Source organism: Aeromonas sp. QDB39 (assembly GCF_027707585.1).
Lineage (GTDB): Bacteria > Pseudomonadota > Gammaproteobacteria > Enterobacterales > Aeromonadaceae > Aeromonas > Aeromonas hydrophila.
This window is the reverse complement of the sequence record NZ_JAPCIV010000009.1, coordinates 56,620-114,290: the sequence shown is the minus strand read 5'-3', so window position 1 is coordinate 114,290 and position 57,671 is coordinate 56,620. Positions and strand designations below refer to the sequence as shown.

The following is a 57,671-nucleotide window of genomic DNA, read 5'->3' as shown; positions in this document are numbered from 1 at the left end:
CTGCCCGTCAGCCATAAAAAACCCGCCTTGCGGCGGGTTTTTCAACAGGGATAAGCTCGGTCGATTACTCGGCCTGGGCTGCCTGGATACCGGTCAGGGCGATGGTGTAGACGATGTCGTCCACCAGGGCGCCACGGGACAGGTCGTTGACCGGCTTGCGCATGCCTTGCAGCATCGGGCCGATGGAGACCAGATCCGCGGAGCGCTGTACCGCCTTGTAGGTGGTGTTGCCGGTGTTCAGGTCCGGGAACACGAACACGGTGGCTTTACCGGCAACCGGTGAGTTCGGTGCCTTGGACTTGGCCACGTTCTCCATGATGGCCGCATCGTACTGCAGCGGGCCATCGATGATGAGGTCAGGGCGCTTGGCCTTGGCCAGCTCGGTGGCTTCACGCACTTTCTCTACATCGGCGCCGGCGCCGGAGGTGCCGGTGGAGTAGGAGATCATGGCGACGCGCGGCTCAATGCCGAAGGCGGCAGCGGAGTCGGCGGACTGGATGGCGATCTCGGCCAGCTGCTCGGCAGTGGGATCCGGGTTGATCGCGCAGTCACCGTAGACCAGTACCTGGTCCGGCAGCAGCATGAAGAAGATGGAGGAGATCAGGGAAGAACCCGGAGCGGTCTTGATGATCTGCATCGGCGGGCGGATGGTGTTGGCAGTGGTGTGCACCGCGCCGGATACCAGGCCGTCAACTTCATTGCGCTCCAGCATCATGGTACCCAGTACCACGTTGTCTTCCAGCTGTTCGCGGGCAACCACTTCGGTCATGCCCTTGTTCTTGCGCAGCTCGACCAGACGGGCCACATAGCGCTCGCGCACGGCAACCGGGTCGATGATCTCGACGCGGTCGGTCAGTACCACGCCCTGCTGTTCGGCAACGCGACGGATCTCTTCCGGGTTGCCCAGCAGGACCGGACGGGCGATGCCACGCTCGGCACAGATGGCGGCAGCCTTGATGGTCCGCGGCTCTTCCCCTTCCGGCAGCACGACGCGCTTGTTGGCCTGACGGGCCAGTTCGGTCAGCTGGTAGCGGAAAGCCGGCGGGCTCAGGCGACGGGAGCGGGTGGACTTGGCGGAGAGAGACTCGATCCAGTGCTTGTCGATGTGGCCGGCCACATAGTCCTGCACCAGCTCGATCCGCTCGCGGTCATCTTCCGGAATGTCGACGTTGAAGTTCTGCAGGCTGACCGCAGTCTGCCAGGTGTTGGTGCCGGTGATCATGATCGGCAGGCCGGTGGCCATGGCCTGTTGGCACAGCGCCATCACCTGCGGTTCCGGGTGGTAGTTGCCGGTCAGCAGCAGGGCGCCCAGCTTGACGCCGTTCATGGCAGACAGGCAGGCGGAGACGATGACGTCGGAGCGGTCGCCGGAAGTGACCAGCAGGCTGCCCGGACGGAAGTGCTCGATCATGTTGTGGATGGAGCGGGCACAGAAGGTCACGGTCTGCAGGCGACGGCTGTCCAGCTCACCCTTGTGCAGGATCTTGGCGGCCAGGTGCTTGGCGAGATCCTTGGCGCGCGGGGCGATCAGCTGGGTATTCCAGGGGATGCAGCCGAGGATGCGCAGCGGGCTCTTGCCGAATACCTGCAGCACTTCCAGGTTATGGGCGGCGTCGGAGGTGTGGTGGTGGGCCTCGAACATCTCGGTCAGGTCGGGGCGGGTCACGCCATGCTCGTCAACCGGTGCACCCACCTTGTTGATGACGCAGCCAACGATGCGGGGGTTGTTGACGCCACCGAAGTTGGAGCAGGCGAGCTCGATGCGCTCTTTCAGCTTCTGGCTGGAGTCGTTGCCCGGATGGGTCACGAACACCATGTCGGCGTCCAGCGCCTTGGCGACGTCGTAGTTCAGCTTGTTGGCAAACGGCTGCTTGTCGGTCGGCACCATGCCTTCGATGACCAGCACTTCGGCACCGCTGGCTTTCACGTGCTCTTCGAAGCGGGCCACGATCTCTTCCAGCAGGATATCGGTGTTGCTGGAGGTGATCATGTTCTCGGCGTAGGAGAGGGCGAACGGCTCGGGCGGGTTGATGTTGGCAGCGGCGCGGATCACGGCGGTGGAGCGCTCGGTACCGGTTTCACCCGGACGCGGCTGAGCGACCGGTTTGAAGAAGCTGACATTGACACCGTGACGTTCCATGGCGCGAACAACGCCAAGGCTCACGGAAGTTACGCCGACACCAGTGCCGACCGGGATAAGCATAATAGTGCGTGCCACTTTATACCCCTTGTTCATTTTTGGGATCAGGAAAAGGCCGCCCTTGGGCGGCCTTGCTCTACAGCGAAATTATGCGCCAACCAGTTCCAGCGCGTCGTGGGCGATGACCCACTCTTCATTGGTCGGGATAACCAGGGCTTTGGTGGAACCAGCCTTGGTGATCTCGCCACCCTTGCCGAAACGAGCCTTCAGGTTGGCGTCGTGATCGACGTCGAAGCCCAGCAGACCCAGTTTGTTCAGGGTGATTTCACGGATCGGGGCGGAGTTTTCACCGATACCACCGGTGAAGACCACGGCGTCCAGACGACCGTCCATGGCGGCGGCGTAGGCGCCGATGTACTTGGCCAGGCGATAGCAGTAAACGTCCATGGCACGCTTGGCTTCTTCTTTGCTGTCGTAGTTGTCTTCAACGAAACGGCAGTCGGAAGTCACTTCGGTCAGACCCTGCAGGCCGGACTCTTTGGTCAGCATGGTGTTGATGTCGGCCACGCTCATGCCCAGTTTGTCGTGCAGGAAGAAGATGATGGCCGGATCGATATCACCGGAACGGGTACCCATCACCAGGCCTTCCAGCGGGGTCAGGCCCATGGAGGTGTCGACGGATTTGCCGTTCTTGATGGCGCAGACGGAACCGCCGTTGCCCAGGTGGCAGTTGATGATGTTCAGCTCTTCCACCGGCTTGTTCAGCTGCTTGGCGGCTTCCAGGCTGATGTAGTAGTGGCTGGTGCCGTGGGCGCCGTAGCGACGGATGCCGTTCTCTTTGTAGAGCTTGTACGGCAGGGCGTACAGGAAGGCTTCTTCCGGCATGCTCTGGTGGAACGCGGTGTCGAACACGGCAACGTTCTTCTCGGCCAGTGCCGGGAACACGCGACGGGCTTCACGGATACCGATCAGGTGAGCCGGGTTGTGCAGCGGCGCGTACGGTACGGCGGCTTCGATGCCGGCGATGACGTCGTCGCAGATGCGCACGGAAGAGGTGAAGCGCTCACCGCCGTGTACCACACGGTGGCCGATGGCGATCAGGTTCTTGGACAGCTCCGGGTTGAGCGGCAGGATCTTGTTGACGATGTAGTCCAGCGCTTCCTGGTGAGCGGCACCGGCGCCCAGATCGGCACTGCCTTTCTCACCGTTCAGTTTCCACTTGATGCGGGCGTCGTCGAGGTTGAAGCACTCGGCCAGGCCGGACAGCAGGTCATCACCGGTGGTTGCGTCAATGACAGCAAACTTCAGGGACGAGCTGCCACAGTTAAGAACAAGAACCAGCTTACTCATGAATAAATCCTATCGCAGATTGGGTTGTGTAGGAGGATGCGTTGGACGAGCCGTGTCCAAAAACTTTCAACTTATCCTTATGAGGGTTGGCAATCTGTTGCTTGCCCCTTGTATAGTGATACAAGACCCGAAATCCAGACGTCCCTGACAGCGCAACGGCAGGCCGTTGGCGCAAAAATTGGGCGTACAAAGGATAACCCGATTGTTGAAAAATAACAAAGTCATCCTCAACCTTTGTTATTGCGCATCAAATATTGTCGTGGTTTTGCCGTTAATACGTTCAAAAAGAGCTCGGAGGTAGCATGAGCATGAACATTTTTGGAACTAAGTTACAGCAAGGCCGTCATTATATGACCCTTTGGCCCCGCCGTCCCGAGCTTAATTCCATGTTCCCGGAGAATCGGGTGATCAAGGCCACCGAGTTCGCCCTCAAGGTCATTCCGGCGCTGGCGGTGCTCAGCGTCATGCTGCAGTTCCAGTTCGGCGAGCTGCACTACTGGCCTTCGGTCATGACCTCGGTGCTGTTTCTGCTGAGCCTGCCGCTGCAGGGCTACTACTGGCTCGGTCAGCGCGCCGATACCCGGCTGCCGCCCTCCCTTGCCAGCTGGTATCGCGAGATCAACGGCAAGATGAACGAGCAGGGCGGTCGTCGCCAACTGGTGGCTCAGCCCAGATACGAAGAGCTGGCCGATACCCTCAACGCCGCCTTCAAGCAGCTGGACAAATCCTTCCTCTACGAGTGAGGCCTGTGGCCCATGACTCGGACCAAGGCGCCTCGCGGCGCCTTTTTTATATCTGTCAGGCTGCCAGAACCTTGCGGATCTCCTGGACGGAGAGCTTGTACTGACGCGGGCACTGGCGCCAGACCGTCAGCATGCGCTGGTACTTGTCGCGCATGGCGATGTCGCTGGAGAGCTCGTCGCACGGGCACTTGAGCTCGGGGAAGCGCTTGTCCACTTCCAGCAGGAAGCAGACGTAGTCGGCCAGCTCCCGCTCCTGGCTGCGGCTGTAGCCGTTGAACTCCAGCCGGCTGGCATTGATTTCGTTCTGATCGGCCGCTTCCAGGTTGCCCCAGGAGATGGCCAGCGCGTGGTGCAGTTCCAGGGTGTCGATCACTTCCTGGCAGGTGGCCAGATCAAGATGGCCGAAACTCTTCTCCAGTTCGAGGATCTGCAGGCAGTAGCCGCGCTCGATGATGGTGCTGGCCCGTTGGTAAAACGCCGCCTTCTCCGGATTGAGTTTGGCCAGGATCTCGTACTGGTTGCTCAGGATCAGACGTTCGGTGTGGCTCATGTTCATGGGCTTTTCTCACTGGAAAATGAAACTGGGGCCACGTTAACCCATATATAAGATGAATTTTTTGATCTGGCAGGGGAGGTTGGCGAGATAGCGGGGCGGGAAATCAACGTCGGCCCTGGCTGGTTAATTAAATGTAACGGCTAGCGGCTTGCTTTCTGGCTCGCTGGCGCAACAATAAGGGCGTCATTTGGCCTGTGCCGAAAGACCCGTCACCAAGGCATCCCATCGTGGATGCAAGCCGGCGCCTTCATGACAAATGAGAACGTCGCCGCCAGTCACTTGCCTGGCAGGCGAGCCGAAGGACCGGGCATCGTGCCACCCGCAACGCGAGGCAGGCAACGACATGCGAATAAAAAAAGGGCCTGCACTTGCAGGCCCTTTCCATATCGGCGGTATCGGTATCTGGGGTTCAGCCCTTGAGCAGGTCGAGCACCACCTGATGATGATCGCTGGTCTTGAACTTGTCGAAGCGATGGCTAATCTTGCCCTCTTCGTCAATGAGGAAGCTCAGCCGGTGGATACCGTCATACTCCTTGCCCATGAACTTCTTCGGGCCCCAGACGCCAAACGCATCGGCCACCGCATGATCTTCATCGGCCAGCAGGCGGAAGTTCAGGTTGTCGCGCTCCTCGAATTTTTTCAGCCGCTTGGCCGGATCCGGGCTGATGCCGAGCACCACCACATTGAGGGCGGCCAGCTCGGCGTTGACGTCGCGCAGGCCGCAGGCCTGGGTGGTGCAGCCCGGGGTCATCGCCTTGGGATAGAAGTAGACGAGCACTTTCTTGCCGCGCAGGTCGGCAAGGCGTACCTGGTTACCGTCTTGATCGGACAGGGAAAAATCGGGGGCCAGGCTGCCAGCGGATAAAGGTTGCATGGGATCTCCTTGGATGAGCCGTCAGGCGTGTTTGTGATTGACGATGAATTCGAACGATTCTGCGCCCAGTTCACGACAGAATCCGGCGAAGGCCGTCTGCGAGCCGGCCGCCTCTCCCTGCTTGGCCAGATTGAGCTGAAAGCTGGCCTTGAGCAGGTTGAACGGCTGCTGTTCCAGGGTGATAGTCTGCATGGCCTGGATGTCCCAGCCGTGATCGCTGAAGAACTGGGTGCACTGGCTTACGATGCCCGGCTGGTCCCGGATCAGGATCTCGGCGTTGGCGCTGATGTCGTATTGCAGCGACTGGTGGCGCTCGGTGCGCTTCATCATGGTGATGAGGTCCCACTCCTGGCTGCGCAGGGGCAGGCTTATCTCGAGTTGCATCAGGCTGTTCCAGTCACCGGACAGCAGCATGATGAAGGTGAATTCATTGCCGAAGATGCCAAGACGGCTGTCGACAATGTTGCAGCCACAACCACTGACGTGGCGGGTGACCTCATTGACGATGCCAGGCCTGTCCGTGCCGATGGCCGTTACGACCAAGTAATGAGTCATAAATCTTCTCTCGTCCATTAGCGGGTTGCGAATGTGGATGCAGTGGCATAGCCCGAAGGGGCTGGCCATGGGCCACTGCCAGCGATCCTGCATGGCAACCTTGTTGAGAATCTCGTTGCAACGAGCACGGTATCGGGGTGTCACGACCAGCGTCTGGCGTGTTCCACCGCGGCTCGCGCAGTGCGGTTTTTGCCGGATGGTAACACGGCTTGCCCCTGGCCTCCCTTGTTTTTCCAAGGGGGCAGCTTTACCATAACGCCCCTGAAAATCGGGAGAAATATCCATGTTGCGCGGTAGTATTGTTGCCCTCGTTACCCCCATGCTGGCTTCAGGCGAAGTCGATTGGGCCAGTCTGGCCACTCTGGTCGACTATCATGTCAGCGCCGGGACCAGCGCCATCGTGGCGGTCGGGACCACGGGGGAGTCGGTGACCCTGAGCGAACAGGAGCACATCGCCGTCGTGGAGAAAACCGTGGCGCTGGCCGCCGGACGCATTCCGGTCATTGCCGGCTGCGGCTCCAACAATACCGCCCATGCCATCGCCCTGGCCAAGCGTTTCGCCGAAACCGGCGTGGTGGCGGGTCTCTCGGTCACCCCCTATTACAACAAACCCACCCAGGAAGGCCTCTATCGTCACTATTGTGCGATCGTCGAGGCTAGTGGTCTGCCCCAAATTCTTTATAATGTGCCCGGTCGTACCGGTTGCGATCTCAAACCGGAGACGGTAGCCAGACTGGCCAAGGTGCCCGGCATCATAGGCCTGAAAGAGGCGACCGGGGATCTGAGCCGTACGCCGCTGCTGCGCGAGCTGTGCGGCGCACAATTCGCGCTTTATAGTGGCGATGATGCCAGTGGATGTGATTTCATGCTGCAAGGCGGGGACGGAGTCATTTCGGTCACCACCAATATTGCAGCGGCCCAGATGGCCGACATGTGTCGTGCTGCGCTGGCCGGTGATGCCGGACGAGCGCACGACATCAACAATCGATTGATGCCGTTGCATCAGACTCTGTTCTGCGAACCGAGTCCTATCCCTGTGAAGTGGGCCTGTGCCCAGCTGGGATTGATTGCGACGGCCACCTTGCGTCTGCCGCTCACCGACCTCACCCCCGAGGGCGAACAGGCGATGGCGCGAGCACTGACGACTGCGGAGTTGATGGCGAGTGTTTAAAGCAAATGGAAAGGGAAATGCAGTGCGCCTGGTGCTGAGTGTGGCGACCGTTGCCGTGCTGGCAGCCTGTAGCTCACCCCAGGAACGCAAGATGGCCAACCGTGGCTTCGAGTACGAGGATGCCCGCCTTGAAGGCCGCGCGTTTCTGGTGCCGGCCGGGTTGAATACCCCCGCCTTTAACAGCAGTTTCGACATTCCGGCCCTGCCCGAGAGCAGCCGTGACGGCGCGCTGGGTGCCAAGGTTGACGTGCGTCCACCCGCCCAGCTGCTGACCGTGGTACCGGGCAGCCAGGTGGTGGCCAATGCTGGCGAACCCACCATGGCCTTCTACGCCCTCAGCACCTCCCAGAGCGTGGAGCGCGATACCTGGGCCTTCCTGATGAACTTCCTCGCCCAGTACAAGGTGACCACCGAGAAGCTGGACCAGCAGGCCGGCGTGCTGCAGACCGGCTGGTTTGACAACACCAAGGCGCTCGACGGCTGGAGTGAAGAGGACGATGACTTCGTCATTCGCCAGCGCTACCAGTTTACCCTGCGCAACGATCCCCAGCGCCACGCCGTCAACATGTCGGTACGGGTACTGGATCATGAAGAGACCGTCGATGGCGAGACCAGCAAGGAGCTGACCCCGGCGGATGCCCAGCGCTACGCGACCCGGGCCCTCAACCAGTTCTCGCTCTACTACGACAAGCAGCTCAAGTCCCGCGAACAGCACAAGGCCAACGACGGCATGGGGCTGGAACTGGGTCTGGACAACAACGAGCTGAGCGCCTGGATCGTCGATGGTTCGTTCGATCAGGTGTGGCGTCGTCTCAATCAGGTGCTGCCGGCCTACGGTTTCACCATCAAGGATACCCAGCAGTCGCTGGGCTGGATCGACGTGGAGTACGACGAGCCGGGCAGCGAATTCTGGAAGGCCAAGGGCAGCGAGCCGTTCAAGCTGGACGAAGACAAGTATCGCTTCCAGCTTGGCGAGATGGCGGGGGGCAAGACCTCCATCACCCTGTTCGACAAGGACAAGAAGCCCGTGTCGTCCGGTGTCATCTCCCAGATGTACATCAGTCTGTCCGAGGCATTCGCCAAGGGTCTGGCTGACCAAGCTGCAAAAACAGAATAGAAACAGGGGCCTTGTGCCCCTGTTTTGTTATGTAAACCCCCCACAAACAGGAAGTGTTACTTACCATGAGTCTTGCAGATCAAGTATTGGCGGTGAACGACGATTTGCCGATCCGTACCGATAAACCCGTCCATTCCGGCAAGGTGCGCAGCGTCTACTGGCTGACCGCCGCAGACAGTGCCCGCCTCATCCGCGAGAAGGGTTACGACGTGCCGGCAGATGCGCCGCTCGCCATCATGGTGATCAGTGACCGGATCTCGGCCTTCGACTGCATCTGGCAGGGCGTGGACGGGCTCAACGGCGTGCCGGGCAAAGGGGCTGCGCTCAACGCCATCTCCAGCCACTGGTTCAAGCTGTTCAAGGAGAAGGGGCTGGCCGACAGCCACATCCTGGACATCCCCCATCCCTTCGTCTGGATCGTGCAAAAAGCCCGCCCCGTGATGATCGAGGCGATTGCCCGCCAGTACATCACCGGCTCCATGTGGCGTGCCTACAAGGATGGCGAGCGCGAGTTCTGCGGCATCACCCTGCCGGAAGGACTGAAGAAGGATCAGAAGCTGCCCGAGATCCTCATCACCCCCTCCACCAAGGGCGTGCTGACCGGGCTGGACGGCGTGCCGGAAGCCGACGACGTCAACGTCTCCCGTGCCGACATCGAACGCCACTACCGGGGCTTCAACTTCAGCAAGCCGGCCGACATCGACCGCTACGAAGTGCTGCTCAAGGAAGGTTTCAGCGTCATCAGTGACGCGCTGGCCGAGCTGGATCAGATCTTCGTCGACACCAAGTTCGAGTTTGGCTACGTCAATGATGCCGCCGGCAACGAGAAGCTGATCTACATGGATGAAGTGGGTACCCCCGACAGCTCCCGCATCTGGGATGGCGCCGCCCTGCGCGACGGCCAGATCGTCGAGAAGTCGAAAGAGGGTTTCCGTCAGTGGCTGCTCAACCACTTCCCGGATCCGGACATCCTGCTCAACAAGCACCGCATGCCCGAGCGCTTCGCCCTGGCCCGCGACAACAAGTTGCCGACCGAGGTGATGATGGACATCTCCAACACCTATGTGGGGATTGCCGAGAAGATCATCGGTCAGCCGCTGGTACGCAGCGCCAATCCGAAGCAGGAGATCATCGAGGTGCTGCGCGCTCAGTACGGGCTGATCGACTGAGGCACACCGCCTTTTTTGTTGCCGTAAAAACAAACGTTTGCCACCAGCCAACTGCAAGTCGGCATGCTGGCTGCAATGGAACGGGCCCATCACGGGGCCCGTTTTTGTTGCCGTGCCGACTGGGCGGCAGCAGGGCGGCGATCAGCCGTTGACCCTGAACACCTGGCCGGTCTGCACCCCCAGTACCGACTTCTGGTAGGCCTGCGCCACCCTGGCGGCGGGCACGGAGACGAAGCCCGGGAAGAAGCTGGCGTATTTATCCATCGACTCCGTCAGCACGGTCGGGCTCACCACGTTGATGCGCAGACCCCGCGGCAGCTCGCAGGCCGCCGCCTTGACGAAGTGATCGATGGCGCCGTTGATGGTGGTCGCGCTCGCCCCCCAGTTGATGGGCTCCTCGCTCAGGATGCCGCTGATCAGGGTGATGGAGCCTTTGTCGTTCAGGTGGGGGATGGCGGCCCGGGTCAGGTTGATCTGGCCCATCAGCTTGCTCTGAAGCCCCACCTGCCACTGCTCGTCGGTCATCTCGGTGAGGGCGTTGAAGGCCACGCTGCCGCTGGCCACCACCAGCGCATCGAACTGGCCCAGCTTGGCGAACAGCGCCTTGATGGAGGCGGGATCGCGCATGTCGACCGTGGCGTCCCCCTGGCGGTGACCGACCCGGATCACCTGGTGGTCTTTAGCAAGCAACTCACTGACGGCGGAGCCGACGGTGCCGGAGGCACCCACAATCACAATCTTCATCTGTTTCACTCCTGGTTGGGATGTGTTGATTCTAGCGCGATGAAAAGAGAGAAAAAGCGCGTAAAATAAACGCATTGTTTCCATATTGGAGCTAATGAATGGACATCTCCCACCTGGCCAGTTTTTATGAGGTGGTGCAAAAGGGCAGTTTCTCGGCCGCAGCCGACAGCCTGGGGGTGAGCAAGGGGATGCTGAGCCGTCACGTCAGCGCACTGGAATCGACCCTCAATGCCCAGCTGTTGCAGCGTACCACTCGCCGACTCAGCCTCACCGAAGCGGGCCGGACCCTCTATCAGCAGGCCGGCGAGATCTTCGCGCTGGCGCGCCAGGCGGAGCAGGATATCCAGGCGCTGACCGAGGAGGATGGCGGCCGGCTGCGCTTCACCTGCCCGGTCAGTACCGGCGATCGCATGGTGAACGATCTGCTGGCCCGCTTTGCCGAGCTCTGTCCCGGCGTCCAGGTCGAATTGAACTTCACCAACGCCATGATCGACATGAGCCAGGGGGAGCACGACATCGCCCTGCGCGCCATGAGCAGCATTCCCGACAACCTGGTGGCGCTGCCGCTCGGCAGACTCAAGGACGTGGTGGTGGCAAGCCCCGCCCTGCTGGCGCGGGAGGGGATCCCCGCTACCCCTTATGAGCTGGGCGGGCGGCCCTGTCTGCTGCAGGGTCACAACCCGGCCTGGGAGCAGTGGCACTTTCGCAAGGGAGAGGAGGAGGCGCACATCCTGGTGCAGGGCAAGGTGCGGGCCAACCACTACAGTACCGTGCTGCAGCTGGCTCGGGCCGGCATGGGTTACGCCAAGTGTCCGCTGATGCTGGTGGAGCCCTGGCTGGCGCAGGGAGATCTGGTCACCGTGCTGGCGGAGTGGCAGACCGGGTTGCACCCGCTGCACGTGCTGCACGCCCAGCAGCGGCGGGTGCCGCGCAAGATCCGGCTGTTCAAGCAGGTGTTGGCCCAGTGGTTTGCCGAGCGACCTCACTATCTGCTCTGAGCCCTCGTTATTTTTCTGTCATCTTCGGCTGCTAGCCTGCGCCCATCAACGCGAACAGGAAGATGAGCAAATATGAAGGGTTATCGGTACGGGCGTGGGGTATCGCTGCTGTGGGCAGCGCTGGGCATGAAGATGGTGCTGGGCAGTGCGGCTTGGGCGGCCGTCGAGGTGAGGGTACCGGCGGATTTCCAGATCCTGGCGGTGAGTGCGGGCACGTTGCACGACGAGCAGCATGCCACTCTGCCGGATGGGGAGCAGCAGTTGCTGGTGCGTTATGAAGGGGTGATCCCGAGCCGCAGCAGCAGCGAGAATGACCGCCAGTTGCGCTCCGCGCCGCAGGTGTTGCGTTATCAAGCCAGTCAGCAGCAGGTACGACTGGTCGCCAACTTGCTGAGCGATGAACGGGGCATGGCGCAGTATGCCGAGTCTCCCGTCATGGGGCTGCAGGCCGGTGGCCAGAGCATTGCCAGCCAGCAGGATGCGCTGATCACCAGCGGCATGCTGATAGGGATGGACTGGCGGGCCAAGCTGGTCGAATACAACCAGAGCGGCGGCAAGGTGGCATTGAGCACGGTCGTGCCTGTCACCGCAACCACCGCTGCGGTTGAACCGGTGGCGGCCAGCGCGCTGGAGGGCCAGTTGCAACAACTCTTCCTCAAGGCCGACCCCGCGCTTCGCAAGCGCTTTGTCAGCTGGGCCGTGCCGCGACTTTAAGTTTGCGGCCCGTTGCAGTAACGTGGGGGCTCTCATCGTGCATCGCGCCCACCTTACGTCAACGAGGTCTTCATGTTTGAACTGCACAGCCGCCTGCAGGCAGATACCCGCCTGCTCGGCGATCTGCCCCTTTGCCGCGTCCTGCTGGCCAAGGACAGCCAGTATCCCTGGCTGATCCTGGTGCCGAGAGTGGCCAATCTGCGGGAAATTCACCACCTGGCACCGGCGCAGCAACAGCAGCTGATGGAGGAGTCCTGCGCGGTCGCCACCCTGATGGAGCAGGCGCTGCGGCCGGACAAGATCAACGTGGCGGCGCTCGGCAATCTGGTACCCCAGCTGCATCTGCATCATGTCGCCCGTTTCAGTACCGACAAGGCCTGGCCCGGTCCCATCTGGGGGGCTCACCCCTCCGTGCCCTATGAGGAAGCCGCATTGCTGGCAGAGGTGGCCAGCTGGCGTCTCAAGCTGGCCAATCTGGCCGGATTCAGTCCGCTTGGCACTGACAATTGAATCAACTGAGAGGCGGCTCGCTATTTCGAAGCCCAAGCCGCGCTATCTGTTAGAGTTATGGTATAGATAAGCCCATTTTCGATGTTCAGGAAGGTCCCATGATAGTGACAAGAGCCGACAACGATACCGTATTGACCACAGAGGACGTGCTGCTGAGCCTGTGCCATTCGGTCACGGATGTATTGAGTGCGGCAACCCAGAGTCAGGTGCGTTTCTCCGGCATGGTGCAGCGGATCAGCAAGACCTGCCTCAAGCCGGATATCGGCTGCTTCGTGCTGTTTGACGGCGGCTTCTCCGGCCTGGTGGTGATCAACTTCTCCGCCTCCGCCGCCATGGAGCTGTACGAGAGCTACATGCTCAGCATGGGGCTCTCCAAGGAAGATCTCGCCATCTCCCATACCTCGGACGAGGTGAGCAACGTCATGGGCGAGCTGATGAACCAGATCGTCGGCAGCTTCACCGTCAAGGTCGGCCGGGATCTGCAGACCCACATCACCCAGAACCAGCCGAAGATGCTGGCCCTCAACAAGCAGGTGATGCTGAGCGTCGATACCAACCTCGACAGCCCGGAGTCGCGCCGGGTCACCTTCTTCACCGCCCGCAACAACATCTTCTATCTGGAGCTGGCGATGGACAAGACCGAGTTCATCCGCATCCACAACGACGGCATGGATCAGGAGGAGCTGGATCCGGATGCCCTGATCGCCCAGACCAAGCGCGAGGCTGCCCAGCCGGCTCCGGCCGCCGCTCCGGTGGCCAACGATCACGACGATCTGCTCGATTCGCTCGGGATCTGATGACCGCATAGGCCGTTGCAAATGACGAGGCCACCCATGGGGTGGCCTCGTTTGTTGGTGAGGGTCGGGTTTAGAAGTTGTAGAGCAGACCCGTGCTGAAACGGGTGGACTGGCTGTCGTAGAAGTTGATGTCCGAGTCGGCGCTGGCATAGGCGGCGGTGAAGGTCGCGGCGAGGGCGTTGACACCAAACAGGTTGTGCCAGAAGAAGGTGCCGTTGATGGCGAATTCGTCGGCATCGGCGCGCTGGCCGAAGATGGGGTTCGCCTCGTCATACTTGCGCTTGCCGGTATAGAGGTTGCTGACGAAGGACCACTGGGGGCCGCGCTTGGCATAGGTCAGCTTCAGGCCGGTGTTCTTGAAACTCTCGGCGCTGCCGTCAAGGCGGGCCTGCTTGTAGACGATGGCTGGCTCCAGCAGCTGATTGCCGCCAAAGTGCCACTGGTAGGAGAGCTCCATGTCGTGCATCTTGCCGTTGCGATCCAGCATGTCGGCGTAGTGGGTGCCGTGGCTCTGGTCATACTGCTGGCCGCTGCGCTCCTCATCCATGTCCACTTCTCGGGTGGTCAGGTTGCCGTAGAAGTTGCTGCCCCAGATCTTGTCCCAGGCAAAACGCGCCCCTTTTGATTTCACATCGGTGGAGCTGCGATCCACCCCGGTGGCGAAGGGATCGCTCCACAGCTCGACCGGCATGACGTTGAACACCAGCGAGGTGGCGACAATACCCTTGTCACCCATCTCCTGGCGCAGGCCGAGCTGCTGGGTGAAGTCGAAGCGCACCGCGTCCTGGATCAGGTTGCCGAGGAAGATCTGGGTACGGGTATCGGCAAAGGTGTAGCGGATATCGGCGTTGAGCAGCGGCGTCAGGCCGCTCTCGCTGTCAGGCGAGCCGAGGTCATTGATGCGACTGTGGTTGTCATCGCCGGCATAGAAGTTGGACTTGTAGCTGACGGCGTTGACCCCGCCCAGCAGGAAACCGGACCAGCCGGACTGCTTGGGGATCTCGCCCAGATCGGCGTGGGCGGCATTGGCTGCCAGCAGGCCAAGACTCAGCAGGGTGAGATTACGCATCGATGAGACTCCTGAAATATCAGTTGGTTGAATTGAACGGCCGAACATTATAGCCAGCCAGGCTTAACCCGGGCTGACCGAATTGACTCCGGCATGCTACCCCAGCGGGCGGAGGAGGTTAACCGATAATTTATCGTGCGACGGCACAAGAGTTCGGCGCGCCGTGCTGGTATTCTGTTCGGCGAATATCGGGGAGAAAACAATAAGATGAAACAAATCAAATCCTGGGCGCAATATTACGTCGACCTGATGACCAAGCTGGGACTGGTGCGCTTCAGCATGTTCCTGGCCACCGGCATCATAGTGCTGGCCGTTTCGATCCAGATGGGGGTCACCCTGTTCCTGCGCGGCACCGTGGACATCGTCGACCTGGTGCGCTCGGTCTTCTTCGGCCTGCTGGTCACTCCCTGGGCCGTCTATTTTCTCTCCATCGTGGTGGATCAGCTGGAGGATTCCCGCCAGCGGCTGACCCGCATGGTGCGCAAGCTGCAGGACATGCGCGAGCGGGATCTCGAGCTCAACAGCCAGCTGCAGGAGAACATCAGCCGCCTCAACGCCCAGATCGCCGAGACCAACCGGGCCGAGACCCTGCGCCAGCAGGCCATCGAGGATCTGGAGAACGAGGTGTTCCAGCGCGAGAAGGCCCAGCTGCATCTGGGGGAGCGCACCGCCCTCTTGCGCTCCTTCATCGACTGCTCCCCCGATCTGGTCTACTACCGCAACGAAGACGAGCAGTTCTCCGGCTGCAATCGCGCCATGGAGGAACTCACCGGCAAGGTGGAGGCGGAGCTCATCGGCTTGACCCCGTTCGATGTCTACAAGCACGACATCGCCAGCAAGGTGGTGGAGACTGACAAACAGGTTTTCGCCCAGAACGAGCCGCTCACCTATGAACAGTGGCTGGAGTACCCAGACGGTCGCAAGGCCTACTTCGAGCTGCGCAAGGTGCCCTTCTTCGATCGCTTCGGCAAGCGGCTCGGCCTGCTCGGTTTTGGTCGCGACATCACCGAGCGCAAGCAGTATCAGGACAAGCTGGAGAAGGCGAGCCGCGACAAGACCACCTTTATCTCCACCATCAGTCACGAGCTGCGCACCCCGCTCAACGGTATCGTCGGCTTGAGCCGGATGCTGATGGATACGCCGCTCGATCCCAAGCAGCACCAGCAGCTCAAGACCATTCACCTGAGCGCGGTGACGCTCGGCAACATCTTCAATGACATCATCGATCTCGACAAGCTGGACCGGCGCCGGCTGGAAATCGCCCCGACCCCCATCGATCTGCCTGCCTTCCTCGACGAGCTGGAAACGCTGTCGCGCATCCAGGCGGAGCAGAAGGGGCTCTATCTGCATTTCGACCGGGATGGCGACGTGCCGCAGTTCGTGATGGCGGACGGGACCCGGTTGCGCCAGGTGTTGTGGAATCTGGTGGGCAATGCGGTCAAGTTCACCGACGAGGGGGGGGTGACGGTGCGCTGCCTCACCCACCCGGCCGACACGCCGGGCAAGCTGGCGCTGCACTTCGAGGTGGAAGACACCGGGGTAGGCATTCCCCGCGCCCAGCAGGAGAAGATCTTCGCCATGTACTATCAGGTGCAGGGCAAGAAGCACGCCACCGGCACCGGCATCGGGTTGGCGGTCTCCCGCCAGCTGGTGCAGGCGATGGGCGGCCAGCTCTACGTGGACAGCGATCCGGGCGAGGGCGCCTGCTTCACCGCCGAGCTGGAGGTGGACTGCGTCGCCGCCCAGACGCCCGCAGCTGAGCCCGAGATGCCCTGCCTCGATATCCTGCTGGTGGAGGACGTCGAGCTCAACGTAACCGTGGCCTGCGCCCTGCTCAACAAGCTGGGCCATGAGGTCAAGGTGGCGCGGGACGGCGCCCAGGCGCTGGCCATGGCCAATCCCGACGATTTTGATCTGATCCTGCTGGATATCCAGCTGCCGGACATGACCGGCTTCGATGTGGCGGAACAACTGCTCGCCCGTTACGGCGACAGCCTGCCGCCCATGGTGGCACTCACCGCCAACGCCACCGGCGATCGCCAGTACTACCGGGATCACGGCATGCAAGATGTGATCAACAAGCCGCTCGGCTCGAAAGCGGTGCGGGAGGTGATTGGCCACCTGTTTGCCGATCTGGCCGAGGATGAAGCGGACGAACAGGCGGATGCGGACAGTCAGGATGCGCTGCTGGACTTGCCCTTCCTCACCGATTATGCCGATACCGTGGGCAAGCAGGTGCTGATCTCCAGCGTCGAGCTGTTCGAGAAGATGATGCCCGACTACATGGCGGTGCTCGACTCCAACATGATTGCCCGGGATCAGGCCGGCGTGGTGGAGGAGGCGCACAAGATAAAAGGGGCCGCAGGTTCCATCGGTCTGCGCCGGCTGCAGCAGCTGGCTCAGCTGATCCAGAGCCCGGATCATCCCGCCTGGTGGGAGAACGTGGAAGACTGGATCGAGTCGCTGCGCCGCGAATGTCCGGGTGACATCGCCCGCTTGAAGCGCTGGCTGCTCTCGTAGATGCGAGCCGCAGGCAAGGAGCCGCAACATGTATAGCCGTTTGATTACCCCCGAGCGTATCCATCGCTGGGGTGACGAAGATCTGCTGGAGGCGACTGAGCAGGATCGCGCCCGCATCGTGCAGGCGGCGCCGGTGCGTCGGCTGCAGCAGAAGACCCAGGTCTTTCCGCTCGACGTGAAGGCCTCGGTACGCAGCCGTCTCACCCATTCGCTGGAGGTACAGGAGACCGGCCGCCAGATCAGCCGCCGCGTTCTGGCGGCCCTGCCGGCGGGGTCGGTGTGTGAGGGGGCCTTCATCAATCTGGTAGAGATGTCCTGCCTGTTGCACGACGTCGGCAACCCACCGTTCGGTCACTTTGGCGAGCAGGTGATGAGCCAGTGGCTGGCGCAGGCGCTGGATGGGTTGTTTGCCGAGGCCCTTGGCAGCGCACCCAGCCCGCAGTGGGCAACGCTGCGCCAGGATCTGCTGGTGTTTGACGGCAATGCCCAGAGTCTGCGGCTGGTGCACAGCCTGCACGAGCTGAATCTGACCCTGGGGCAGCTGGCGGCACTGTGCAAGTACCCGCAGCAACCCCTGCACGGCGGTCAACATCACGGCTGGGCCAGCAAGCGCGGCATCTTCTTCAGTGAACAACCCCTCTACCGTGCCCTCGGTCAGAGCCTGGGGTTGGCACCCGGCTGCCGTCATCCGCTGGTCTACATCATGGAGGCGGCCGATGACATCTCCTACTGCATCGCCGATCTCGAAGATGCGGTGGACCGGCGCATCCTCAGCCTGAGCGAGCTGCAACAGGCGCTGCGACTGGCCGATGACGGCGCCTACATGGCCGGTTTGCTGGCGGAGGCGACCGCCTCGGGCAGGGGCTTTTTCCCTCACTTTCGCCAGCAGCTGACCCGGGATCTGGTGGAGCTGGCCGCTCACACCTATGTGAGCGAGCACCCGCAGATCCTGAGCGGTGCCTATCCCCAGGCCCTGCTGCACGGTCAGGCACCGGCGGCGCGGGTGCTCGATACCCTCAAACAAGTGGCTCGCGAGCTGGTGTTCATGCGGCCCGAGGTAGAGGCGCTGGAGCTGGAGGGTTATGCCGCCCTGCGCGGTGTTCTATCCACCTATGCCTGCCTGCTGGCGTTGCCGGCCGCGCAGTTCGAGCGGCTGCTGGCCGGACAGGGGGGCAGCGAGCTGTTCTTCGCCCGCCGGCTGTTCCATCGACTGTCGGCCCGTCATCTCAAGGCATACCGGCTGGCGGTGGCCAGCCGGGATCCGCGCTTCAGCGACGGGGCGGAGCAGGAGTGGTATTTCCGGGTGCGGCTGCTGCTCGACTACGTGAGCGGCATGACGGATACCTATGCGCTGGAGGAGTTCCGGCTGTTGTCCGGGATCTGAGCCAGAGCGGCATGGGTTTGCCTGTGCCTGTGCCGGATGAGTATTGATAGATGACTCACCTCCCCATATGGGGGGTGAGGTTCTTGTATAAAATTCGGTCTTTTTTTAGACTGTGGCAACTTGTTCAACTTTCACTCGGTAAGGAGACGGATATGCAACATTCAATGCTAAACGTTGCGTTCGACCGCTGCATCAGCAGCGCGAAGACTCGTGCTCTTTTTCTGCCGCGTGGAGGAAACAGGTAACACCTGCTTTTTCATCACCCGCGGTTGTCCCGCAGGGTGATCTCTTCTCTCCGGGGGAACCGCACGTTCAACTGGAGAATATTATGTCTATCGAACTGACCCTGCTGCGCACCGTCGAAACCCTGGTCCAGAAACGGATTACCCGGCTGGAGCGTCGTGTCAGCTACCTGCATCTGTCGCCTGCTCTGCTCAAGGACATCGGTCTGGAAGGGCAAAATGTGCAGATCGCCCACATCCGTGAGCGGGAATATCAAACCGGCTTCCGACTCGGGAACCGAATAACCTGACAAGAGGGGGTCTTGGCCCCCTTCTTGCTAGAAAACGGCAGGCGTGAGCCTGCCGTTTTTCGTATCCGGACGAGTTCTGTTACGAATTTCTATTCGCACATTTTGCCAAAATCCCTATGATCGCTCTCCAAGCCGTTCAGGAGTTACCCATGCTGCGCCTCTGCTATCGCGCCATTTTGTTGTGCTGGTTTACCTGCTGGAGCCTGGTGGCTGCGGCAGCAACCTCCCTGGACAAGGATCAGCTGGGGCTGGCGGAGCGGCTCTGGCTCGCCTCGCGCAGTGACCTGGTGGTCGGCATGCCGTCGGTGGCCTGGCCGCCCTACATCTATGCCAATAGCCGGGGTGGCTTCAGCGGCCCGCTCGACGATTTTGCCACCCTGATTGCCGGCCGGTTGGGGCTGACCGTGCGCTACAAGACTTACCCCTACTATGCCGGCGCCCAGCAGGCTTTGCTCGATGGTGAGGTGGACATGCTGATCGGGGTGACACCGAGCCAGTCACGTCAGCAGAAGATGCGCTTTACCTCGGATCTGATGACCCTGCCGCGCGCCGTGTTGCTGGCGCGAGAGGAAGGGGAGCCGACTCTGGCGACGGCGCGCCAGCTGCGCTGGGTGTGCGAGCATGGTTTCAGTTCCTGTGAGGAGCTGGCGGAGCTTGGCATGACCCAGCTCACCGAGGCGGACAGCAGTGACGAAGCGGTCTTCATGGTGAAGAAGGGGCTGGCGGATGCCTATCTCTCCGATCTGCCCTCTCTGGTTCGTCTGCAGCGCCTGCAGCAGCAGGCCGGGCTCAAGGTGATGACCCCGGAGTGGGTGACGGACACCTCGCTGGCCATGGCGGTGGGGCCCGACAACCAGGGGCTGCTCGGTCTGCTGGAGCTGGCCCTCAACGACATTCCGCTGGATGAGCGGCGCCGTATTCTGGAGACCGGCGGAATAGTTGACTACGAGCTGGCCAACGGTCCCCGCCAGATCGTGTTCAACCAGAGCGAGCTCGACTGGCTGGCCCGCCATCCGACCCTGCGTTTCGGGGTGGCGCCGGACTGGCCGGCGGTGAGCGAGATCGACGGCAATGGCCAGCTCAAGGGGTTCATCGCCGACATGCTCAAGCTGGTGAGCCTGCGCTCCGGCCTGCAATTCACCCTGGTGCCCACCAGCAGCTGGGCCGAGACCCAGGTGCTGTTTCAGGCGCGCAAGCTGGACTTTCTGCCAGCCATCACGCCGACCGCGGAGCGGCGTCAATACTCCCTGTTTACTCCCGACTACGCCTTCATCCACCGGGTGATCGCCGCCAGACAGGGGAGCGAGGAGCTGGACAACCTCAACGAGCTCAAGGGGCGACGGGTGGGGATCGTCGGCGGCTCGGTGGAGGAGCTGGTGCTCAACGAGGTGGGGGCCCATCCGCTGACGGTGAGCAGCGATACCAAGCTGTTGCCACTGCTGGACGGGCATCAGGTCGACTACGTGCTGATGAGCATGACCACCCTTGAACAGGCGCTGCAAAAGGGGTTCAACAACCGCTATCAGGTGGTGTTCTCCGGCAACGAGCTGCGGGTGCCGGTCGCCATGGCGGTGCACCAGCAGGACCCCATGCTGCAGCAGATCCTCACCAAGGTGCTGCTCTCCATCCGCCCGGAAGAGATGACCAAGCTGGAGCACAAGTGGCTGGCTCTGACCATCCAGACCGGCATCAACCCTGCCACTGTGGCGCTCTGGTCCGCGGTCGGCGTGGGCGCTTTCCTGCTCTGCGTGCTGCTGTTCATGGGCTGGAACCGGACCCTGCGCCGCCAGATAGTGCAGCGCAAGCTGGCCGAGCACAAGTTAAGCGAGCAGCTGACCTTCGTGCAGACCCTGCTCAACTCGCTGCCCAACATGGTGGTGCTGCGGGATCGCGAGCAGCGCATCACCCTCTGCAACCAGGCCTATCGGGATGCCTTTATCGGTGAGCTGACCCGGGATGATGGCGACGATCTGGACCGCATGCCGGCCAGAGAGCGGGAACGGGTGCTGCGCGAAGAGTTGGGGGTATGGCAAAGCGGCGAACAGCTGGAAGGGGCGGGCAACAGCCGCCGTCAGGATGGCGCCATGTTCCACGTCATCTACACCAAGCGCCCCTATCGCTCGCCAAAGGGCGACATGCTGGGGGTACTGACGGTGCTGACCGATGTGACCCGCATCAAGGAGGCCGAGGCGCGGGCCCGCAAGGCGGAGACCCGGCTCACCCAGATCACCGACAGCATGCCGGGCATCGTCTATCAGTACCTCTGGCTCGGTCCCGGCAAGGGGCGTTTTCTCTATGCCTCGCAGGGGGCGAGCGAGATCCTGGGGGCCAGCCGGCAGGAGATATTGTCGGCCGAGTCGGGCGGCGAGGTATTCGGCTTTACCGAGGAGGCTCTGCAGGATTTCGTCAGCAAGGTGGCCAATCATGCCGAAACCCTGGCCCCGCTCGATCTGGAAGTGCGGGTGGAGCGGCCTGAGGGTGCCCGCTATCTGCAGGTGCGCGGCAGTTTCGTGCCGCAGGAGGAGGGGCACCTGATCCTTAACGGGGTGATCCAGGACATCACGGCCCTCAAGCATCAGGAGCACGACCTGAGGGAGGCGCGCGCCTATGCCGAGCAGGCGATGCAGGTGCGCAGCCGTTTCCTGGCCACCATGAGCCACGAGCTGAGGACCCCCATCTCCGGCATGCACGGCATGCTAGAGCTGCTGCAGATGAGCGAGCTGAACGACGACCAGCGCTATCTGCTGCGCAACGTGGTGACCTCCACCAACAACCTGCTCTATCTGGTCAACGACGTGCTCGATTTCTCCAAGATAGAGGCGGGCCAGCTGCAGTTGCACTATCAGGATTGCCGCCTTGCCTCCGTCATCTGCGACGTGATCCGCGGTCACGCCACCCTGGCCCATGGCAAGGGGCTCAAGGTGACGCTGGAGTGGGCGCCGGAGGTGCCGGATCAGGCCCGCATCGATGCGGTGCGGGTGGGGCAGGTGCTCTCCAACCTGCTCAACAATGCGGTCAAGTTTACCGAGCGGGGCGAGATCCGCATTCAGGTCAGCTTTGAGAAGGAGCGGCTCGCCATCGCGGTCAGCGACACCGGCATCGGCATTGCCGAGGACAAGCAGGATCGCCTGTTTACCCCGTTCGAGCAGGTGGAGTCCGACATAACCCGACGCTTCGGTGGTACCGGGCTCGGCCTTGCCATCTGCCACCAGCTGGCCCAGAAAATGGGGGGCACGCTGGTGCTCGAGAGCAAGCCGGGGCACGGTACCCGACTCACCTTCGACTTCCCGCTGGCGGCGTGTCAGTGGGATGCCCCGCCGCTGGCAGGCCACGATTGGTGGCTGTTTGGCGAGGATGCGGCCCTGCAGAGCGCGATGCAGCGGCTGGGGGCCAGGCTGCATCGTCTGGATCCACAGCAGTGGCAGCAGCCGGTGAGTGGTTTGTTATTAGCAGAGGAGAGCTGGCTCGAGCAGGCCCTGGGCAGCGAGTGGCTGGCACATTTGCAGCGCTCGGCCCTCAAGGGCATAGTGCTCTCCCCGCAGGAGGCCCTGCGCGGCCGCATGGGGTCGGGTGCCTGGTGGCGGCTGGGGCAGTCTCCGCTCTATCCCGATCTGCTGCTGGAGACCTGTCACCAGCTGCTGGGAGAGGCGGCGATCAGCCCGGTCGAAGCCAATGCCCCCAAATTGCAGGGACGGGTGCTGGTGGCCGACGATCACCCCATCAACCGTGCGCTGCTGGCTCGCCAGCTGGCGATCCTCGGGGTGGATGCCGAGGTGGTGGATGACGGTGACAAGGCCCTGCGCACCTGGCAGGGGCAGGCATTCGCCTTGCTGTTGACCGACTGCCACATGCCGGTGATGGATGGCTACAGTCTGACCCGGGCCCTGCGGGCACAGGGGGAGTCGGCTCCCGTCATCGGGGTGACGGCCGATACATCCGAAGAGGCCAGCCTGCAGATGCAGGAAGCCGGCATGAACGACATGCTGTTCAAACCCTATACCCTGGAGACGCTGCATCAGATGCTGATGCGCTGGTTGCCGGTGAGCCCTCAGACCCAGGAGCCGGACCAGCCCGCTCCGTCGGCCAGCGAGCAGGGAGAGTGCTGGATCTCGCTGTTTGGCGATGAGGCGGTGGCGCGCAGCATGGCGCGGGAGTATCTCGATTCCAATCGCCAGGACGGCGATGACATGATGCAGGCACTGGCCAGGCAGGACACCTATGCCCTGGTGGAGACGGCACACCGCATCAAGGGGGCTGCCCGCATGGTGGGGCAGCAGGCTCTGGCGGAGGAGGCGGCCCGGCTCGAAGCGGCGGCCCGCCTCAAGCAGCTGGACGAACTTACCGAGTTGAGTCAGACGGTACTGGCGCTGATGAACTCTATTACATGCGAAATTGGATTATGGCTCGATGAACAAGACACAGCATGAGTTGGTGATCATGGTGGTGGAAGACCACGCGTTCCAGCGCAAGGCGTTGATGCACCAGATCCGCGGGCTCGGTTACGGCTCCCTGCTGGAGGCGCAGGACGGGGTGGAGGCGCTGGCCATGTGTCAGCGTCATCAGGTCGACATCCTGTTTTGCGATCTGCGCATGCCGGGCATGGACGGCATGGCGCTGCTGCGTCGCCTCTCGCTGGGCGGTTTTCGCGGCGGCATCATCCTCTCGAGCGCGCTGGAGGATGACGTGGTCGAGGCCGTGCTGCGGATGAGTGCCGCCTATGGCTTGCAGGTGCTGGGGCGCATCGAGAAGCCCTCCAGCCAGCAGCAGATCAGCCAGCTCATCGGCGCCTGGCGCCCGCAGCAGGAGCGAGCCCAGGAGGAGGACGGCCACCGCCTGACCCTGGATGAGCTGAGCCTGGCGCTGGAGCAGGATCAGCTGCTGCCCTGGTATCAGCCCAAGGTGAGCTTCGGCTCCGGCCAGTGGGTCGGCATGGAGGCGCTGGCGCGCTGGCAGCACCCGGAGTACGGCCTCATCTCGCCGGCCCGCTTCATTCCGCTGGCGGAACACAACGGCCTCATCGATCAGCTGACCGAGGTGATCATCAGCAAGTCGCTGCGCGATGGCCATCTGTGGGAGCAGACCGGGCTCTCCCTCAACCTGTCGATGAACCTCTCCACCACCTCCCTCATCGAGGGGGATCTGTGCAATACCCTGATCAACCAGTGCCAGCGCTGGAGCATCAACCCGGAGCTCATCACCCTGGAGGTGACCGAGAGCTCGTTCGTGAAGGATCTGGGCAAGTCGCTGGAGGTGCTGACCCGCCTGCGCATGCACGGCTTCGGCCTCTCCATCGACGACTTCGGTACCGGCTACTCCTCCATGCAGCAGCTGGCCCTGCTGCCCTTCACCGAGCTCAAGCTGGATCGCTCTTTCGTCGATCGCTGCTTTGAGGACCCCTCCCGCTTGGCCATAATAGAGTCAAGCATCGAGCTGGCCCGCAAACTGGGGCTCAAGTCCGTCGCCGAAGGGGTGGAGGATGAACTCACCTGGCGGCTGCTGGCGCGGCTGGGGTGCGACGTGTGCCAGGGCTTCTTCTCGGCCCGGCCCATGCCGCGCGAGGAGTTGCTGGGATGGCATGACTCCTGGCGTGAACGGCTACCGGCGCTGCTCGGGGAGTGAATGTCGGGCAGGATGCCCGCAATGAAACAAGGATGTTCATGAAAATTTCAAGCAAGTTGCTGCTCAGCTTCTGTTTTATCAATCTGCTGGTGATCCTCTCTTCCAGCCTCGTCTACCATCAGCTCGGCCGCATCGGACAGGCCGGCAGCGCCCTGCTGGAGCAGGCTCTGCCCGCCCTGCAACGGGATGAGGCCAGCCAGAAGGCGCTGGTGGCGACCATCTCCTCTCTGCGGGCCTATCTCATCCTGGGCAAGGATCCGGCGCAGGCCGCCCGCCTCAAACAGGAGTGGGAGGGGGCCTGGCAGGTGATCGAGCATCAGCAGTTCACCGCCGAGCTGACCCGCTCGCTCAAGGCCTTCAAGACCAGCCAGCAGAAGGTGTGGGACATCGCCCATACCGACGAGAACCTGCCCGCCCATACCCTGATGCTGCAGGAGGCCGGGCCGCTGGCGGAGTCGGCCCTCGATCAGCTGCAGTCCTTTGCCAACGAAGAGGTGGCTACCCCGCAGGATCAGCTGCCCGGCGATCGCCGCCTGCTGCTCAAGCAGGTGGGGGATGCCTACAACGGTCTCTCCAATGCGCTCTCCGCCCTGCGCGACTTCCTCATCTCCGGCGATCCGGACTATCGCACCAAATACCAGGATTATTACCAGTTCCACCAGCAGCGGGTGGCCGAGCTGAAGCAGCAGGAGGCCAACTTTACCGAGGCGCAGAAGGGGATCTGGTCGCTGTTCGAGGAGATGTCGGCCCCCTTCGCCGAGCTGGTGGGACAGGTGATCAGCAAGCGCCAGGCACCCGACTGGGATCAGGCCAACCATCTGATGGCGACCGAGATTGAGCCGGCTCTCGGTCAGCTGGCGACCCAGCTGGCCGGCCAGGTGACCCAGACCCGCGCCGAGGTGGAAAGCATGGGCCAGAAGATGACCAGCGCCGGTCAGGCCATCAATCGCACCCTGCTGCTGGCCACCCTGACCGTGATCGTGCTGGGCACCCTGGTGGCGCTGCTGTTCAGCCGCCGCCTGACCCGGGACATCGCCAGCCTGGTGCTGCGGGCCGATCTGGTGGCCAACGGCCGGCTGCCGGCCCGCCCTCTGCCGGTACAGAGCCAGGATGAGCTGGGTGGGCTGACGGGCTCCATCAACCAGATGTCCGGCCAACTGCGCCAGCTGGTGGGGGAGATCCAGGGGGCGGTGGGGCAGGTGGACGGGGCCTGCGGCGAGGTGGGCGGCACCACCCGCGCCATCGTCACCGATCTGGCGAGCCAGAATCAGCGGGTCGATACGGTGGCGGCGGCCATCGAGCAGATGTCGGTCAGTACCCGGGATGTGGCGGGCAATATCGCCGAAGCGGCGCGGGCCGCTCAGCAGGCCGAGCAGCAGACTCGCCAGGGCGGCCACGAGCTGGCCCGCATGACCGCCACCATGCAGCAGATCGCCGCCATGATTGCCGAGGCGAACGAGGCGATGGGCCAGCTCAGCAGCCAGAGCGAGCAGGTGGGACGCGTCACCGAGGTGATCGCCACCATCGCCGAGCAGACCAATCTGCTGGCGCTCAATGCCGCCATCGAGGCGGCGCGGGCCGGCGAGCAGGGGCGCGGGTTTGCCGTGGTGGCCGACGAGGTGCGGCTGCTGGCGAGCCGGACCAGCCAGTCCACCGAGGAGATCAGCCAGACCATCGCCAGCATCCAGCAGCAGACTCGCCAGACCGTCAACACGGTCGGCAGCGGCACCCGCTTGGTGGAGGAGGGGCGCGGCGCCGTCGACTCGGTGACCGGTACCCTGAATGCCATGTTGCAGCTGGTGCAGGATCTGTCGGGCCAGCTGGGGGCCATCGCCACCGCGACCGAGCAGCAGTCACGGGTGGCTCAGGAGGTGGCGGGAACGGTGGAGGAGATCGCCGGCCTGAGCCGGCAGTCGAGCCAGCGCAGCCAGCAGGGGGAGGAGATAGTGGCCAGGCTGGCGCAGGATACCGGCCGCTTGACGGCGGTGATCAGCCGCTTCGAACTGGATGCCTGAGGCTGACAAGGGCCATGAAGACGGGGCAGGCCGCTGGGCCTGCCCCGTTTTTTTAGCCTCGCTGGTGCAAGAGATGGCTGCTCTGGGCTGCCGTGGTTTATTACCGGGTCAGTCCAGCCGGCGGAAGGATTGGTTGTCGAAGCTGCTGCTGGTCTCCTGGTTGAGCAGGCTCACCAGCAGGATCGCCCGCTTGTCGCCGTCCGGCTCCAGATAGATGGCTTCGAAGCCGGCCAGCGGACCGGATTCTATCAGTACCTTGTCGCCCTGGGTCGGCAGGCTGGCGTAGCTGGCGCGCGCCTCGTCGCTGTCGTCCCGGCTCATCAGCTGATAGACCAGCTGGCTGCTGATGGAGGTCCACTCCCGACCGAAGTGGATGATCCGGCTGATGCCGCGGGTCGACTTCAGGGTGACCGGGGTGACCTCTTCCAGATCCACGTAGATGAACAGGTAGTTGGGGAACATGGGCTCCCGCACCGGGACACGCTTGCCCCGCCGCAGTTTTTCAATTTCCACCATGGGGTAATAGGACTCGATCCCCTGGGCTTCGAGATGGGCGCGGGCGCGGGCCTCTTCTTTTGGCTTGCAGTAGGCCAGATACCATTTTTTCATGTGCTGAATATGTTCGTGTTGCCGTGCTCGCCGATATGATAACGGCAGCAAAAAAAAAGGCCACGCATTGCGTGGCCTTTTTTGCCAAGTGAGTGATTACCAACCTTTCACCAGGCCGCCCTTGAACAGTTCCAGCCCTTTCTTGTAGACGTCGTCGGTCTGGAAAGCCTGTACGAACTGTTTGACCTTCTCGTCGTCCTTGTTGTTGTCGCGGGCGACGATCAGGTTGACATAGGGGGATTCTTTATCCTCAACAAACAGACCGTTCTCGGTCGGGGTCAGACCAATCTGACCGGCGAAGGTGTTGTTGATGATGGCCAAGTCCACGTCTTCCAGCGAGCGCGGCAACTGAGCCGCTTCCAGCTCGACGATCTTGAAGTTGCGCGGGTTGCTGGCGATGTCCAGCACGGTCGCTTCCAGACCGGCACCCTCTTTGAGCTTCAGCAGACCTTGCTTCTCCAGCAGGATCAGGGAGCGGCCCAGGTTGGTCGGATCGTTCGGCACCGCGATCTGGGCGCCATCTTTCAGCTCGCTCAGCGCCTTGATCTTCTTGGAATAACCGGCGATCGGGTAGACGAAGGTGTTGCCGACCGGCACCAGCTTAAAGCCGCGATCACGGATCTGGGCATCCAGATAGGGCTTGTGCTGGAAGGCGTTGACGTCGATGCTGCCATCGTTCAGCGCCACGTTCGGGGTGACGTAGTCGGAGAAGTTGACCACCTCGACGGTCAGGCCGTATTTCTCCTTGGCCACTTTGGCGGCCACTTCGACCAGTTCGGTCTCGGGGCCGGCGATGGCGCCTACTTTCAAGGTCTTGTTCTCTTCCTTTTGACCGCAACCGGCCAGTACCAGAGTGGCCAGCAGGGCTGCCGCAACGGATTTGATGCCAAATTTCATAAAACCTCCTGTCAGAAATCGACGATTAACGATGATCACATTTGTTGACCAGGCGCTCACCCGCGCTCTGGATGAGTTGAACCAGTACGACCAGAATAACCACGGTCACCAGCATGACGGTCGGGTCGAAGCGCTGATAGCCGTAACGAATACCCACATCGCCCAGACCACCGCCCCCGATGGCACCGGCCATGGCGGAGTAGTTCACCAGCGTGACGAGGGTGATGGTGACGCTGTTGAGGATGCCGGGCAGGGCCTCGGGCAGCAGCACCTTGGTGATTATTTGCAGGGGCTTGGCGCCCATGGCCTTGGCCGCTTCCAGCAGGCCGTCCGGCACCTCCATCAGGGCCCCTTCCACCAGACGGGCGATGAAGGGAATGCAGCCGACGGTCAGCGGCACGATGGCGGCGATGGTGCCGATGCTGGTGCCGACGATCAGCCGGGTCAGCGGGATGATGGCGACCAGCAGGATGATGAAGGGCACCGAGCGACCCACGTTGACCACCATGCCCAGGGTGCGGTTGAGCAGCGGGTTGGCCAGGATCTGGCCAGCCTTGGTCACGTGCAGCGCCACACCGAGCGGCAGACCGAGCAGGCAGCCGAACAGGGCGGAGGCAAACACCATGATGAGGGTGTCGCCCAGGGCCGTGAACAGCAGATTAATCATGGCTTCGGACATAACCCATTACCTCCAGCTGAATGCGATTGTGATCAGGGACTGCGTCTGGCAGCCCTTGAGGGCAGTGATGAGCAGGTCAGTCATTGCTGCGGACATAACCCATTACCTCCAGCTGAATATGGTTGTCGATGAGGAACTGCTGGGTCGCCTCGCACTGGGCTTCATCCCCGAACAGTTCTGCCAGCAGGAAGCCGAATTTGACGCCCCCGGCGTATTCGATGTCGGCGCTCAGGATGCTGATGTCGATGTTGAAACGGCGGCTCGCCTCGGAGATGAGCGGCGTGTCGACCGTGCTGCCGGTAAAGCCGAGCTTCACCAGTGGATAGCTGCCGGGGACCCGCTCCGCACTCATCCGATCCTGATACTCCTGCGGTACCTCCAGATGGATGGTGGAGTGGATGAAATCTCGCGCCAGCTGGGTCTTGGCATTGCTGAAGAACCAGGCCACTTCACCCTGTTCGATCAGCCGGCCGTCGCTGATGATGGCCACTTCGTCACAGATCCCCTTCACCACGTCCATCTCGTGGGTGATGAGCAGGATGGTGAGCCCCAGCTTGACGTTGATCTCCTTGAGCAGGGTCAGGATCGAGCGGGTGGTCTGCGGGTCGAGGGCCGAGGTGGCCTCGTCGCACAGCAGTACCTTGGGGGCCGGTGCCAGCGCCCGGGCGATGGCGACCCGCTGTTTCTGGCCACCGGAGAGCTCGGACGGATAGGCCTGGGCACGGGCTTCCAGCCCGACCAGCGCCAGCAGCTCTTCGACCCGTTGCTGGATCCTCTCTTTGCTCCAGCCCGCCAGCTCCAGCGGGAAGGCGATGTTGGCGGAGACGGTGCGGGAGGCGAGCAGGTTGAAGTGCTGGAAAATCATCCCGATCTGGCGGCGGGCCTGGGTCAGATCCCGTTCGCTCAGGGCGACCAGATCCTGGCCGTCGACGATGACCTGACCTTCCGTCGGGCGCTCCAGCAGGTTGACGCAGCGGATGAGGGTGCTCTTGCCGGCACCGGAGGCGCCGATCACCCCGAAAATTTTGCCTTGTGGCACATGCAGGCTCACGTCACGCAGGGCGTGCACGGCATCACTGCCTTTACCGTAGACTTTGTTGAGACCGATCAACTTAATCATGGATTCTTCCGTGCTAACAGCCTTAAAGCACAGGGCGCTACAGGCGGGTGAATTGGGCAGAGGTTTCACTGGGTTGCTCTGCCATCATGGAGGATGATGCTAAGATGTCTGGATGGCCGTGTCAACGCATGTTTATACATCTAGACGTCTAAAAAAGTGCTAAGGATTCCCGCCTGCCGACTAACGCCGACGGTGATCTCGCTCACATCAATATTGTATTTGGTGCTATGGCATGATTGCCGAATATCACATGGTAAATATCCGCTTACAACCTCCTTTATTAGCCACCAACCGGATTCACCTGCTCATCCTTTTATTGCCTCCGGGTTGGCACAAATCATTCCACTTTGTATCGATCGCTGCTTTCTTGGCCACTGGCTTGATGCAGCACAACAAGGGCCGCGCTTTGGCTTGGATTGCAATTGCCTGTTTTTTATACTTAAAGGGCACGATATACAGGAGGGCAACCTGATGCGATTTCAACAAATCAAAGACTTGCTGCTCTATCTGGAGCAGGTGCATCACCAGCTTGGACTCGGTTACGGGCGTCTCATGACTCAGGTGGATGGCGAGCGCAGCCGGCTGCTGCTGGCCTATCTGCAGCAGCGCGAGGAGGCGGCAAAGAGCCAGCTGGATGACTACCTGAGTGAACTTGGCGAAGGGGTGAAGGAGACCTGGCTGGAGCGAGGCTTCAGCGAGGATCTGCTGCCCGGGATCCGGCGCCTGAGCCTGCCCGCCACGGCCCAGACCCAGGACATAGTGCAGCTGGTGTGCCGTCAGGAGGAGAAGCTCATCGGCGAGCTCAGCCACCTGGCCCGGGAGTGTCCGACCGAGGAGACGGTGCGGCTGCTCGGCGGCCTGGCCGAGCAGGAGCAGACCCGCCTGACCCGCTTGGTGCACGGCGCCCATCGGCTCGACGACTTATAGGAAATAGCTGGCCGGGCGACATGTCCCCGGGTGACAAGTAGGGTGAAAAACGGGCGCTGAAAACAGCAGAGGCCCGGCAATGCCGGGCCTCTGCTGTTTGTTCACGACGGCATCATGCCGACTGGCGGGCGGCGGTCAGCTCGGCGGCGTGCAGGGCGGCGCCTATGATGCCGGCCTGATTGAGGTTGGCAGCCGCCACCAGCGGGGCCCGGGTCTCAATCTTGTCGATGAACTTGTCGAGCTTGGCAGCGCTGCCGCCGCCCAGAATGAAGAGGTCGGGGGAGAACAGAAACTCGAGGCGAGCCAGGTACTTGTTGAAGCGCTTGCCCCAGCGGCCCCAGGAGAGATCCTCGCGCTTGCGCACCGCGTCCGAGCAGTAGTGCTCCGCCACCATGCCTTCCAGCATCAGATGACCCAGTTCGGTGTTGGGCAGCAGCTGACCGTTGACGAATATGGCGGTGCCGATGCCGGTGCCGACCGTGATGAGGATGATGACCCCCTTGCTGCGATCCTTGCCGGTCCCGAAGCGCATCTCGGCCAGGCCGGCCGCATCGGCGTCGTTCAGCACATGGCAGGGTTGGCCGGTCACGTCGGCGAACAGGTGGGCGACGTCGGTCTCAATCCAGCTCTTGTCGATGTTGGCCGCGCTCTTGGCGATGCCGTTGTGGATGGTGGCGGGAAAGCCGCAGCCCACCGGGCCTTTCCAGTCGAAGTGTTCCACCAGCGCCTTGAGGGTATGAGCCACGGCGGCCGGGGTGGCCGGCTGCGGCGTCACCAGTCGGTGACGTTCGCCAATCAGCTCGCCCGTTGCGGTGTCGACCAGGCATCCCTTGATCCCCGAGCCACCGATATCCACTCCCAACATCTGCATCAGCTTGTTCCTTTTATAGTGCCGACGATCGACCGTCGACCGTCGGCAGAGCATGAAAAAATGGCTTCGATCCGGCAAGGGGCAGATCGTCTATGCGTGATCCGGCAGACCTTTTTCGATGCAGCGGATCAGCAAGCGCGTCTTTTTGTTGTCATCCTGCTGGCGTTTGGCCAGGGTGGCCAGCGCCCATTCGATATGTTCGGCCACCATGGGCTCGGCTGCTGCCAGCGCCTGCTGCAGGGCCGTCATGACCTGCGGGCTGGCCGGGCCGTTGCCAAGGGCCACCGCCAGGTTGCGGCGCCAGCGCTGATAGCCGATGCGGCGGATGGGGCTGCCTTCGGTGTGCTTGAGAAACTCGCTCTCGCTCCAGCCCCACAAGGTCAACAGCGGTGGGCGATGCAGATTGGGGCGCGGGCTGAAGTCGGGCTCCGGGCTGGCGTTGGCATAGCGGTTCCAGGGGCAGATGAGCTGGCAGTCGTCACAGCCATAGATGCGGTTGCCCATCAGCGGCCGGAACTCTTCGGGGATGGGGCCGTCGTTCTCGATGGTGAGATAGGAGATGCAGCGACGACCGTCCACCACGTAGGGGGCTATGATAGCGCCGGTGGGGCAGATGTTGATGCAGGCCACGCACTTGCCGCACTGCTCTTTCTCCACCGGCGCATCCAGCGGCAGCGGCAGGCTGAGCAGCAGCTCCCCCAGAAAGAAGAAGGAGCCCGCCGACTCGTTGAGCAGCAGCGAGTGCTTGCCTACCCAGCCGAGGCCTGCCTTGGCCGCCAGCGGCCGCTCCAGAATGGGGGCCGAGTCGACAAAGGGGCGCCAGCCCAGCGCCTCGCAGCGCTGCTCGATGCGCTCCCCCAACTGCTTGAGCCGGTTGCGCAGCAGCTTGTGGTAGTCGCGACCGAGGGCATAGCGGCTGATGTAGCCGAGGGTGGGATCGCGCAGGGTGGCGGCGAAGCCCGCCTCGAACGGCAGATAGTTCATCCGCACCGACAGCACCCGCAAGGTGCCCGGCAGCAGCTCGTGGGGGCGGGCCCGCATCATGCCGTGGCGTGCCATGTAATCCATGCTGCCGTGATGGCCCGCATCGAGCCAGGCCTGCAGCCTGGGCTCCTCGAGGGTGAGATCCGTGTCGGTGATACCGGCCTGGTCGAATCCTAGCTCGCTCGCCCAGAGCTTGATATCTTGGGCCAGTTGATGGAGTTCGGTGGTGGTCATGGGGCCGTCTGCCTGCCCGGGTGCTGACCGGGATGGAGGTGTACTGTCATGCTGTATCGCATCTCTGGGGTCTTGTTGCCAAGGTTGACCGACGGGCATGGCGGTTGCCGTCATACTGCATCATGTGCCCGGTGCCAGCTGGCCCGGATGAATGGATGAGAGCCAGGAGCCGTCATGGTACAGATCATCGGGGATGCTATCAGCGGGAAAGAGGTGCGCAGTTTACCACAATCACTGTGGCGGGCTGAACAGATCCGTGCCCTGGAGCGGGAGTGGGCCGAGCGCGAGGGGCTGGCACTCTATACCCTGATGGAGCGGGCCGGGGCGGCACTGCGCACCTACGCCACCCACCATTGGCCGCACAGCCGATGCTGGTGGATCTTCACCGGCCCCGGCAACAACGGTGGCGACGGCTATGTATTGGCCCGCCTTGCGAGGCAGTTGGGGCTGGAGCCCCAGGTGATAGCACTGAGGGATCCCGCCGAGCTGACGGGGGACGCCAGGCGGGCCGCCGACGAGTGGCTGGCGACGGGGGGCGCAGTGGTGGCGGCCGAGGTGGGCGAGCTCGACCGGCTGCCGGCGCCGGACTTGGTGGTCGACGCACTGCTCGGCACCGGTGTCCATACCCGGCTGTCACCGCTTATGACAAAGATCGTCGCAACAATCAATGGCTTGCAGGTGCCCGTACTATCGGTGGATCTCCCCTCCGGCCTCAATGCTGACACCGGCTGCGCCATGGGGGCCGTGGTGCACGCCAGCCGCACCCTCACCTTCATCGGCATCAAGCAGGGGATGCTCACCGCCGACGGAGTGGACTGCGTCGGTCACCTCGACTGCGACCCCCTCGGCGTCAGCGTCCCGCCCGGGTGGCAGGTGGCGGCCGAGCGCATCGATTATCCCTCCCTGCACCCCCGACTGACCCCGCGCCAGCGCTCGTCCCACAAGGGCTCCCACGGCAAGGTGCTGCTGGTGGGGGGCAATGTGGGGATGCAGGGGGCCATCGTGCTGGCCGCTCGTGCCTGCCTGCGGGCCGGCGCCGGTCTGGTGCGGGTGTGCCAGCATCCTGACCATCTGCCCGCCAGCCTCTACCAGGCCGAATTGATGGGCAGTCAGGGCGGGGGCGAGGAGAGCTGGGCCTCGGTGCGGGTGGTGGGACCCGGCCTGGGGCAGGATGAGTGGGGGCTGTGCCATTTTGAGTCTTTTGTTAACGAGCAGGTGCCGCTGGTATTGGATGCCGATGGATTGAATTGGCTGGCGCAATGTCCCCGTCATCAGGATAATTGGGTGCTCACGCCCCATCCGGGCGAGGCAGCCCGCCTGCTGGGCTGCACCATTGCCGAGATTGCCGCGGATCGTTTTGCCGCGGTGCAGCGTCTGCAGCAGCGTTTCGGCGGTGTGGTGCTGCTCAAGGGGGCGGGGACGCTGATCCACGATGGCAAGGGGATGGCGCTCTGCGACGAGGGCAATCCCGGCATGGCCAGTGGCGGCATGGGCGACCTGTTATCTGGTATAATCGCCGCCCTTTTGGCCCAGGGCTGGTCTGCCGCCGAGGCAACCCGACTGGGCGCCGTGATCCACGGGGAAGCGGCCGATCTGGCCGCTGCAGACGGAGAGCGGGGCATGCTGGCATCGGACCTGCTGCCCTTTATCCGTCGACTGGTAAATCCCGACACCATAACAAGCTAAAGAAGAACATGGCAAAACAGTTGATGATGACACTGCCGGACGAGGCAGCAACAGTGGCACTGGGTGGCCGACTGGCCCACGCCTGCCAGCAGGCAACCACGGTGTTCTTGCACGGCTCTCTCGGGGCCGGCAAAACCACCCTGACCCGGGGCTGGGTACAGGGGCTGGGGCATGAGGGCAAGGTCAAGAGCCCGACCTATACCCTGGTCGAGCCCTATGAGCTGGCCGACTGGCAGCTCTACCACTTCGATCTCTATCGATTGGCCGACCCGGAGGAGCTGGAGTTCATGGGGATCCGTGACTACTTCGGCGCCAATACCCTCTGTCTGGTGGAGTGGCCGGAGAAAGGGGAAGGCTGGCTGCCTGCTCCCGATCTCGACATTACCCTGAGTTATGCAAACGAGCAGCGCGAGGTCCTGATAGAGGCCCGCACCGCTATTGGCGAAGCCATTCTGGAACGGTTGTCATCTACGTGCGCTTGATCCTTGTTATTGCCCTCTCCCTGCTGGCCTTACCCTCCTGGGCGAATCAGCTCAAGAGCGTGCGGGTGTGGCCGTCGCCGGACAACACCCGGGTGGTGCTCGACATGAGCAGCGCCCCCAATTACAACTACTTCACCCTGACCGGCCCCGACCGGCTGGTCATCGACCTGAAAGGGGCGAGCAACGTCACCAATCTGGCCCGCATCGAGAACAAGAGCGAGCTGGTGCGCAAGATCCGCGAGAGCTCGCCGCTGGAGAAGGGCGGTCTGCGGCTGGTGCTGGATCTCAGCTCCACCATTAAGCCGGTGGTGTTCCCGCTGGCACCGGCGGGACCCTATGGCCACCGTCTGGTGATCGACCTGCCGTACGAAGAGAAGGCCTCCGCCGCGGTGCAAGCCACGCCGGTGGGGGGCAAGGGCAAGGGGGTGGTGATCGCCATCGACCCAGGCCACGGCGGCGAAGACCCTGGCTCCATCGGCCCGCGTCGCACCTACGAGAAGCGGGTAACCCTGGCGGTTTCCCAGAAGCTGGCCGCCCTCATCGACCGCGAGCCCGGCATGCGTGCCGTGCTGACCCGGCGCGGCGACTATTTCGTCGATCTAAACAAGCGCTCCGAGATTGCCCGCAAGGCCAAGGCCGACCTGCTGGTGTCGGTGCACGCCGACAGCTTCCACAACTCGACCCCGCGCGGTGCCTCCGTCTGGGTACTGTCGACCAACCGCGCCAACCGCGAGATGGGCAGCTGGCTGGAGAAACAGGAGAAGCAGGGCGAGCTGCTGGGGGGCGTCGGCAAGGTGTTGGCCGAATCGGACCCGAACCCCTATCTGGCGCAGACCTTCCTCGACCTCTCCATGGACAAGTCCCGTGCCGAGGGCTATGACGTCAGCCGCCAGATCCTGCGCTCGCTGGGCAGGGTGGCCAGGTTGCACAAGAAGGCACCGGAGCACGCCAGTCTGGCGGTGCTGAAGGCGCCGGATATCCCCTCCGTGCTGGTGGAGACGGGCTTTATCTCCAACCACGCCGAAGAGCAGTTGCTGGCCACCGCCAGCTATCAGGATCAGCTGGCCCGCGCCATCTTCGAGGGGATCCGCAACTATTACCGGGCCCATCCGACCAAGGGGGCCATGCTCACCGGCAAGGGGCAGGGCAGCAACAAGCAGGCGGCAGTCAGCCGACCCGCCCCTGCCAGCAAGCCGGTCGCCGTGAGCAAGCCGGCGGCGCAACCGGTACAGCAGGTGGTGACCAACCGGATGCCGGCCACCGAGCCGAATCGCAGCAGCGATGGCGGGGCGCCGGTCAGCAGCGTCGGCGGATCCTCGTCCGGCGCCGGGGTGATCAAGCCCTACGTGGTGGCAGCCAAGGAGCCGAGTGCTCCGGTCGCCAGCGTGCAGAGCAACGACAAGGCCAACATGCTCCGTCATGTGGTCACCCGCGGGCAGAGCCTCTCCCGGCTCGCCGAGAAATACGGGGTCAGCCAGGCGCGGCTGGTGGAGATCAACAAGCTCAAGTCGCGGGACATCCAGATAGGGCAGGTGCTCTATATTCCGCAAAAATAGCGCTGTATGAGACGCCGGGCTCGTCCCTGCCGGTGGCAGGGGCGGGCCCGGTGAACCGTCATCGAGCCCCGCCGATTACCCGCGCCTTCAACCATCAGGAGTCAGCGATGCCGATCCGTAACTTGTCCCCTGTGCTGGCCAGCCAGACGAGCGTGGGCTGTGATACGGCGGCGTGGCTCTCATCCGGGGCGGTGGCCACAGCCACCCCGTTCAACCAGCAGGAGTAAGCGATGCCAATCCGAACCTTGTCCCCTGTTCTGGCCAGCCAGACGAGCGTGGGCTGTGATGCGGCGGCACGGTTCTCATCCGGGGCGATTGCCACAGCCACCCCGTTCAACCAGCAGGAGTAAGCGATGCCAATCCGTATATTGCCGCCGATTCTGGCCAACCAGATTGCTGCCGGTGAGGTGGTTGAGCGGCCCTCCTCCGTGGTCAAGGAGCTGGTGGAAAACAGCCTGGATGCGGGCGCCGACCGGGTCGAAATAGATATCGACAAGGGCGGCTCCAAGCTCATTCGCATTCGCGACAACGGCGGTGGTGTCGCCAAGGATGAGCTGGTGCTGGCACTGTCGCGCCACGCCACCTCCAAGGTGGCGACCCTCGACGATCTGGAAGGGATCAACAGCCTGGGCTTTCGCGGCGAGGCGCTCGCCTCCATCAGTTCGGTCTCCCGGCTCACCTTCACCTCCCGCACTGCGGAGCAGAGTGAGGCCTGGCAGGCGCAGGCCGAGGGGCGCGAGATGAGCGTCACCGTCAAGCCGGCAGCCCACCCGGTGGGCACCACAGTAGAGGTGGTGGATCTCTTCTTCAACACTCCGGCACGGCGCAAGTTCATGCGCAGCGAAAAGACCGAGTTTGCCCACATCGACGAGCTGGTGCGCCGCATCGCGCTCTCCCGCTTCGACGTCACCCTGATCCTGCGCCACAACGGCAAGGTGGTGCGCCAGTACAAGGCCGCCAATACGGTGGCGGAGCAGGAGCGCCGGCTCGCCGCGGTGTGCGGCTCTCCCTTCATGCACCACGCGCTGGCGGTGGAGAGCGAGCACAGCGACGTGCGGCTGTGGGGCTGGCTGGCGACCCCGGAGGGCGCCAGGCCGCAGAACGATTTGCAATACACCTATGTCAACGGCCGCATGATGCGCGACAAGCTCATCAATCATGCCATCCGCCAGGCCTATGACGAGCTGCTGCCGGCCGACCGGTTCGCGGCCTACGTGCTCTACATCGAGCTGGATCCGCGCCAGGTGGACGTCAACGTCCATCCGGCCAAGCACGAGGTGCGCTTTCATCAGGCACGGCTCATCCACGACTTCATCTTCCAGGCGCTGTTTACTGCCCTGCGCCAACCAGGGGCGGCCAGCGACGAGCCCCTGGCCGAGACCCTGGTCGAGCTGCCGGTCAGTGCCCCCATCGAGTACCCGGGCCAGGCCCCCAGAGCCGAGTGGTATGGCGCCGAGCACAGCTACCGGGCGCCGGCCCGGGAAGTGCGGGAAGGCAGCAGTACCGGGCGGGCCGGCAACTACCAGCCGCCCGAGCCCCCCAGCCGGGAGGCGATGCGCGGCATGGGATCGCTGCTCACCACCCTGCCGGCGGTGCAGGGTACGCCGCTGGCAGAGGCTGAAACCGCGCCTGTTGCCGCTGTCGTGCCCGCCAAAGCGGGGACGTGGCGGGCATTGACTCTGGTGGAACAGGCCTATCTGCTGCTGGAGCGAGACAACCGGCTGGCCCTGCTGTCGCTGGTGCGGGCCGAGCGCTTGCTGCTGCGCCACTGGCTGCTGGAAACCTGGGGTCAGGGGCTGGCGGCCCAGCCACTGCTGCTGCCGGTCTCCTTCAAGCTGCCGAAAAATCTGGTCGCGCTGGTCGAACAGCAGGATCGTTTGCTCAAACGGATGGGGCTGGAGTTGAAAAGCGGCGGGCGCGACACCATGATCCTGACTCGGGTACCGGCGTTGCTGCGCCAGACCGATCTGGTGCGCTTATTACCCGAATTGTTGCAACTGATCGAGAGCGGATCTGACAGTGATGCCGGCCAGCAGGCTGAAGTACTATGCCAATGGCTGGTGGAGCAGGGGATAAGTCGCGAAAAAGTATACGATTTTGCCACGGCCAACCGCCTGTTGACGGAACTTGTTGCCGATTTCAGTGACCAACTGGCAGACGTTCGCATGGTGCGCCCGCTGGCGCTGGCGAGCGTGCTGGCCGAGTTCGCCGATGGCCATTGAGGGGAATGCCCCTCTTGAACCCATAAACCAGTTTTTTGCAGGTGCGCCGCACGGGCGGCAACCATGCAAGGGGAGTTTTTCACGTGGCTGACTTGCCGACTGCAATTTTTCTGATGGGGCCGACGGCCTCCGGCAAGACGGATCTCGCCATCGAACTGTGCCAGGCGCTGCCCTGCGACATCATCAGCGTGGATTCCGCGCTCATTTATCGCGGCATGGATATCGGCACCGCCAAGCCGACCGCCGATGAACTGGCACGAGCCCCGCACCGGCTGATCGACATCCTGGACCCCGCCGTGAGCTATTCGGCGGCCGATTTTTGCAAGGATGCGCTGCGGGAGATGAAAGAGATTGCCGACCGCGGCCGGATTCCGCTGCTGGTGGGCGGCACCATGCTCTATTTCAAGGCGCTGCTGGAGGGGCTCTCTCCGCTGCCCTCCGCCGACCCCGTCATTCGGGCCGGCATCGAGGAAGAGGCGGCTCGCCTTGGCTGGCAGGCTCTGCACGATGAACTGGTGCGCATCGACCCGGTGGCCGGTGCCCGCATCCATCCCAATGACCCGCAGCGGCTCAGCCGGGCGCTCGAAGTCTACCGCATCAGCGGCAAGACGCTCACCGAGCTGACTCTGGTGCAGGGGGAGGGGCTGCCCTATCGGGTGCTGCAGTTTGCCATCGCACCGAGCGATCGCGCCGTGCTGCACCAGCGCATCGAGCTGCGCTTTGACAAGATGCTGCAGGGCGGCTTTGAACAGGAAGTCAGGGCGCTCTACCAACGGGGCGATCTCACCCCGGATCTTCCCTCCATCCGCTGCGTGGGATACCGCCAAATGTGGGACTACCTGGCGGGGGAAGTGGAGTATGATGAGATGCGCTATCGCGGAATTGTTGCCACCCGCCAGTTGGCCAAGCGTCAAATGACCTGGTTGCGCGGTTGGTCTGATGTGACCTGGTTGGAATCTGGTGAGTCTGGCAATCTGGTAAGGGTCGTCGCCCGTGCCGGAGTGGCTTGACACTCCTGTATAATCAGGTTGTTATATTGATATCCGGTGTTTAAAAACAACAAACTATAAGGAAAAGAAGATGGCTAAGGGGCAATCTCTCCAAGACCCGTTTTTGAATGCGCTGCGCCGTGAGCGGATTCCTGTTTCTATCTATTTGGTGAACGGCATCAAACTGCAGGGTCAGATCGAATCGTTTGACCAGTTTGTCATTTTGCTGAAGAACACCGTGAGCCAGATGGTCTACAAGCACGCCATCTCTACCGTGGTGCCGGCCCGTGCCGTCAACCACCACCAGCATGCGCCGGGCGCGGCTGGCGAAGAGCAGGGTGAAGCCGAGGCGTGATATCCCAGGACGAGGCGACTCGTCAACCCAGATTCATCATGATTCCTGTCAAGGAGCAAGCGCTTGTTTGACCGTTATGAAGCCGGCGAACAGGCCGTTCTGGTACATGTCAACTTCAGTGATGAGGGTGAGCGGGAGGATCTGGAAGAGCTCAAGATGCTGGTGAGCTCGGCCGGGGTCAATGCGCTGGGGGTGATCACCACCAGCCGCAGTGCGCCCAGCGCCAAATTTTTTGTCGGCAGCGGCAAGGCTGAAGAGATAGCGTCCCAGGTCCAGATGCTGGATGCCGACGTCGTCATCTTCAACCATGCCCTGACCCCTGCCCAGGAGCGCAACCTGGAGCGTCTGTTCCAGTGCCGGGTAGTGGACAGGACCGGCCTGATCCTCGATATCTTTGCCCAGCGCGCCCGTACCCACGAAGGCAAGTTGCAGGTCGAACTGGCCCAGTTACGCCATCTTTCTACTCGCCTGGTGCGAGGCTGGACCCACCTTGAACGTCAGAAGGGCGGGATCGGCCTGCGCGGCCCGGGTGAAACTCAGCTGGAAACCGACCGTCGCCTGTTGCGTGAGCGCATCAAGGCGATTTTGCGTCGGCTCGACAAGGTGGCCAAACAGCGGGAGCAGGGGCGCCGTGCCCGCAACCGCAACGAGGTGCCGACCGTTTCTCTGGTGGGTTACACCAACGCCGGAAAGTCCACTTTGTTCAACCAACTTACAGCTGCCAGCGTGTATGCTGCCGACCAATTGTTCGCAACCCTGGATCCGACCCTGCGCAAATTGGTGATCCAGGATGTGGGTGATGTGATTCTGGCGGATACAGTTGGATTTATTCGACACTTGCCCCATGATCTGGTCGCGGCCTTCAAGGCGACGCTGCAGGAGACCCGCGAAGCGGACCTGCTGCTGCACGTGGTGGACTGTGCCGATGAGCAGATGCAGGAAAATATCGAGTCGGTGCAGCAGGTGCTGGCCGAGATCGAAGCCGATGACCGACCCCAGCTGATGATCTGCAACAAGATCGACAAGCTGGGTGAACATCCGGTCGGGCTGGAGCGTGACGAAGAGGGGCGCCCGGTGCGGGTCTGGCTGTCAGCCCAGACCGGGGAAGGATGTGCAGACCTGTTTACGGCCCTGACTGAATTGCTGGCCGGATCCATGGTGCACCACACCCTGCAGTTGCCGCCTTCGGCCGCCAGATTGCGCAGTGCGCTCTATCGCCTCAAGGGCATCGAGCAGGAAGGTTTCAGCGAGGAGGGGGATTTTGTGTTGGAAGTCCGCCTGCAACTGGCTGACTGGAACCGCCTCATGAAACAAGAAGGTGAGAGTTTACAACGCTTTATCAGGCATTGATTCGTCGATGAGATGAATGTTTGCTGGCTTCATCAACGGTTGATGGCCCGATAGAGATGATATCCATCCGCATGTATTAATGGAGACGCTGATGGCTTGGAATGAGCCTGGTAACAACGGCAAAGACCGTGACCCCTGGGGGAACAACGGCAAGAATCAGGGACCCCCTGATTTGGACGAGATGCTGCGCAAGGTGAGCCGCCGTTTTGGTGGTCTGCTCGGTGGCGGCAAGTCTGGTGGTGGCGATGTAGGCAAGTTTGGCCTCTCCATCGCTCTGGTGGTGGCGGTAGTGGTGTGGGTCGTCAGCGGCTTCTATACCATTCGTGAAGCCGAGCGGGGCGTGGTGCTGCGCTTTGGCGAATACTCCCACAACGTGGATCCCGGCCTGCGCTGGAAGCCGACCTTCATCGACCGGGTGATCCCGGTGGACGTGGAATCGGTCCGCTCCCTGCCGGCTTCCGGCTTCATGCTGACCCAGGACGAGAACGTGGTGCGGGTCGAGATGGACGTGCAGTATCGCGTGGTCGACCCGGAGCAGTATCTGTTCAGCGTGACCAATGCCGACGAGAGTCTGAGCCAGGCCACCGACAGCGCCCTGCGTTACGTGGTGGGCCACACCCGGATGGATGACGTGCTGACCACCGGTCGTGAGAAGGTGCGCCAGGAGACCTGGCAGGTGATCGACAGCATCATCGAGCCTTATCACATGGGTCTGCAGATCGTCGACGTCAACTTCCTGCCGGCACGTCCGCCGGAAGAGGTGAAAGACGCCTTCGATGACGCCATCTCCGCCCAGGAAGATGAACAGCGCTTCATTCGTGAAGCCGAAGCCTATGCCCGTGAAGTGGAACCGAAGGCCCGTGGCCAGGTCAAGCGTCTGGAGCAGGAGGCCGAAGCCTACAAGTCCCAGATTGTGCTGAAGGCCAAGGGTGAAGTCGCTCGCTTCAACGAGTTGCTGCCCCAGTATCAGGCTGCGCCCGAGCTGACCCGCGATCGTATCTACCTGGAGACCATGGAAGAGCTGTATCAGCAGGCCAACAAGGTGGTGGTCGACATGCCGGCTGGCAATAACAGCATGATCTATCTGCCGCTCGACAAGCTTTCCGGCAAGGCGACCGCAGTGCAACCGACCCGTCCGGCAGGTGCGCCGGTGGTGGAACAGACCCCGCCGTCCAACGAAGGGGCCAACTCCACTCCGACTCCGCTGCGTAGCGGCGACCGTTTCAGCTCAGGGAGAAACTAATAGATGAAAAAGATAGCTATTGGTGTCATCGCTGTGGCCGCCATGGTCTGCTTCTCATCGGTCTTCATCGTCGATGAAGGTCAGAAGGGCATCGTGGTGCAGTTCGGCAAGGTGAAGCGGGTCGACTCCGGTGAGCCGCGCCTGTACGAGCCGGGCCTGCACTTCAAAGTGCCGCTCATCGACCAGGTACGCAAGATGGATGCCCGCATCCAGACCCTGGAAGGCCAGGCGGATCGCTTCGTTACGTCCGAGAAGAAAGACCTCATCATCGACTCCTACGTGAAGTGGAAGATCGAGGACTTCTCCAAGTACTACCTGGCGACCGGTGGTGGCAACAAGATCCAGGCCGAAGACTTGCTCAAGCGCAAGATCAACAACGGTCTGCGTTCCGAGATCGGTAACCGTACCATCAAGGACATCGTCTCCGGTGAGCGCAGTACCGTGATGGAAGATGCCCTGATGAAGATGGCGCGCTCCTCCGAGCTCGGCATCAAGGTGGTGGATGTGCGTATCAAGCAGATCAACCTGCCGGTGGAAGTCTCCAGCTCCATCTATCAGCGGATGCGTGCCGAGCGGACTGCGGTAGCCCGTGAGCATCGCTCCCAGGGTCGCGAGCAGGCCGAGATCCTGCGCGCCGACATCGACCGCAAGGTGACCGTGATGATCGCCGATGCCGAGAGTAACGCCCGTCAGCTGCGTGGTGAAGGGGATGCCGAGGCCGCCAAGATCTATGCCGACAGCTACAAGAAAGACCCCGAGTTTTTCAGCTTCGTGCGCAGCATGGAGGCCTATCGCAAGAGCTTCGCCGGTGGCAATGACCTGATGGTCCTCAAGCCGGACAGCGAGTTCTTCCGCTACCTCAAGTCGCCGCACGGCAGCAAGCAGTAAGCGAGTCGCAATGATACCCAAGGGCCTGATGATTCAGGCCCTTTTGTTTGGCGGTCGGGGGCTTGCAGGTGTTCCGGCAGCTTGTGGACGTAGTGGTTGAGAGGAGAGGTGATGCTGACATCCATCTTGATGGGGCTGGGCTTACTGTTGCTGTTCGAGGGGCTGGGACCGCTGCTGATGCCGCGCGCCTGGCAACAGATGCTACGGCTGCTGAGCGAGCAGCCCACCGAGCAACTGCGCCGCATCGGCGGCTGTCTGGTGGTGGCCGGGGCCGTTATTCTGTGGGCGCTGGTACGTTAGAGGATGGTGCTGAGTGAGCCAGACTGTGTTTGCCAGACAATAAAAAAGAGGCCCTTTGGCCTCTTTTTTATTGTCTGGCGACTGGCATCAGGCGCTGCGCTGCACCGCCATGTGGGCCAGTGTTGCCAATGCCTGTTTGTGCTGAGAGTCCGGCAGGATGGCGAGGGCCGCGATGGCTTTGTCGGCCTCTTCCCGAGCCCGCATGCGGGAGTATTCCAGGGCGCCGGTACGGTCGAGGATGGCCAGGATCCGGTCGAGGTGTTCCATGCCGTTGCGGTGCTCGATGGCATCGCGCACCAGTTGGCGCTCTTCCGGGCTACCCACTTCCATGGCTCGCAGCAGCGGCAGGGTGGGTTTGCCTTCGGCCAGATCATCGCCGACGTTCTTGCCCATCTCGTCGCTCTGGGAGCAGTAGTCCATCACGTCGTCAATGATCTGGAAGGCGGTGCCCAGATACTTGCCATAGTCGGTCATGGCCTGCTCGACGGGCGCGGCCTGATGGGTCAGCACGGCAGCGAGTCGGGTGGCCGCCTCGAACAGCTTGGCGGTCTTGCAGTAGATGACCGTCATGTAGCTCTCTTCGGTGGTATCCGGATCGTTGCAGTTCATCAGCTGCAACACTTCCCCTTCGGCGATGGTATTGGTGGCATCGGAGAGGATCTCCATCACCCGCAGGTTGGAGAGCTCGCTCATCATCTGGAAGGAGCGGCTGTAGAGGTAGTCGCCCACCAGCACGCTGGCGGCATTGCCGAACAGGGCGTTGGCGGTTTCCCGGCCGCGACGCAGGTCGGATTCGTCGACCACGTCGTCGTGCAGCAGGGTGGAGGTATGAATGAATTCGATGATGGCAGCCAGTTTCAGGTGATCTTCACCTTCGTATCCCAGTGCGCGGGCGGCCATGACGGTCAGCATGGGGCGCATCCGTTTCCCGCCTGCACTGACAATATAGAAACCCAGCTGGTTGATCAGGCTGACATCGGACTGGAGTCTCGCCAGGATCAGTTCATTGACCGCCGTCATGTCGGCGGCACAGAGCGCACGGATAGTCTGTTGGTCCATAAGTCTCGTAACGTGACGGCAGTGATGACTGCGATTTTAGCAATGGCGGGGATTCTACACGATTTCACAATGGGTTACAGTTAAGCGTTTGTTCACGGCGGCAGATATGCGCACAAAATAAACTTTTTGCTAAATTGGCCTTGCCTGAGCAAATCGATTTGCGTAGAATGCCGGCCCATTGTTATAGGTTTTTGCGCGTGTCTGGCCTTGAGCAAAAGACACGCCTTTACGGAGTTAATCAAATGTACGCGGTATTCCAAAGCGGCGGAAAACAACACCGTGTGGCCGAAGGTCAAATCGTTCGTCTGGAAAAGCTGAACGTTGAGACTGGCGCTACCATCGACTTCAACGAAGTGCTGATGGTTGCTGCAGGCGACACTTTTAAAGTAGGTGCTCCTTTCGTTGAAGGTGGCAAGGTTGTAGCTGAAGTTGTGGCTCACGGCCGTGGCGAGAAAGTGACTATCGTCAAGTTCCGTCGTCGTAAGCACCACCGTAAGCAAGCGGGCCACCGTCAGTGGTTCACTGAAGTCAAAATCACTGGCATCAGCGCTTAATTAGAGGAGTACGATAGATGGCACACAAAAAAGCTGGCGGTTCATCCCGCAACGGCCGCGATTCAGAAGCTAAACGCCTGGGCGTGAAGCGTTTCGGCGGCGAAACAGTTCTGGCTGGCAGCATCATCGTTCGTCAGCGTGGCACCAAGTTCCACGCCGGTACCAACGTTGGTCTGGGCAAGGATCACACCCTGTTCGCTACTGCGACTGGTAAAATCCTGTTCGAAGTTAAAGGTCCGCTGAACCGTAAGTACGTTAGCATCGTTGCTGAGTAATTACGGACCGCAAGGATCCGAAGCCCCGCCAACAGGCGGGGCTTTTGTTTTTCTGCAGCAGTTTACGAAAAAACGGCACGCAGCTGACCCTGGCTCTGAAAGGGCATGCTTGGCAAGATGCGTATCGCCCGCAGGGGTCTGTACCACTATAATTGCGTATCGGTTTTTCGAATTAAGGTGACGGTTACCTATGAAGTTTGTTGATGAAGTCCAGATTCGAGTCGATGCCGGTGACGGTGGTAACGGTTGTGTGAGCTTTCGCCGTGAGAAGTACATTCCGAACGGCGGCCCGGACGGCGGTGACGGCGGTGACGGTGGCGACGTGTATCTGGTTGCCGATGAAAACCTGAACACCCTGATCGACTACCGTTTCGAGCGTTTTCACGCCGCCGAACGTGGCGAGAATGGCCAGAGCGCCAACTGTACCGGCCGTCGCGGCAAGGACAGGATCCTGCGCGTACCGGTCGGCACCCGCGCCAGCGATGAAGACACCGGCGAACTGCTGGGTGACCTGACCCACCACGAGCAGAAGCTGTTGGTCGCCAAGGGCGGCTTCCACGGTCTTGGCAACACCCGTTTCAAGAGCTCCGTCAACCGGGCTCCGCGCCAGAAGAGCAACGGTACCCCGGGTGAAGTGCGCACCCTGAAGTTGGAGCTGTTGCTGCTGGCCGACGTCGGCATGCTGGGTCTGCCCAACGCCGGCAAGTCCACCTTCATCCGTGCCGTCTCCGCGGCCCGTCCGAAAGTGGCCGATTACCCCTTCACCACCCTGGTACCGAACCTGGGTGTGGTGCGTGGTGAGAACTCCCGCTCCTTCGTCATCGCCGACATTCCCGGTCTGATCGAAGGTGCCGCCGAAGGCGCTGGCCTCGGTATCCGCTTCCTCAAGCACCTTGAGCGCTGCCGCGTGCTGATCCATCTGGTGGACATCTGCCCGGTCGATGGTTCTGATCCGGCCGAGAATGCGGTGACCATAGTCCGGGAGCTGGAAAAATACAGCCCTGAGCTGGCGAGCAAGCCGCGCTGGCTGGTGTTCAACAAGATGGACCTGATCCTGGAAGAAGAGGCGCAGGAAGTGATGGATCGCGTCAAGACCTCCCTCAATCATGAAGGCCCTGTCTACGCCATCACTGCTATCAGCAAGGAAGGGACCAAGAAGGTCTGCTACGACATCCTGGACCTGCTGGACACCATGCCCCGTCAGCTGGCGGAAGATGCCAAAGACGCCATCGAGAAGGTGGAGTTCAAGTGGGACGACTACCACAAGAACCAGCTGGCCAAGGCTGAAGCCGATGCGCTGGCCGCCTCCAAGGCGTTTGATGAATCGCTGGACGACGACGAGTGGGACGACGAAGACGATGATGGCGTAGAAGTCATCTATGTGCGTGACTGACCCACATCCCGTGCGCGGTCGTGATACCGCCACCCGGTGCTGAGAAACCGGAGCCTTCCCAGGCTCCGGTTTTTTTATAGCTCTGTCCCAGTTATGTGTTGAAAGGCTAACCTTGAAGTAGGTCATCACCTTGAGGGCCTCCACCATGGATACCCAAGCCTTTCAACAGCTACTGTCCCTCTTCCCATTACTCACTTTGCGTCAGCGTCGTCTCGCGCAACAGGAACTCACCACCCCTCACCCCATCACCTCGTTGGCCACTCAACTTCCCGCATGCCAATGCTGCCCTCACTGCCAGGCTGAGGCCACACTGCTGGCTCCCTGGGGCTGGTCTCGAGGGCTGCGCCGTTATCGCTGCAAGCAGTGCTTGCGCACCAGTTCCGTTCTCACTAACACGCCTCTCGCCCGACTTCGCAAGCCACAATGCTGGGAAGACTATGCACAGGCCCTCATCGACGGTCTGACCGTCCGGCAGGCGGCGCTCCACTGCGGGGTCGGTAAAAACACCGCCTTTTTGTGGCGTCACCGCTTCCTGAAGGCCATGGCTAGCCACCAGGCGGTACGGGAAGAGGGTATCATCGAGGTCGATGAGACCTTCTTCCTGGAGTCATTCAAAGGACAGCGCGGATTGCCCCGCCCGGCCCGCCATCGTGGAGGTAAAGGCCGTACCCGAGGCACAGGACCGGATTACATCCCGGTGATGGTGGTGCAAGACCGAGCAGGCCACCTGGCCGATTTCCAGTTGGAGCAGCTGAATGCCAGGGCAGTGAAGGCGGTGCTTGAGCCGCTTATCGCCCCGGATGCCGTCCTGTGCAGCGATGGTGCCGGGGTGTATGCGAGTTTCAGCGAGGGACTGGGGATAACACACCAAGTGGTGCGCAATCGAGCGGGAGAGCGGGTGGTGGGTGCATATCACATCCAACATGTGAACGGGTACCACAGGCGATTGAAGGAGTGGATGGAGCGGTTCCATGGGGTCGCGACCCACTATCTGAGGAATTATCTGGGTTGGAGGAGGATGTTGGAGCGCTATGGGCGGGAAGTGAATATCTCACGTTGCTTGCATGAGGCGCTGGGGCGCCCCATGCAACACGTAATTGGGACATAGCCTTTGTTTTTGGCCAAAGGCCTGTTTTGTGACATAAAACAGCGAGATAGCTGTGTCATTGCCGGTTAAATCGGCTAACTGCTTGAATTTTGACTAAACGCGCGAATCGGCGTTATTTTTGGGTTGACAGCAAAGCGGTCGGTGCCTATCATGCGCCTCCGTTGCCGGAGATAACTTTGGTAGCGCCGAGGTGAGTTGGGGTTATAGCTCAGCTGGGAGAGCGCTTGCATGGCATGCAAGAGGTCCGCGGTTCGATCCCGCGTAGCTCCACCATCTTTCGTAACGAAAGTAGAAAAGGCCACCGCACTGCGGTGGCCTTTTTGTTTTGTGCTCCGTTCACCGGTCGTGCCGGCTGGCCAATAAAAAGCCCGCATCGCTGCGGGCTTTTGGTTTGATGGCGGGTCATCAGCCGTGGCGACGACGCCAGGCCAGCGGCAGCAGCGCCAGCAGCAGGGCTCCTATGGCACCACCACCGCCGTTGCTCTCCTCTTTCAGCTTGAGGTCGACGATGATGGGATCGTGGTCGGAGGCGCTGAACGGGTTGTCCGACTTGATCATGTCGCCGGTGAAGTCCCGGCCGTACTCGAACAGGTTGCTCTCGAACGAGTTGATGTGCCAGTCGGCCACGGCGATCACCTTGCCGGCCAGCGCCGGGTTGGCGAGGGCATAATCCAGGGTGCCGAGTTCGGCCTCGTAGCTGTAGGAGATGGCCTTCTCCTTGTTGAACTTGACGTTCATGTCCACCAGGCCGTAGCTCTTGGCCACTTCGCTGCCGGTCTGCTCAAAGACCTGGTCGCCGAGGAAGGTCTGGGAGGCGGAGACTATCTTGCGCTGGCCGTCGGTCGGCACATAGTCGGTCAGCACCCGGATCGCATCTTCCCGGGCGTAGGAGTTGAAGTCGCCCACCAGCAGCACCTGACCGGGCAGCTTGCTCACCGCCTCGCCCAGCACCTTGGCGGCACTGACCCGGAACTCGGTGCACTTGCCCTGCAGATCGGCCGGCTCCTTGCCGTCCAGGTTCTCGAGGCAGCCTGAGCCCTTGGACTTCAGATGGTTGACCACCAGGGTCAGCGGATCCTTGCTGCCCTCGACGGTGAAGGTCTGCACCAGGGAGTCACGCTGGGAGGCCTGTTTCTCGACCCCTTTGGCATCCAGGTATTTCTGCACCGGCAGGGTGATGACGTTGGCGTCCCCTTGCGGTGCCAGCTTGGCCGGCCGGTAGATCATGGCCACCATGATGGCGTCGCCACCGAAGTAGTGCTCGCCCTGCAGCAGCGCCTTGGGCAGGGTGACGAAGGCGTACTGCTTGCCCGCCTCTTTCTGCTGGGCGTTGAGAGCCTGTACCAGGTCGCTGATGGCGGAGTGGCTGTCAAAGCCGTTGTTCTCCATCTCCATCAGGCCGAGCAGGTCGGCATCCATCTCGGTGATGGCGTTGACGATCTTGGCGCGCTGCTTCTGGAAATCTTCCAGGTTCTTGGCGCCGCGGTTGCAGCCCTTGGCGCTGTCCGCATCCGCCTGATCCTTGCACAGCACGTTGAGGGCACCGCCCACGCTGGAGTGGCTGGTGAAGTAGTTGAGCACGTTGAAGCTGCCGACGCGCAGATCGGTGCCGTCGGCACGGGCCGGGGCGCTCTGGCGGTCGTTGTCGCTGGTGCGCAGCAGATCGCCAGCGGTGATCACCTGATCCTGCGGCACGATCAGCCGGTACTCGTTGTAGCTGTAGCCCACCATGGCGTCCAGATTGACCGGGGCATCGCCGATGCGCAGGTAACCCTGCTCCGGCTCCCAGGCCGGCAGCCAGGGCAGTTTGCCGTCGGCGGCCTTGAAGTCCGATTCGAGGAACACCCGGTTGCCGGCGTTGGCCTTGGCCAGCGCCTTGGCTGCCTTGCTGTCGGCATCGTGCAGCTGGGTCGGTTTCATCAGCGGTGCCTGGTGGGAGAGCACCAGGTTGTTGCGCCGGGCGGCGTAGTCATAGCTGAAGTTGCGGCTGATTTTGAGCGCGCTGTCGGCATCGAGCCGTACCCGCATCCCTTCGTGGCGCTCCAGCGCCCGGGCCAGGGTTTCGTTTTCCAGCACCCGCAGCGGGATGGCGGCCGGGACGGAGCCCTGAGCGACGACCTGCAGGCGCGGAGTGCCGCTGTCAAACACCGGCTTGAGCTGGGTGTGGTTGTAATACTCCTCGACCTTGGCCTCCAGGCAGACTTCGGCACCCGGCTTGATGTCCGGGTACTTGCTGGCGAAGTTCTTGTCGTTCAGGAAGACGAAGATGCCGTCCGAGGTCTGGGGGTTGCCGTCGCCCTGCACATCCAGCAGGTAGAACCCCTTGTTGAGGCTCTCGCCAAGGCCAGAGACTACCGCCTTGACCATGACGCTCTGGGGGCTTTCGAACTTGTCGGCGGGAATGAGCGGGCTCTTGTCGCCGCTGCCCTGAATGACCGGGATCGGGGTGAGGGCACTGTCGGCCGGGCAGCTGAAGCCGGCGGCATAGACGGACGGGGAGGCGAGCGCAAGCCCCACGGCCAGCGACAGTAGGGTACGTGTTCCTTTCATAACTGTTCCTTTTTTATTTTTTGCCAGTGTTTCCATAGCCTTGGCGCATTGGCCAAGGGCGCGCATTGTCACATTTCTGGCATGTCATACCAGTGAGCCAACGCACATTACGGGGATACAAATGAGGGCAATGCCGGTTTTTTTGACTTGGCTAACAGTATGAAATTAATGACAAAACAGTTATTTCGTCACATCAGTGAAAATGTGATCTGGCTGGCATCCACATATTTTTCCTCGAGAATGAAGATTGAGACTCGGCTGGTTGATTCCTATACTCGGCTTGTTCCTCACGGAACCCAGGTAAAGGGCAAACCGGTCGAGATGCCGGGACGCAATGCCTCCGGTCTTCAGATCGTGCGATCCAGATAGCGGGGCTTCCCAGGGTGAGGGTGACGTTTGTGGCAGGTCCATTGCCAGTTGTCTGCGCCCATCACGCAGGTTGCGCTTGTTCTTTGCCTTGGTGACCAATGCCAAGACAAAACAAGGAAGATAACAATATGCAACAGATCCTAAGGCCCAGCAGGCTTGCCATGCTGGTGGCTTTGGCTGCCATGCCCGCCTGGGCACAGGCCGCCTATCCCGCCTATCAGGCCGGTACCGCCTACAAGGCCGGCGACATCGTCAGCAACGTCGGCAATCTCTATGAGTGCAAAGAATTTCCCTACTCCGGCTGGTGCGGGGCCTCGCCCTATCACTACGCCCCCGGGGTGGGTGTGGTCTGGGCCGATGCCTGGAAACTCTATGGCGGGGACGTGCCGCCTCCGGCGCTCGGCGTAGCCGTCAGCTCGCCGGCTGCCGGCGCAAGTTTCAACGAGGGGGCCAGCGTTGCACTGGCGGTGACCCTGAGCGGCCCGGTGACGGCGCTGGTTCGGGTGGAATACCTCATCGACGGCAAGCTGGTGGCCACGGCGAGCGCCTCGCCCTGGAACGGCAGCTGGAGTGCCGCCGGTGTCGGCGCCCACGCCCTCAAGGCTCGGGCACTGGATAAAGATGGCAAGGTGCTGAGCGAAGCGGATTCCAGCTTCAAGGTCGCCGCCGTGGTGGCGCCAGAGGCGCCCAAGGTGAGCATCGCGAGCCCGGCCGCTGGCGCCAAGGTGACCCTGGGTCGCAGCGTGGCAGTGAGCGGCAACGTCACCGATGCCAACAACGACGTCGCCAAGGTCGAGCTGTTCGTCGATGGCAAGAAAGTGGGTGAAGACACCAGTGCCCCCTGGCAGGTGAACTGGACGCCCCAGAGCAAGGGGCTGGCCGGCCTCAAGCTGGTGGCGACCGACAAGGAGAACCTGAGCGGCGAGTCGAGCCAGGTCGACGTGCAGGTGGAAGAGGCCGCCTTGCCGCCCACCGGTGGCAATCTCTCCTGCGACATTCGTCAGATCTACCGTCCGGATGGCTACGAGTGCATGGGGGATGACCACGCCCGCCGGGTCATCGGTTACTTCACCTCCTGGCGTACCGGCAAGAACGGCTTGCCCTCCTACCTGGTGAGCGACATCCCCTGGGACAAGATCACCCACATCAACTACGCCTTCGCGGCGGTGGACGAGCAGAGCCACACCATCAAGGTGGATGACTCGGCGACCAAGATGACCTGGGACGGCGTGCCGGGTGCCGAGATGGATCCGGAGTTCGCCTACCAGGGCCACTTCAACCTGCTGTCCAAGTACAAGAAGCAGTATCCGGACGTGAAGACCCTGATCTCGGTGGGGGGCTGGGCCGATACCCGCGGCTTCTATACCGCCACCACCAAGGGTGACTGCTCGGTCAACACCGACGGCATCAACGCCTTTGCCAACTCGGCGGTGAGCTTCATCCGTCAGTACGGCTTTGACGGGGTCGACGTCGACTACGAGTATCCCACCTCCATGAAGGATGCGGGCAACCCCAACGACTTCCCGCTCTCCAACCAGTGCCGCGGCAAGCTGTTTGCCAACTACAAGGTGCTGATGCAGACCCTGCGCAGCAAGCTCGACAGCGCCGGCAGCGAGGATGGTCGCAAGTACATGCTGACCATCGCCTCGCCGGCCTCGGCCTATCTGCTGCGCGGCATGGAGAACTTCCAGGTCACCCAGTACCTCGACTACGTCAACCTGATGACCTACGACTTCCACGGCGCCTGGAACAACTTCGTCGGTCACAACGCCGCCCTGTTCGACAACAAGGCGGATGCCGAACTTGCCCACTGGGGCGTCTATACCCAGAGCCAGTTTGGCGGCATTGGCTACCTCAACGCGGCCTGGTCTGCCCACTACTTCCGTGGCGCCCTGGCGGCCGGCAAGATCAACGTGGGCGTGCCTTACTACACCCGCGGCTGGCAAGGGGTCAGCGGTGGCACCCACGGCCTGGGCGGCAAGGCAGTACTGCCGAGCCAGAGCGATTGTCAGCCGGGTACCGGCGGCAGCACCATTCCGTGCGGCAACGGGGCGGTCGGCATCGACAACATCTGGCACGATCTCGACAAGAACGGCAAGGAGATCGGCGGCGGTGCCGTGCCCATGTGGCACGCCAAGAACCTGGAGAACGCCGCCAGCCTGGGTATCACCACCATGCCGAGCTACGGTCAGGCCTGGGGTCTGGATCCCAACAACCCGGCTCACGTGATGCAGGGCAAGTACGTGCGTTACTACGATGACAAGGCGCAGGCGCCTTGGCTGTGGAACGAAGAGAAGAAGGTGTTCCTCTCCACCGAAGATGAAGAGTCCATGGGCCACAAGCTCGACTACATCATCAAGCGGGGCCTGGGCGGGGTCATGTTCTGGGAGATGGCGGGTGACTACGCCTTCGATCCGGCCAAGAACGAGTACGGCATGGGGGATACCCTGACCACGCTCGCCTACGACAAGTTTGCCAAGGCGACCAAGTACGACACCAGGCAGAACGATCTGGCGGCGCCAACCGCCCAGCTCGACATCGCGGTGAGCCTCTCCGGCTTCAAGGAGGGGGATTCCAACTACCCGATCAACCCGACCCTGAAGCTCACCAACAACTCGACCCAGACCATTCCGGGCGGTACCCGCATCGAGTTCCTGGTGCCCACCTCCACCTCCGACACCATCACCGACCAGAGTGGGATGGGGCTGAAAGTGGTGGAGAGCGGCGGCAACCAGAACTCCGACGGCATCGCGGGCGAGAAGGATTTCCACAAGGCGGCCTTCACGCTGCCGACCTGGAAGGCGTGGGCGCCGGGCAGCGACGTGGAAGTGGCGATGACCTACTATCTGCCGGCCGCCGGTGTGCCGAGCGGTATCCGCATCATCAGCGGCACCCAGACTGCGGGTCTCAAGGCCGAGTTCCCGACCCTGCCGGAGGCCGTGCTGGGCAGCAGTGGTGGCGGTGAGAACCCGGGCGGTAGCACCTGCAGCAGCCAGAACGTCAATCCGGCCGCCTACAAGGCCTATCCGACCTGGCCGCAGGGGGATCACGCCAACGGTGGTGATCGTATGACCAACAACAAGGCGGTCTGGCAGGCCAACTGGTGGACCAGCAGCGAGCCTAAGGCGGGCGACGGCAGCTGGAAACTGGTATGCAGCTACTGAGTTGTCCAAGCTGCCGCACCAGCAGCGAGCTCAGAGCGGGCGATAGCAGCTGGAAACTGGTGTGTAGCTACTGATGACCGTTTGAGAGGCAGGCCGGCACTCTGCATGGCCTGTTCTCTCGCAAGGTAATGACCCAATCCGGAGCCCAGGCTCCGGATTTTTTTATGGCGGGGTAATAAAGGCAGGGGCATAAAAAAGACCGCTCCGGGGAGCGGCCAATTGCCACCAAGGCAATCTGCGGGGTAATCCCCTTGTTGTTGATCGGTAGGGCGGGAGCCCGTCCTGCCGGGTGTCATTGCGTGCCATGCCGGGAACAGATGCTCCGGGCTGGTACGCCAGGGTTGCTTATTGGGTGACGGCGCCGCCCTGCTGCTCTTTCAAGAAGCTGATCCAGGGGGAGGCGCGGCCGCTGACGTTGCCGTTCTGGGCAGCCTGGGTGAAGGCGGAGAGTGCCTCCTTCGGCTTTTGCTGCTCAAAATAGGCGACCCCGGTCAGGAACTTCAGATCCGCCCGCTGCTCGCCGCTGGCGTTGGCGGCGGGCTTGGCGGCGAAGGCCACCAGATCCTGGTAGCGCTTGCTCTGGATCATCATGCGCGCCATCTTCAACTGCAGATCGGCACTGGGGGCCAGCTTGTAGGACTTGGCCAGGGTGTCGATGGCCGGGTCCAGCTCCTTGGCCTGGTGCCAGTAGTTGGCCAGGGTCTTGTAGTTGGCTGCGTTGCTCTCGATGGTCCCTTCCTTCATCGCCTTCTCCATCACGCGGGCGGCGCGGTGGGGAATGCCGGCGAAGGCCAGGTAGTTGGCGAGGCGCTGCAGCTCGCTGGCTTCGGTCAGCATGCCGAGGTTGTAGGCGCCTTCCAGCGCCGCCAGGGCCTTGGCATCGTTGCCCGCCTGCATGTGCATGGCCGAGAGCTGGGTCCAGTACTTCTTCTTCTCCGGGTAGCGGTCGACCAGTGCGGTCAGCACCTCGGTGGCCGGCTTGTACTGCTTCAGCTCGTAGTGAGCTGCCATCTTCAGCAGGTACCAGGACTCCGGCGCCTTGCCCGCGGAGAGCTTGATCGCGTTGTCCACCGCCGGAATGGCTTCTCGATACTGCTTGAGCTGCACATGGGCGTTGGCCAGCGTGATGTAGGCGTGCGGGGTCGGTTTCTCGTCCTTGCCGAGGTTCGCGAACCACTGGTTCATGGTGCTGATGGAGGCCTTGAAGTTCCCCTCCGCCATGTAGAGCTGGGCCAGGTTGTAGCGCACCTGCTGGGCCACCGGCTGGGGCAGCCCGCCAGTGGCGATGGCATCGGCGAAGTACTTGGTCGCCTGACCGTACTTCTCTTGTTGCGCCGCCACGAAGCCCAGGGTCTGCAGAATGACCCCCTTGTCGTAAACCCGCTCGCCGGCGCCGGACAGCGCCTCCTGCAGCTTGGCATTGGCCTCGCCGTATTTCTTCTCGGTGATCAGTGCCTGCGCCTTGTTGACCGCACGATAGGCGCGATCAGAGAGGGCGGGCTGCTCGGCGGCCCAACCGGCGGTGCTGAGCAGCACCGCCATGGCGACCGGGGCGAGGATCAGGGTATGTAACTTTTTCATCGCCACCTTCCTTAGTTGACCGCAAACTCGATTTCTTGCTGCATGCGGGTGGCCTGCGGCTTGCCATCGACCATGGCCGGCTTGAACGTCCATTTGGCGATGGTCTTGCGGGCCTCCTTGCCGAGGTCGTAGCTGCGGGGATCCTCTTTGACGATCCGCACGTTGCTGACGGTGCCGCGCTCGGTGACGGTGAACTCCACCAGCACCTTGCCAGAGGCAAGGCCGGCCAGCGCCGCCTTGCGAGGCATCATGGGCTCGAAGGTCGCCAGCGGAATGGCGCCGTTGTTGCCACCCATGCCACCACCACCGCCGCCGGTGCTGTAGGCACCGAGGGCGTTGCCACCACCGATGTTGACCGGAATGTCGAGTTTGGGCATGTCCATCGGCGAGCTCTCCATCTGCGGCCGATCCGTGCTGGCCACTTCCATCTCGGGAGGGGGAGGGGGCCGGTTCGGGGGCGGCGGCTTGGGCAGCTCGCGTTGTCTCTCTTGCAGGGTCTCCTGAGGCTTGATGCGGATGAAGTCGGTCATGCTGACGTCCTCCTTCTCCACCAACTCCCGGTGATCCGGTGTGATGAGCTTGTTCATTCCCAGAAACAGGAAGAACACCACCACACAGGAGACCGCCAACGATATCAGGTATCTCATGGTGCTCGCTCCGGCATCAGCTGCTCTTGCTCGCCGCGATGGAGATGTTCTGGACACCGGCCATGCGGATCTGATCCATGACCTGGACCACCAGACCTGAACGGGATTCGGTATCGGCCTGGATCACCACGGCGCTCTCCGGGTTTTCGGCCCGCAGCCGCTCGATGTTGGCGCGCACGGCACCTACTTCGACGATGCGCTTGTCGACCCAGACCTGGCCGTTTTCACGGACCGCGACCATGATGTTCCCCTTCTTCACCGTCTCGGCCGTGCTGGCGCTCGGGCGGTTGATCTCCACACCGGACTCCTTGACGAACGAGGTGGTGACGATGAAGAAGATCAGCATGATGAACACTATGTCCAGCATGGGGGTCAAATCGATGGCCGCCTCATCAGCACTGCTGTCGCTGTGACGTTTTCTCATGGCAAAAACTCCTTGCTTGTTCTGTGCCCCCGCCAGAGTCGGGTCCGGCGGGGGAGTGCATCCTGCATCAACCGTGTTTCAGGTTGTCTTCCAGCTTCTCGACCGCCAGCTTGGCCTTGTGATCGAGCTGGTTGACAAAAAACAGGCCGGAAAGGGCGGCAATCATGCCTGCCATGGTCGGTACCGTCGCCTTGGAGATCCCCGAGGCCATCGCCCGCGGTGAGCCGGTGCCGGTGATGGCCAGGGTGTCGAACACCTGTACCATGCCGACCACGGTTCCGAGCAACCCCATCAGCGGGCAGAGGGCGATCAGCACTTTGATGACCGGCATCCCCTTGTCCACCGCCATGGCCACCCGGGAGACCAGCTCGCGCCGGATCTGCTTGGCGGACCAGGAGAGGTGATCGCTGCGGGCCAGCCAGGCGGCCTTGGTCTGCTTCACCTGCTTGGGGTAGACCGCCATGAAGTAGAACCAGCGCTCCAGCAGCAGGGCCCACATCATCAGGGTCAGGAAGAACAGGGCGACCAGTACGTCGCCCCCCAATCCCAGAAACCGGCGGACCGACTCGACTTCTTCA

Annotated in this window: 50 protein-coding genes, 1 tRNA gene and 1 riboswitch (1 of these 52 running past the window's edge); of the genes, 32 read left to right on the top strand and 19 right to left on the bottom strand. The window is 62.1% G+C overall.

All coding sequences use genetic code 11. The features are described from left to right. Positions 1-64 precede the first annotated feature (64 nt). On the bottom strand, positions 65-2,236 hold the full coding sequence (gene pta, locus PG899_RS07240; RefSeq protein ID WP_017410280.1) for a phosphate acetyltransferase: 2,172 nt from the start codon (positions 2,234-2,236) through the stop codon (positions 65-67). 51 nt (positions 2,237-2,287) lie between these two features. After that, positions 2,288-3,490: an acetate kinase gene (locus tag PG899_RS07235; protein WP_011704831.1), complete on the bottom strand. Its 1,203-nt coding sequence runs from the start codon at positions 3,488-3,490 to the stop codon at positions 2,288-2,290. A gap of 302 nt (positions 3,491-3,792) precedes the next feature. On the opposite strand from PG899_RS07235, the gene yfbV reads away from it, so the two are divergent. Then, positions 3,793-4,233, top strand: a complete 441-nt coding sequence (yfbV, locus tag PG899_RS07230; protein WP_011704832.1) for a terminus macrodomain insulation protein YfbV — start codon at positions 3,793-3,795, stop codon at positions 4,231-4,233. 55 nt (positions 4,234-4,288) lie between these two features. On the opposite strand, the gene PG899_RS07225 is transcribed toward yfbV, so the two are convergent. The 3 genes from PG899_RS07225 to PG899_RS07215 form a co-directional block, all read right to left on the bottom strand. Continuing rightward, positions 4,289-4,789, bottom strand: coding sequence for a YfbU family protein (locus PG899_RS07225; RefSeq protein ID WP_077097323.1), 501 nt, complete (start codon positions 4,787-4,789; stop codon positions 4,289-4,291). A gap of 409 nt (positions 4,790-5,198) precedes the next feature. Further along, positions 5,199-5,663 (bottom strand): thioredoxin-dependent thiol peroxidase, encoded by a 465-nt coding sequence (gene bcp, locus PG899_RS07220; protein WP_024944312.1) that lies wholly within the window; start codon positions 5,661-5,663, stop codon positions 5,199-5,201. A gap of 21 nt (positions 5,664-5,684) precedes the next feature. After that, positions 5,685-6,218 (bottom strand): glycine cleavage system protein R, encoded by a 534-nt coding sequence (locus tag PG899_RS07215; RefSeq protein ID WP_016349586.1) that lies wholly within the window; start codon positions 6,216-6,218, stop codon positions 5,685-5,687. A 283-nt stretch (positions 6,219-6,501) separates the two neighbouring features. Here PG899_RS07215 and dapA point away from each other — a divergent pair, with 283 nt between their 5' ends. The 3 genes from dapA to PG899_RS07200 all read left to right on the top strand — a co-directional run bounded on the left by dapA (position 6,502) and on the right by PG899_RS07200 (position 9,675). After that, a complete protein-coding gene (gene dapA, locus PG899_RS07210; RefSeq protein ID WP_077097327.1) occupies positions 6,502-7,389 on the top strand; it encodes a 4-hydroxy-tetrahydrodipicolinate synthase in 888 nt (295 codons plus the stop codon). After that, complete coding sequence (gene bamC, locus PG899_RS07205; protein ID WP_011704837.1) at positions 7,382-8,506, top strand: outer membrane protein assembly factor BamC; 1,125 nt, start codon at positions 7,382-7,384, stop codon at positions 8,504-8,506. Before dapA ends, bamC begins: the two co-directional genes overlap by 8 nt. A 65-nt stretch (positions 8,507-8,571) precedes the next feature. Continuing rightward, positions 8,572-9,675 (top strand): phosphoribosylaminoimidazolesuccinocarboxamide synthase, encoded by a 1,104-nt coding sequence (locus tag PG899_RS07200; RefSeq protein WP_179101484.1) that lies wholly within the window; start codon positions 8,572-8,574, stop codon positions 9,673-9,675. Between the two features lie 141 nt (positions 9,676-9,816). Here the strand turns inward: PG899_RS07200 and PG899_RS07195 are convergent, their stop codons facing one another. Next, positions 9,817-10,419, bottom strand: a complete 603-nt coding sequence (locus tag PG899_RS07195; RefSeq protein ID WP_077097330.1) for a short chain dehydrogenase — start codon at positions 10,417-10,419, stop codon at positions 9,817-9,819. Positions 10,420-10,517: 98 nt separating this feature from the next. Here PG899_RS07195 and PG899_RS07190 point away from each other — a divergent pair, with 98 nt between their 5' ends. From PG899_RS07190 to PG899_RS07175, 4 genes are all read left to right on the top strand, one after another. Further along, on the top strand, positions 10,518-11,417 hold the full coding sequence (locus PG899_RS07190) for a LysR family transcriptional regulator (RefSeq protein ID WP_190283857.1): 900 nt from the start codon (positions 10,518-10,520) through the stop codon (positions 11,415-11,417). Positions 11,418-11,489: 72 nt separating this feature from the next. Further along, positions 11,490-12,131 (top strand): DUF2057 domain-containing protein, encoded by a 642-nt coding sequence (locus PG899_RS07185; RefSeq protein WP_179101485.1) that lies wholly within the window; start codon positions 11,490-11,492, stop codon positions 12,129-12,131. 72 nt (positions 12,132-12,203) lie between these two features. Then, a complete protein-coding gene (locus PG899_RS07180; RefSeq protein ID WP_077097334.1) occupies positions 12,204-12,641 on the top strand; it encodes an HIT domain-containing protein in 438 nt (145 codons plus the stop codon). Between the two features lie 98 nt (positions 12,642-12,739). Next, on the top strand, positions 12,740-13,438 hold the full coding sequence (locus PG899_RS07175) for a DUF3334 family protein (protein ID WP_016349593.1): 699 nt from the start codon (positions 12,740-12,742) through the stop codon (positions 13,436-13,438). A 70-nt stretch (positions 13,439-13,508) separates the two neighbouring features. On the opposite strand, the gene PG899_RS07170 is transcribed toward PG899_RS07175, so the two are convergent. Continuing rightward, positions 13,509-14,507, bottom strand: a complete 999-nt coding sequence (locus PG899_RS07170; protein WP_024944318.1) for a DUF2860 family protein — start codon at positions 14,505-14,507, stop codon at positions 13,509-13,511. 207 nt (positions 14,508-14,714) lie between these two features. Between PG899_RS07170 and arcB the strand changes: the two genes are divergently transcribed. The 6 genes from arcB (at position 14,715) to PG899_RS07140 (ending at position 26,577) form a co-directional block, all read left to right on the top strand. Next, a complete protein-coding gene (gene arcB, locus PG899_RS07165) occupies positions 14,715-17,027 on the top strand; it encodes an aerobic respiration two-component sensor histidine kinase ArcB (protein ID WP_016349595.1) in 2,313 nt (770 codons plus the stop codon). 28 nt (positions 17,028-17,055) lie between these two features. Beyond that, positions 17,056-18,411 carry a dGTPase gene (gene dgt / locus PG899_RS07160; RefSeq protein ID WP_077097336.1) on the top strand — a complete coding sequence of 452 codons (1,356 nt, stop codon included), beginning with the start codon at positions 17,056-17,058 and terminating at the stop codon, positions 18,409-18,411. A 328-nt stretch (positions 18,412-18,739) separates the two neighbouring features. Next, entirely contained in the window at positions 18,740-18,943 is a 204-nt protein-coding gene (locus PG899_RS07155; protein ID WP_011704847.1) for a hypothetical protein, read from the top strand. 149 nt (positions 18,944-19,092) lie between these two features. Further along, positions 19,093-23,370: an ATP-binding protein gene (locus tag PG899_RS07150; RefSeq protein ID WP_077097338.1), complete on the top strand. Its 4,278-nt coding sequence runs from the start codon at positions 19,093-19,095 to the stop codon at positions 23,368-23,370. Further along, a complete protein-coding gene (locus tag PG899_RS07145; protein WP_024944322.1) occupies positions 23,351-24,562 on the top strand; it encodes an EAL domain-containing response regulator in 1,212 nt (403 codons plus the stop codon). Before PG899_RS07150 ends, PG899_RS07145 begins: the two co-directional genes overlap by 20 nt. 38 nt (positions 24,563-24,600) lie before the next feature. Continuing rightward, the gene (locus PG899_RS07140; protein WP_190283858.1) at positions 24,601-26,577 is read left to right on the top strand and encodes a HAMP domain-containing methyl-accepting chemotaxis protein; all 1,977 of its coding nucleotides are present in this window, start codon (positions 24,601-24,603) and stop codon (positions 26,575-26,577) included. A 108-nt stretch (positions 26,578-26,685) separates the two neighbouring features. Here PG899_RS07140 and rfaH read toward each other — a convergent pair whose 3' ends face one another. The 4 genes from rfaH to metN form a co-directional block, all read right to left on the bottom strand. After that, entirely contained in the window at positions 26,686-27,186 is a 501-nt protein-coding gene (gene rfaH, locus PG899_RS07135; protein WP_016349600.1) for a transcription/translation regulatory transformer protein RfaH, read from the bottom strand. Positions 27,187-27,282: 96 nt separating this feature from the next. Beyond that, positions 27,283-28,083, bottom strand: a complete 801-nt coding sequence (gene metQ, locus PG899_RS07130; protein WP_011704853.1) for a methionine ABC transporter substrate-binding lipoprotein MetQ — start codon at positions 28,081-28,083, stop codon at positions 27,283-27,285. A gap of 25 nt (positions 28,084-28,108) precedes the next feature. Beyond that, positions 28,109-28,762 (bottom strand): methionine ABC transporter permease, encoded by a 654-nt coding sequence (locus PG899_RS07125; RefSeq protein ID WP_011704854.1) that lies wholly within the window; start codon positions 28,760-28,762, stop codon positions 28,109-28,111. 76 nt (positions 28,763-28,838) lie between these two features. Continuing rightward, positions 28,839-29,882 (bottom strand): methionine ABC transporter ATP-binding protein MetN, encoded by a 1,044-nt coding sequence (gene metN / locus PG899_RS07120; protein ID WP_077097457.1) that lies wholly within the window; start codon positions 29,880-29,882, stop codon positions 28,839-28,841. A 232-nt stretch (positions 29,883-30,114) separates the two neighbouring features. On the opposite strand from metN, the gene PG899_RS07115 reads away from it, so the two are divergent. Beyond that, a complete protein-coding gene (locus tag PG899_RS07115; RefSeq protein ID WP_161785101.1) occupies positions 30,115-30,354 on the top strand; it encodes a hypothetical protein in 240 nt (79 codons plus the stop codon). After that, positions 30,354-30,809 carry a hypothetical protein gene (locus PG899_RS07110; protein ID WP_041217540.1) on the top strand — a complete coding sequence of 152 codons (456 nt, stop codon included), beginning with the start codon at positions 30,354-30,356 and terminating at the stop codon, positions 30,807-30,809. Before PG899_RS07115 ends, PG899_RS07110 begins: the two co-directional genes overlap by 1 nt. A gap of 112 nt (positions 30,810-30,921) precedes the next feature. On the opposite strand, the gene ppgK is transcribed toward PG899_RS07110, so the two are convergent. Both ppgK and queG read right to left on the bottom strand, forming a co-directional pair. Then, positions 30,922-31,680 (bottom strand): polyphosphate--glucose phosphotransferase, encoded by a 759-nt coding sequence (gene ppgK / locus PG899_RS07105; RefSeq protein ID WP_029303843.1) that lies wholly within the window; start codon positions 31,678-31,680, stop codon positions 30,922-30,924. A 90-nt stretch (positions 31,681-31,770) separates the two neighbouring features. Next, on the bottom strand, positions 31,771-32,898 hold the full coding sequence (queG, locus tag PG899_RS07100; protein WP_024944326.1) for a tRNA epoxyqueuosine(34) reductase QueG: 1,128 nt from the start codon (positions 32,896-32,898) through the stop codon (positions 31,771-31,773). A 174-nt stretch (positions 32,899-33,072) separates the two neighbouring features. Here queG and PG899_RS07095 point away from each other — a divergent pair, with 174 nt between their 5' ends. From PG899_RS07095 to PG899_RS07050, 10 genes are all read left to right on the top strand, one after another. Continuing rightward, entirely contained in the window at positions 33,073-34,584 is a 1,512-nt protein-coding gene (locus tag PG899_RS07095) for a bifunctional ADP-dependent NAD(P)H-hydrate dehydratase/NAD(P)H-hydrate epimerase (RefSeq protein WP_077097463.1), read from the top strand. Between the two features lie 8 nt (positions 34,585-34,592). After that, on the top strand, positions 34,593-35,066 hold the full coding sequence (gene tsaE, locus PG899_RS07090; RefSeq protein ID WP_011704860.1) for a tRNA (adenosine(37)-N6)-threonylcarbamoyltransferase complex ATPase subunit type 1 TsaE: 474 nt from the start codon (positions 34,593-34,595) through the stop codon (positions 35,064-35,066). After that, on the top strand, positions 35,057-36,622 hold the full coding sequence (locus PG899_RS07085) for an N-acetylmuramoyl-L-alanine amidase (protein ID WP_017410300.1): 1,566 nt from the start codon (positions 35,057-35,059) through the stop codon (positions 36,620-36,622). The genes tsaE and PG899_RS07085 overlap by 10 nt, the downstream gene beginning before the upstream one ends. A 353-nt stretch (positions 36,623-36,975) precedes the next feature. Then, a complete protein-coding gene (mutL, locus tag PG899_RS07080; RefSeq protein ID WP_077097467.1) occupies positions 36,976-38,844 on the top strand; it encodes a DNA mismatch repair endonuclease MutL in 1,869 nt (622 codons plus the stop codon). 92 nt (positions 38,845-38,936) lie between these two features. Continuing rightward, the gene (gene miaA / locus PG899_RS07075) at positions 38,937-39,854 is read left to right on the top strand and encodes a tRNA (adenosine(37)-N6)-dimethylallyltransferase MiaA (protein ID WP_077097469.1); all 918 of its coding nucleotides are present in this window, start codon (positions 38,937-38,939) and stop codon (positions 39,852-39,854) included. A gap of 70 nt (positions 39,855-39,924) precedes the next feature. After that, positions 39,925-40,188, top strand: coding sequence for an RNA chaperone Hfq (hfq, locus tag PG899_RS07070; protein WP_011704864.1), 264 nt, complete (start codon positions 39,925-39,927; stop codon positions 40,186-40,188). A gap of 63 nt (positions 40,189-40,251) precedes the next feature. Beyond that, on the top strand, positions 40,252-41,538 hold the full coding sequence (gene hflX / locus PG899_RS07065; protein ID WP_011704865.1) for a ribosome rescue GTPase HflX: 1,287 nt from the start codon (positions 40,252-40,254) through the stop codon (positions 41,536-41,538). Between the two features lie 91 nt (positions 41,539-41,629). Beyond that, positions 41,630-42,781, top strand: coding sequence for an FtsH protease activity modulator HflK (gene hflK / locus PG899_RS07060; RefSeq protein ID WP_077097471.1), 1,152 nt, complete (start codon positions 41,630-41,632; stop codon positions 42,779-42,781). Between the two features lie 3 nt (positions 42,782-42,784). Next, entirely contained in the window at positions 42,785-43,669 is an 885-nt protein-coding gene (gene hflC / locus PG899_RS07055) for a protease modulator HflC (RefSeq protein WP_011704867.1), read from the top strand. A gap of 111 nt (positions 43,670-43,780) precedes the next feature. Next, on the top strand, positions 43,781-43,969 hold the full coding sequence (locus PG899_RS07050) for a DUF2065 domain-containing protein (protein ID WP_077097473.1): 189 nt from the start codon (positions 43,781-43,783) through the stop codon (positions 43,967-43,969). Positions 43,970-44,056: 87 nt separating this feature from the next. On the opposite strand, the gene ispB is transcribed toward PG899_RS07050, so the two are convergent. Beyond that, positions 44,057-45,028, bottom strand: coding sequence for an octaprenyl diphosphate synthase (ispB, locus tag PG899_RS07045; protein WP_077097476.1), 972 nt, complete (start codon positions 45,026-45,028; stop codon positions 44,057-44,059). 242 nt (positions 45,029-45,270) lie between these two features. Here ispB and rplU point away from each other — a divergent pair, with 242 nt between their 5' ends. The 5 genes from rplU (at position 45,271) to PG899_RS07020 (ending at position 48,631) form a co-directional block, all read left to right on the top strand. Next, the gene (gene rplU, locus PG899_RS07040) at positions 45,271-45,582 is read left to right on the top strand and encodes a 50S ribosomal protein L21 (protein ID WP_005304210.1); all 312 of its coding nucleotides are present in this window, start codon (positions 45,271-45,273) and stop codon (positions 45,580-45,582) included. A 17-nt stretch (positions 45,583-45,599) separates the two neighbouring features. Further along, on the top strand, positions 45,600-45,857 hold the full coding sequence (gene rpmA / locus PG899_RS07035; protein ID WP_005339028.1) for a 50S ribosomal protein L27: 258 nt from the start codon (positions 45,600-45,602) through the stop codon (positions 45,855-45,857). A 190-nt stretch (positions 45,858-46,047) separates the two neighbouring features. Then, positions 46,048-47,250, top strand: a complete 1,203-nt coding sequence (cgtA, locus tag PG899_RS07030) for an Obg family GTPase CgtA (protein WP_077097477.1) — start codon at positions 46,048-46,050, stop codon at positions 47,248-47,250. A 145-nt stretch (positions 47,251-47,395) separates the two neighbouring features. Continuing rightward, a complete protein-coding gene (locus tag PG899_RS07025; protein ID WP_077097479.1) occupies positions 47,396-48,358 on the top strand; it encodes an IS1595 family transposase in 963 nt (320 codons plus the stop codon). Positions 48,359-48,555: 197 nt separating this feature from the next. Then, positions 48,556-48,631, top strand: a tRNA-Ala gene (locus PG899_RS07020). A 132-nt stretch (positions 48,632-48,763) separates the two neighbouring features. Here the strand turns inward: PG899_RS07020 and PG899_RS07015 are convergent. Next, complete coding sequence (locus tag PG899_RS07015) at positions 48,764-50,908, bottom strand: ExeM/NucH family extracellular endonuclease (RefSeq protein WP_077098230.1); 2,145 nt, start codon at positions 50,906-50,908, stop codon at positions 48,764-48,766. 296 nt (positions 50,909-51,204) lie between these two features. Continuing rightward, a riboswitch (cyclic di-GMP riboswitch) is annotated at positions 51,205-51,290 on the top strand. Between the two features lie 148 nt (positions 51,291-51,438). On the opposite strand from PG899_RS07015, the gene PG899_RS07010 reads away from it, so the two are divergent. Beyond that, positions 51,439-54,441: a glycosyl hydrolase family 18 protein gene (locus tag PG899_RS07010; protein ID WP_077098228.1), complete on the top strand. Its 3,003-nt coding sequence runs from the start codon at positions 51,439-51,441 to the stop codon at positions 54,439-54,441. 345 nt (positions 54,442-54,786) lie between these two features. On the opposite strand, the gene PG899_RS07005 is transcribed toward PG899_RS07010, so the two are convergent. The 4 genes from PG899_RS07005 to PG899_RS06990 all read right to left on the bottom strand — a co-directional run. Beyond that, the gene (locus tag PG899_RS07005) at positions 54,787-56,022 is read right to left on the bottom strand and encodes a tetratricopeptide repeat protein (RefSeq protein ID WP_010633016.1); all 1,236 of its coding nucleotides are present in this window, start codon (positions 56,020-56,022) and stop codon (positions 54,787-54,789) included. A gap of 11 nt (positions 56,023-56,033) precedes the next feature. Beyond that, a complete protein-coding gene (locus PG899_RS07000; protein WP_024943514.1) occupies positions 56,034-56,669 on the bottom strand; it encodes an energy transducer TonB in 636 nt (211 codons plus the stop codon). Between the two features lie 16 nt (positions 56,670-56,685). Continuing rightward, positions 56,686-57,093: an ExbD/TolR family protein gene (locus PG899_RS06995; RefSeq protein WP_010633018.1), complete on the bottom strand. Its 408-nt coding sequence runs from the start codon at positions 57,091-57,093 to the stop codon at positions 56,686-56,688. 67 nt (positions 57,094-57,160) lie between these two features. Continuing rightward, positions 57,161-57,671, bottom strand: partial view of a MotA/TolQ/ExbB proton channel family protein gene (locus tag PG899_RS06990; protein WP_010633019.1) — the 3' portion only. 17 nt of this gene lie beyond the right edge of the window; 511 of the gene's 528 nt are visible here — the last part of the coding sequence; its start codon lies off the right edge, out of view — the gene reads right to left on this strand; the stop codon is at positions 57,161-57,163.

Coding starts and splice junctions, on each gene's coding strand:
- ispB (WP_077097476.1), bottom strand. CDS start 45,028: ATGGACCAACAGACTATCCGTGCGCTCTGTGCCGCCGACATGACGGCG.
- PG899_RS07175 (WP_016349593.1), top strand. CDS start 12,740: ATGATAGTGACAAGAGCCGACAACGATACCGTATTGACCACAGAGGAC.
- PG899_RS07185 (WP_179101485.1), top strand. CDS start 11,490: ATGAAGGGTTATCGGTACGGGCGTGGGGTATCGCTGCTGTGGGCAGCG.
- PG899_RS07170 (WP_024944318.1), bottom strand. CDS start 14,507: ATGCGTAATCTCACCCTGCTGAGTCTTGGCCTGCTGGCAGCCAATGCC.
- tsaE (WP_011704860.1), top strand. CDS start 34,593: ATGGCAAAACAGTTGATGATGACACTGCCGGACGAGGCAGCAACAGTG.
- hfq (WP_011704864.1), top strand. CDS start 39,925: ATGGCTAAGGGGCAATCTCTCCAAGACCCGTTTTTGAATGCGCTGCGC.
- PG899_RS07225 (WP_077097323.1), bottom strand. CDS start 4,789: ATGAACATGAGCCACACCGAACGTCTGATCCTGAGCAACCAGTACGAG.
- rplU (WP_005304210.1), top strand. CDS start 45,271: ATGTACGCGGTATTCCAAAGCGGCGGAAAACAACACCGTGTGGCCGAA.
- PG899_RS07215 (WP_016349586.1), bottom strand. CDS start 6,218: ATGACTCATTACTTGGTCGTAACGGCCATCGGCACGGACAGGCCTGGC.
- dgt (WP_077097336.1), top strand. CDS start 17,056: ATGTATAGCCGTTTGATTACCCCCGAGCGTATCCATCGCTGGGGTGAC.
- rpmA (WP_005339028.1), top strand. CDS start 45,600: ATGGCACACAAAAAAGCTGGCGGTTCATCCCGCAACGGCCGCGATTCA.
- queG (WP_024944326.1), bottom strand. CDS start 32,898: ATGACCACCACCGAACTCCATCAACTGGCCCAAGATATCAAGCTCTGG.
- hflC (WP_011704867.1), top strand. CDS start 42,785: ATGAAAAAGATAGCTATTGGTGTCATCGCTGTGGCCGCCATGGTCTGC.
- PG899_RS07000 (WP_024943514.1), bottom strand. CDS start 56,669: ATGAGATACCTGATATCGTTGGCGGTCTCCTGTGTGGTGGTGTTCTTC.
- PG899_RS07200 (WP_179101484.1), top strand. CDS start 8,572: ATGAGTCTTGCAGATCAAGTATTGGCGGTGAACGACGATTTGCCGATC.
- rfaH (WP_016349600.1), bottom strand. CDS start 27,186: ATGAAAAAATGGTATCTGGCCTACTGCAAGCCAAAAGAAGAGGCCCGC.
- ppgK (WP_029303843.1), bottom strand. CDS start 31,680: ATGCAGATGTTGGGAGTGGATATCGGTGGCTCGGGGATCAAGGGATGC.
- PG899_RS07095 (WP_077097463.1), top strand. CDS start 33,073: ATGGTACAGATCATCGGGGATGCTATCAGCGGGAAAGAGGTGCGCAGT.
- PG899_RS07125 (WP_011704854.1), bottom strand. CDS start 28,762: ATGTCCGAAGCCATGATTAATCTGCTGTTCACGGCCCTGGGCGACACC.
- PG899_RS07110 (WP_041217540.1), top strand. CDS start 30,354: ATGCGATTTCAACAAATCAAAGACTTGCTGCTCTATCTGGAGCAGGTG.
- hflK (WP_077097471.1), top strand. CDS start 41,630: ATGGCTTGGAATGAGCCTGGTAACAACGGCAAAGACCGTGACCCCTGG.
- bcp (WP_024944312.1), bottom strand. CDS start 5,663: ATGCAACCTTTATCCGCTGGCAGCCTGGCCCCCGATTTTTCCCTGTCC.
- dapA (WP_077097327.1), top strand. CDS start 6,502: ATGTTGCGCGGTAGTATTGTTGCCCTCGTTACCCCCATGCTGGCTTCA.
- PG899_RS07050 (WP_077097473.1), top strand. CDS start 43,781: ATGCTGACATCCATCTTGATGGGGCTGGGCTTACTGTTGCTGTTCGAG.
- mutL (WP_077097467.1), top strand. CDS start 36,976: ATGCCAATCCGTATATTGCCGCCGATTCTGGCCAACCAGATTGCTGCC.
- PG899_RS07010 (WP_077098228.1), top strand. CDS start 51,439: ATGCTGGTGGCTTTGGCTGCCATGCCCGCCTGGGCACAGGCCGCCTAT.
- arcB (WP_016349595.1), top strand. CDS start 14,715: ATGAAACAAATCAAATCCTGGGCGCAATATTACGTCGACCTGATGACC.
- PG899_RS07005 (WP_010633016.1), bottom strand. CDS start 56,022: ATGAAAAAGTTACATACCCTGATCCTCGCCCCGGTCGCCATGGCGGTG.
- PG899_RS07015 (WP_077098230.1), bottom strand. CDS start 50,908: ATGAAAGGAACACGTACCCTACTGTCGCTGGCCGTGGGGCTTGCGCTC.
- metN (WP_077097457.1), bottom strand. CDS start 29,882: ATGATTAAGTTGATCGGTCTCAACAAAGTCTACGGTAAAGGCAGTGAT.
- PG899_RS07025 (WP_077097479.1), top strand. CDS start 47,396: ATGGATACCCAAGCCTTTCAACAGCTACTGTCCCTCTTCCCATTACTC.
- PG899_RS07195 (WP_077097330.1), bottom strand. CDS start 10,419: ATGAAGATTGTGATTGTGGGTGCCTCCGGCACCGTCGGCTCCGCCGTC.
- PG899_RS07145 (WP_024944322.1), top strand. CDS start 23,351: ATGAACAAGACACAGCATGAGTTGGTGATCATGGTGGTGGAAGACCAC.
- PG899_RS07155 (WP_011704847.1), top strand. CDS start 18,740: ATGTCTATCGAACTGACCCTGCTGCGCACCGTCGAAACCCTGGTCCAG.
- yfbV (WP_011704832.1), top strand. CDS start 3,793: ATGAGCATGAACATTTTTGGAACTAAGTTACAGCAAGGCCGTCATTAT.
- PG899_RS07180 (WP_077097334.1), top strand. CDS start 12,204: ATGTTTGAACTGCACAGCCGCCTGCAGGCAGATACCCGCCTGCTCGGC.
- PG899_RS07190 (WP_190283857.1), top strand. CDS start 10,518: ATGGACATCTCCCACCTGGCCAGTTTTTATGAGGTGGTGCAAAAGGGC.
- PG899_RS07115 (WP_161785101.1), top strand. CDS start 30,115: ATGATTGCCGAATATCACATGGTAAATATCCGCTTACAACCTCCTTTA.
- metQ (WP_011704853.1), bottom strand. CDS start 28,083: ATGAAATTTGGCATCAAATCCGTTGCGGCAGCCCTGCTGGCCACTCTG.
- pta (WP_017410280.1), bottom strand. CDS start 2,236: ATGAACAAGGGGTATAAAGTGGCACGCACTATTATGCTTATCCCGGTC.
- PG899_RS07140 (WP_190283858.1), top strand. CDS start 24,601: ATGAAAATTTCAAGCAAGTTGCTGCTCAGCTTCTGTTTTATCAATCTG.
- cgtA (WP_077097477.1), top strand. CDS start 46,048: ATGAAGTTTGTTGATGAAGTCCAGATTCGAGTCGATGCCGGTGACGGT.
- PG899_RS07235 (WP_011704831.1), bottom strand. CDS start 3,490: ATGAGTAAGCTGGTTCTTGTTCTTAACTGTGGCAGCTCGTCCCTGAAG.
- PG899_RS07150 (WP_077097338.1), top strand. CDS start 19,093: ATGCTGCGCCTCTGCTATCGCGCCATTTTGTTGTGCTGGTTTACCTGC.
- PG899_RS06995 (WP_010633018.1), bottom strand. CDS start 57,093: ATGAGAAAACGTCACAGCGACAGCAGTGCTGATGAGGCGGCCATCGAT.